Source organism: Paracoccus hibiscisoli, assembly GCF_005048265.1.
In the GTDB taxonomy this organism is placed as follows: Bacteria; Pseudomonadota; Alphaproteobacteria; order Rhodobacterales; family Rhodobacteraceae; genus Paracoccus; species Paracoccus hibiscisoli.
Genome location: NZ_SUNH01000021.1, coordinates 1 through 56414, shown reverse-complemented (window position 1 = coordinate 56414; position 56414 = coordinate 1). Strand labels below are relative to the sequence as shown.

Annotated in this window: 53 protein-coding genes and 1 pseudogene (1 of these 54 running past the window's edge); 40 read left to right on the top strand and 14 right to left on the bottom strand. The window is 69.3% G+C overall.

The annotated features are described in order from the left end of the window. Nucleotides 1-423, top strand: partial view of a GNAT family N-acetyltransferase gene (locus FA740_RS14695; RefSeq protein ID WP_136857524.1) — the 3' portion only. Its footprint begins 561 nt before the window's first position; only the last 423 of its 984 coding nucleotides appear in the window; the start codon falls outside the window, past its left edge; the stop codon is at nt 421-423. On the opposite strand, the gene FA740_RS14690 is transcribed toward FA740_RS14695, so the two are convergent. Next, nucleotides 416-1198, bottom strand: coding sequence for a PAS domain-containing protein (locus tag FA740_RS14690; RefSeq protein WP_246053659.1), 783 nt, complete (start codon nt 1196-1198; stop codon nt 416-418). The genes FA740_RS14695 and FA740_RS14690 overlap by 8 nt on opposite strands. A gap of 212 nt (nt 1199-1410) precedes the next feature. On the opposite strand from FA740_RS14690, the gene gmk reads away from it, so the two are divergent. The 10 genes and pseudogenes from gmk to FA740_RS14640 all read left to right on the top strand — a co-directional run bounded on the left by gmk (nt 1411) and on the right by FA740_RS14640 (nt 11376). Next, nucleotides 1411-2040, top strand: coding sequence for a guanylate kinase (gene gmk, locus FA740_RS14685; protein ID WP_211243720.1), 630 nt, complete (start codon nt 1411-1413; stop codon nt 2038-2040). Then, nucleotides 2040-2573, top strand: a complete 534-nt coding sequence (locus FA740_RS14680) for a gamma carbonic anhydrase family protein (RefSeq protein WP_211243717.1) — start codon at nt 2040-2042, stop codon at nt 2571-2573. The genes gmk and FA740_RS14680 overlap by 1 nt, the downstream gene beginning before the upstream one ends. Continuing rightward, on the top strand, nt 2574-3689 hold the full coding sequence (locus tag FA740_RS14675; protein ID WP_246053658.1) for a sensor histidine kinase: 1116 nt from the start codon (nt 2574-2576) through the stop codon (nt 3687-3689). Nucleotides 3690-3809: 120 nt separating this feature from the next. Next, entirely contained in the window at nt 3810-4559 is a 750-nt protein-coding gene (rpiA, locus tag FA740_RS14670) for a ribose-5-phosphate isomerase RpiA (protein ID WP_136857521.1), read from the top strand. Nucleotide 4560: 1 nt separating this feature from the next. After that, a complete protein-coding gene (gorA, locus tag FA740_RS14665) occupies nt 4561-5940 on the top strand; it encodes a glutathione-disulfide reductase (protein WP_136857520.1) in 1380 nt (459 codons plus the stop codon). A 115-nt stretch (nt 5941-6055) separates the two neighbouring features. Continuing rightward, the gene (gene hflK, locus FA740_RS14660; protein ID WP_136857519.1) at nt 6056-7336 is read left to right on the top strand and encodes an FtsH protease activity modulator HflK; all 1281 of its coding nucleotides are present in this window, start codon (nt 6056-6058) and stop codon (nt 7334-7336) included. After that, nucleotides 7336-8388 (top strand): annotated as a pseudogene (gene hflC / locus FA740_RS14655) (protease modulator HflC); the annotation flags it as partial. The gene hflK and the pseudogene hflC, both read left to right, overlap by 1 nt. Before the next feature lie 588 nt (nt 8389-8976). After that, nucleotides 8977-10386: a DegQ family serine endoprotease gene (locus FA740_RS14650; RefSeq protein ID WP_246053661.1), complete on the top strand. Its 1410-nt coding sequence runs from the start codon at nt 8977-8979 to the stop codon at nt 10384-10386. A 75-nt stretch (nt 10387-10461) separates the two neighbouring features. Further along, nucleotides 10462-10785 (top strand): 2Fe-2S iron-sulfur cluster-binding protein, encoded by a 324-nt coding sequence (locus tag FA740_RS14645; RefSeq protein WP_136857516.1) that lies wholly within the window; start codon nt 10462-10464, stop codon nt 10783-10785. A gap of 159 nt (nt 10786-10944) precedes the next feature. Further along, nucleotides 10945-11376 (top strand): DUF2141 domain-containing protein, encoded by a 432-nt coding sequence (locus FA740_RS14640; RefSeq protein ID WP_136857515.1) that lies wholly within the window; start codon nt 10945-10947, stop codon nt 11374-11376. Nucleotides 11377-12197: 821 nt separating this feature from the next. Here FA740_RS14640 and FA740_RS14635 read toward each other — a convergent pair. Then, complete coding sequence (locus FA740_RS14635; protein WP_136857514.1) at nt 12198-12815, bottom strand: aspartate/glutamate racemase family protein; 618 nt, start codon at nt 12813-12815, stop codon at nt 12198-12200. A gap of 269 nt (nt 12816-13084) precedes the next feature. Here FA740_RS14635 and FA740_RS14630 point away from each other — a divergent pair, with 269 nt between their 5' ends. Genes FA740_RS14630 through FA740_RS14600 form a run of 7 tightly spaced genes read left to right on the top strand, consistent with a single transcriptional unit; the run spans nt 13085 to nt 20183 of the window. Next, the gene (locus tag FA740_RS14630; RefSeq protein ID WP_338119673.1) at nt 13085-14689 is read left to right on the top strand and encodes an ABC transporter substrate-binding protein; all 1605 of its coding nucleotides are present in this window, start codon (nt 13085-13087) and stop codon (nt 14687-14689) included. Nucleotides 14690-14741: 52 nt separating this feature from the next. Continuing rightward, nucleotides 14742-15695 (top strand): ABC transporter permease, encoded by a 954-nt coding sequence (locus tag FA740_RS14625; RefSeq protein ID WP_136857513.1) that lies wholly within the window; start codon nt 14742-14744, stop codon nt 15693-15695. Between the two features lie 3 nt (nt 15696-15698). Next, nucleotides 15699-16580 carry an ABC transporter permease gene (locus FA740_RS14620; RefSeq protein ID WP_136857512.1) on the top strand — a complete coding sequence of 294 codons (882 nt, stop codon included), beginning with the start codon at nt 15699-15701 and terminating at the stop codon, nt 16578-16580. Beyond that, on the top strand, nt 16567-17580 hold the full coding sequence (locus FA740_RS14615; RefSeq protein ID WP_136857511.1) for an ABC transporter ATP-binding protein: 1014 nt from the start codon (nt 16567-16569) through the stop codon (nt 17578-17580). Before FA740_RS14620 ends, FA740_RS14615 begins: the two co-directional genes overlap by 14 nt. Further along, nucleotides 17577-18560 carry an ABC transporter ATP-binding protein gene (locus FA740_RS14610; RefSeq protein ID WP_136857510.1) on the top strand — a complete coding sequence of 328 codons (984 nt, stop codon included), beginning with the start codon at nt 17577-17579 and terminating at the stop codon, nt 18558-18560. Before FA740_RS14615 ends, FA740_RS14610 begins: the two co-directional genes overlap by 4 nt. Then, on the top strand, nt 18553-19722 hold the full coding sequence (locus tag FA740_RS14605) for an amidase (protein ID WP_136857509.1): 1170 nt from the start codon (nt 18553-18555) through the stop codon (nt 19720-19722). Before FA740_RS14610 ends, FA740_RS14605 begins: the two co-directional genes overlap by 8 nt. Then, nucleotides 19719-20183: a RidA family protein gene (locus tag FA740_RS14600; RefSeq protein WP_136857508.1), complete on the top strand. Its 465-nt coding sequence runs from the start codon at nt 19719-19721 to the stop codon at nt 20181-20183. The genes FA740_RS14605 and FA740_RS14600 overlap by 4 nt, the downstream gene beginning before the upstream one ends. Here the strand turns inward: FA740_RS14600 and FA740_RS14595 are convergent. Further along, a complete protein-coding gene (locus FA740_RS14595) occupies nt 20180-21382 on the bottom strand; it encodes an amidohydrolase family protein (RefSeq protein WP_211243716.1) in 1203 nt (400 codons plus the stop codon). The genes FA740_RS14600 and FA740_RS14595 overlap by 4 nt on opposite strands. Before the next feature lie 80 nt (nt 21383-21462). Between FA740_RS14595 and FA740_RS14590 the strand changes: the two genes are divergently transcribed. Next, entirely contained in the window at nt 21463-21864 is a 402-nt protein-coding gene (locus tag FA740_RS14590) for a nuclear transport factor 2-like protein (protein WP_136857506.1), read from the top strand. Here the strand turns inward: FA740_RS14590 and FA740_RS14585 are convergent, their stop codons facing one another. Next, a complete protein-coding gene (locus tag FA740_RS14585) occupies nt 21865-22566 on the bottom strand; it encodes a GntR family transcriptional regulator (RefSeq protein ID WP_246053657.1) in 702 nt (233 codons plus the stop codon). 171 nt (nt 22567-22737) lie between these two features. On the opposite strand from FA740_RS14585, the gene FA740_RS14580 reads away from it, so the two are divergent. From FA740_RS14580 to FA740_RS14565, 4 genes are read left to right on the top strand one after another with little or no spacing between them, the layout of a single operon-like run. Then, nucleotides 22738-23574 (top strand): ABC transporter ATP-binding protein, encoded by an 837-nt coding sequence (locus FA740_RS14580; RefSeq protein WP_136857505.1) that lies wholly within the window; start codon nt 22738-22740, stop codon nt 23572-23574. Further along, complete coding sequence (locus FA740_RS14575) at nt 23571-24344, top strand: ABC transporter permease (protein WP_136857504.1); 774 nt, start codon at nt 23571-23573, stop codon at nt 24342-24344. The genes FA740_RS14580 and FA740_RS14575 overlap by 4 nt, the downstream gene beginning before the upstream one ends. A gap of 17 nt (nt 24345-24361) precedes the next feature. Continuing rightward, nucleotides 24362-25369, top strand: coding sequence for an ABC transporter substrate-binding protein (locus FA740_RS14570; RefSeq protein WP_136857503.1), 1008 nt, complete (start codon nt 24362-24364; stop codon nt 25367-25369). Further along, entirely contained in the window at nt 25366-26877 is a 1512-nt protein-coding gene (locus tag FA740_RS14565; RefSeq protein ID WP_136857502.1) for a gamma-glutamyltransferase family protein, read from the top strand. The genes FA740_RS14570 and FA740_RS14565 overlap by 4 nt, the downstream gene beginning before the upstream one ends. Nucleotides 26878-26879: 2 nt before the next feature. On the opposite strand, the gene FA740_RS14560 is transcribed toward FA740_RS14565, so the two are convergent. Next, complete coding sequence (locus FA740_RS14560) at nt 26880-27767, bottom strand: LysR substrate-binding domain-containing protein (RefSeq protein ID WP_136857501.1); 888 nt, start codon at nt 27765-27767, stop codon at nt 26880-26882. Nucleotides 27768-27872: 105 nt separating this feature from the next. Between FA740_RS14560 and FA740_RS14555 the strand changes: the two genes are divergently transcribed. Further along, the gene (locus tag FA740_RS14555; protein ID WP_136857500.1) at nt 27873-29081 is read left to right on the top strand and encodes an acyl-CoA dehydrogenase; all 1209 of its coding nucleotides are present in this window, start codon (nt 27873-27875) and stop codon (nt 29079-29081) included. Next, nucleotides 29074-30219, top strand: coding sequence for a CaiB/BaiF CoA transferase family protein (locus FA740_RS14550; protein WP_136857499.1), 1146 nt, complete (start codon nt 29074-29076; stop codon nt 30217-30219). The genes FA740_RS14555 and FA740_RS14550 overlap by 8 nt, the downstream gene beginning before the upstream one ends. On the opposite strand, the gene FA740_RS14545 is transcribed toward FA740_RS14550, so the two are convergent. The 5 genes from FA740_RS14545 to ribA are packed head-to-tail and all read right to left on the bottom strand — an operon-like array spanning nt 30203 to nt 34225. Further along, nucleotides 30203-31033, bottom strand: a complete 831-nt coding sequence (locus tag FA740_RS14545) for a RibD family protein (protein WP_136857498.1) — start codon at nt 31031-31033, stop codon at nt 30203-30205. The two genes, FA740_RS14550 and FA740_RS14545, sit on opposite strands and share 17 nt — an antisense overlap. Nucleotides 31034-31055: 22 nt before the next feature. Next, nucleotides 31056-31829: a class I SAM-dependent methyltransferase gene (locus tag FA740_RS14540; protein WP_136857497.1), complete on the bottom strand. Its 774-nt coding sequence runs from the start codon at nt 31827-31829 to the stop codon at nt 31056-31058. A gap of 2 nt (nt 31830-31831) precedes the next feature. Further along, complete coding sequence (locus FA740_RS14535; RefSeq protein WP_136857496.1) at nt 31832-32227, bottom strand: 6-pyruvoyl trahydropterin synthase family protein; 396 nt, start codon at nt 32225-32227, stop codon at nt 31832-31834. Between the two features lie 13 nt (nt 32228-32240). After that, nucleotides 32241-33185, bottom strand: a complete 945-nt coding sequence (locus tag FA740_RS14530; RefSeq protein WP_136857495.1) for a zinc-dependent alcohol dehydrogenase — start codon at nt 33183-33185, stop codon at nt 32241-32243. After that, nucleotides 33182-34225: a GTP cyclohydrolase II gene (gene ribA, locus FA740_RS14525; RefSeq protein WP_246053660.1), complete on the bottom strand. Its 1044-nt coding sequence runs from the start codon at nt 34223-34225 to the stop codon at nt 33182-33184. The genes FA740_RS14530 and ribA overlap by 4 nt, the downstream gene beginning before the upstream one ends. Before the next feature lie 297 nt (nt 34226-34522). Here ribA and FA740_RS14520 point away from each other — a divergent pair, with 297 nt between their 5' ends. Beyond that, on the top strand, nt 34523-35254 hold the full coding sequence (locus tag FA740_RS14520) for an FkbM family methyltransferase (protein ID WP_136857493.1): 732 nt from the start codon (nt 34523-34525) through the stop codon (nt 35252-35254). On the opposite strand, the gene FA740_RS14515 is transcribed toward FA740_RS14520, so the two are convergent. Continuing rightward, nucleotides 35251-36027, bottom strand: a complete 777-nt coding sequence (locus FA740_RS14515; RefSeq protein ID WP_136857492.1) for an inositol monophosphatase family protein — start codon at nt 36025-36027, stop codon at nt 35251-35253. The genes FA740_RS14520 and FA740_RS14515 overlap by 4 nt on opposite strands. 202 nt (nt 36028-36229) lie before the next feature. On the opposite strand from FA740_RS14515, the gene FA740_RS14510 reads away from it, so the two are divergent. Then, nucleotides 36230-37336 carry an efflux RND transporter periplasmic adaptor subunit gene (locus FA740_RS14510; protein ID WP_136857491.1) on the top strand — a complete coding sequence of 369 codons (1107 nt, stop codon included), beginning with the start codon at nt 36230-36232 and terminating at the stop codon, nt 37334-37336. Continuing rightward, a complete protein-coding gene (locus FA740_RS14505; RefSeq protein WP_136857490.1) occupies nt 37333-40410 on the top strand; it encodes an efflux RND transporter permease subunit in 3078 nt (1025 codons plus the stop codon). Before FA740_RS14510 ends, FA740_RS14505 begins: the two co-directional genes overlap by 4 nt. On the opposite strand, the gene FA740_RS14500 is transcribed toward FA740_RS14505, so the two are convergent. Next, nucleotides 40395-41042, bottom strand: a complete 648-nt coding sequence (locus FA740_RS14500; RefSeq protein ID WP_136857489.1) for a GntR family transcriptional regulator — start codon at nt 41040-41042, stop codon at nt 40395-40397. The genes FA740_RS14505 and FA740_RS14500 overlap by 16 nt on opposite strands. A 91-nt stretch (nt 41043-41133) precedes the next feature. On the opposite strand from FA740_RS14500, the gene FA740_RS14495 reads away from it, so the two are divergent. From FA740_RS14495 to FA740_RS14465, 7 genes are all read left to right on the top strand, one after another. Then, nucleotides 41134-42711, top strand: coding sequence for a gamma-glutamyltransferase family protein (locus FA740_RS14495; protein WP_246053656.1), 1578 nt, complete (start codon nt 41134-41136; stop codon nt 42709-42711). Between the two features lie 11 nt (nt 42712-42722). After that, nucleotides 42723-43703, top strand: coding sequence for a bile acid:sodium symporter family protein (locus FA740_RS14490; RefSeq protein WP_136857488.1), 981 nt, complete (start codon nt 42723-42725; stop codon nt 43701-43703). Between the two features lie 82 nt (nt 43704-43785). Beyond that, nucleotides 43786-44310, top strand: a complete 525-nt coding sequence (locus FA740_RS14485) for a 2Fe-2S iron-sulfur cluster-binding protein (RefSeq protein WP_211243714.1) — start codon at nt 43786-43788, stop codon at nt 44308-44310. Next, complete coding sequence (locus FA740_RS14480; RefSeq protein WP_136857486.1) at nt 44307-45269, top strand: FAD binding domain-containing protein; 963 nt, start codon at nt 44307-44309, stop codon at nt 45267-45269. The genes FA740_RS14485 and FA740_RS14480 overlap by 4 nt, the downstream gene beginning before the upstream one ends. After that, nucleotides 45266-47482, top strand: coding sequence for a xanthine dehydrogenase family protein molybdopterin-binding subunit (locus FA740_RS14475; protein ID WP_136857485.1), 2217 nt, complete (start codon nt 45266-45268; stop codon nt 47480-47482). The genes FA740_RS14480 and FA740_RS14475 overlap by 4 nt, the downstream gene beginning before the upstream one ends. A gap of 53 nt (nt 47483-47535) precedes the next feature. After that, a complete protein-coding gene (locus tag FA740_RS14470) occupies nt 47536-49806 on the top strand; it encodes an FdhF/YdeP family oxidoreductase (protein WP_136857484.1) in 2271 nt (756 codons plus the stop codon). A gap of 106 nt (nt 49807-49912) precedes the next feature. Further along, a complete protein-coding gene (locus tag FA740_RS14465; protein ID WP_136857483.1) occupies nt 49913-51160 on the top strand; it encodes a Zn-dependent hydrolase in 1248 nt (415 codons plus the stop codon). Here the strand turns inward: FA740_RS14465 and FA740_RS14460 are convergent. Both FA740_RS14460 and FA740_RS14455 read right to left on the bottom strand, forming a co-directional pair. Further along, nucleotides 51157-51729 carry a retropepsin-like aspartic protease family protein gene (locus FA740_RS14460; RefSeq protein WP_136857482.1) on the bottom strand — a complete coding sequence of 191 codons (573 nt, stop codon included), beginning with the start codon at nt 51727-51729 and terminating at the stop codon, nt 51157-51159. The genes FA740_RS14465 and FA740_RS14460 overlap by 4 nt on opposite strands. Next, the gene (locus FA740_RS14455) at nt 51726-52346 is read right to left on the bottom strand and encodes a MarC family protein (RefSeq protein ID WP_136857481.1); all 621 of its coding nucleotides are present in this window, start codon (nt 52344-52346) and stop codon (nt 51726-51728) included. The genes FA740_RS14460 and FA740_RS14455 overlap by 4 nt, the downstream gene beginning before the upstream one ends. A 150-nt stretch (nt 52347-52496) precedes the next feature. On the opposite strand from FA740_RS14455, the gene FA740_RS20125 reads away from it, so the two are divergent. From FA740_RS20125 to FA740_RS14430, 5 genes are read left to right on the top strand one after another with little or no spacing between them, the layout of a single operon-like run. Then, a complete protein-coding gene (locus tag FA740_RS20125) occupies nt 52497-52805 on the top strand; it encodes a twin-arginine translocase TatA/TatE family subunit (RefSeq protein ID WP_246053655.1) in 309 nt (102 codons plus the stop codon). A gap of 21 nt (nt 52806-52826) precedes the next feature. Beyond that, the gene (tatB, locus tag FA740_RS14445) at nt 52827-53282 is read left to right on the top strand and encodes a Sec-independent protein translocase protein TatB (protein WP_136857480.1); all 456 of its coding nucleotides are present in this window, start codon (nt 52827-52829) and stop codon (nt 53280-53282) included. 1 nt (nt 53283) lies between these two features. Beyond that, a complete protein-coding gene (gene tatC / locus FA740_RS14440; RefSeq protein WP_136857479.1) occupies nt 53284-54156 on the top strand; it encodes a twin-arginine translocase subunit TatC in 873 nt (290 codons plus the stop codon). Next, the gene (locus FA740_RS14435; RefSeq protein WP_136857478.1) at nt 54153-54998 is read left to right on the top strand and encodes an ATP-binding protein; all 846 of its coding nucleotides are present in this window, start codon (nt 54153-54155) and stop codon (nt 54996-54998) included. The genes tatC and FA740_RS14435 overlap by 4 nt, the downstream gene beginning before the upstream one ends. 4 nt (nt 54999-55002) lie before the next feature. Then, nucleotides 55003-56280, top strand: a complete 1278-nt coding sequence (locus FA740_RS14430; RefSeq protein WP_136857477.1) for a helix-turn-helix transcriptional regulator — start codon at nt 55003-55005, stop codon at nt 56278-56280. The last annotated feature ends 134 nt before the right edge of the window (nt 56281-56414 follow it).

Below are 56414 nucleotides of genomic sequence, written 5' to 3'. Positions count from 1 at the left end.
CCTGCGGTCGCGCGGATGCTGTTGCGCTATCACCCCGCGATGACGGTGGATGAGGCCGCGCCGCTGCTGCTGCAATCGGCGCGGGTGCCGCCGCTTCGCCTGGCGGTGCGGCACGAGGGGCAGATCATCGGATCGGTCAGTCTGATCGAGGGCACGCCGCCCCACCTGACATATTTCCTGGACCCCGATCATGCGGGGCAGGGCTTCGGACAGGAGATGGTGTCCGCCGTCTTTGACGAGATCGTGGTCCGCCTGGCCCCATCCGAAATCGTGGCCGAAGTGTTTCTGGACAACCCGGCATCGCGCAAGATCGTCAAGAACCTGGGGTTCCGGCGTGACGAAGATGCCTGGATCACATCGCGCGGCCGCGATGCCCCGGCTCAGGCCGCGCGGTATCGCTGGCGGGCGGGCCTGCTCAGCTAGAGCGGTCGCGGTCGTCCGTGACGGGCTGGATCACGCGGAACAGGGCGCGCCGTTCCTCGGGCGTCTCGGCCTGCGGGAAACCGCGCAGCGGGGGCGGCGGCGTCGGGGCGCGCGGTTCGTTCCGTTTGGCGAAATCGGCCATACCCTCGGCGAAACCGATGGTCGAGGGGGACGGCGCCAAGGTCGTGCCGCCGTCGATGATGGGGATGACCTCGTCATCGACCAGGTCGAACCGGCGGGGTGGAATGCCCGTATCGCCCTCTGCCACCAGGCAGCCCAAGGCACGCGTCACGTCGCCCAGATCCGACCGCAGCGGCAGCAGCAGCATCTGCCCCGCCAATTGCGGGCGGGCATAGTCCGACCGACCATGCAGCGTCAGCCGCGCGATCTGGGGCGCCTTGAACACGCTTTCCAGCACGTCCGAGAACCGCCCGCGAGAGGTCGTGTTCAGAAAGGCGCAGATCGGCATGCCGCGCACCTCCATCCCCATCAGGTCGATCAGGTGCCGGCCCGCCAGACGCAGACGACCGGCCCCCGGCGCGATCCGCTCCAGGATGAAGGCATAATCCAGCGTGCGGGCGATGCCGCGCGGATCGACATCCGAACGGGCGGGAATGGCGCGCCCCTTGCGGATGCTGTTCCAGTATTCGCGCATCTCTCTCAGGACGCGGTCGGGCTGACAGGTGTCGTAATCCTGCAGCCGCACGACCCGGCCGGGGCCATCCTGCGGGGATTGACCCGGTTTGATCTCTGATCCGTCTTCCCGGTCCGACACGATCGACCCTTTACTAAACCCCGGCGCTGCCGGTCACTGCTCGCAACGCCACCATAACGCCATCGGATGCCACACGCCGAGTCATATTATGAACGAATGGTTAAGATGCCCTGGTTCGGGCAGGGGCGCGGCCCCCTTGACCCCCGCGCCCGACCGGGGCATCCCGATGCGCAACGGCAACCGCAGCAGACGCGAGGGAACACGTGGCCATGATCGACCGCACCGGCCTGATGGTCATCCTGTCATCGCCTTCGGGGGCGGGAAAATCGACACTGGCGCGACGGCTGATGGAGTGGGATGCGGGCCTGCGCTTTTCGGTGTCGGCCACCACGCGCGCGCCGCGCCCCGGAGAGGTGGACGGCGTCGATTACCATTTCACCTCGCGCGCGGGGTTCGAGCAGATGGTCGCGGACGGGCAGATGCTGGAACATGCCGAGGTGTTCGGCAACCTTTACGGCAGCCCGCGCGGCCCGGTCGAACAGGCGATGCTGGCCGGGCGCGACACGCTGTTCGACGTGGACTGGCAGGGGGGACAGCAGATCCGCGCCTCGGCCCTGGGGCGTCATGTCGTGTCGATCTTTGTGCTGCCCCCCTCGCTGCCCGAGCTGGAGCGGCGGCTGCGCGGGCGGGGCCAGGACAGCGACGCGGTCATTGCGGGTCGCATGGAAAAAAGCCGGTCCGAGATCAGCCACTGGGCCGAATACGATTACGTCCTGGTCAACGATGACCTGGACGAGACCGAGGCCCGGATGCGCGCCATCCTGACCGCCGAACGCCTGCGCCGCGACCGACAGTCGGGCCTGGGCGGTTTCGTGCGCGCCCTGATGGCCGAGGAGGCGTGATGATCTGGGCGCTGGACGGGATCGAGCCGCAGATCGACCCCGATGCCTGGGTGGCGCCGGATGCGCAGGTGATGGGGCGGGTGACGCTGGCTGCGGGCGCGTCCGTGTGGTTCGGCGCCGTGCTGCGCGGCGATACCGAGATGATCACGGTCGGGCCGGGCAGCAATGTCCAGGACCTGTGCTGCCTGCATACCGATCCGGGCCATCCGCTGATGATCGGGACCGATTGCACCATCGGGCATCGCGCGATCCTGCATGGCTGCCGGATCGGGGACGGGGCGCTGGTGGGGATGGGCGCGACCATCCTGAACGGCGCGGTGATCGGGGCGGGGGCGCTGATCGGTGCCGGCGCGCTGATCCCCGAGGGCAAGGTGATCCCCGAGGGCGCGCTGGTCATGGGTGCGCCGGGCCGGGTCGTGCGGATGCTGGACGGCGATGCGGTGGCGGGGCTGCGCGCCTCGGCCGCGCGCTATCGGGCCAATGCGGCGCGGTTCCGGGCGGGGTTGCGGCCCATCAGCGGGGCGGGGACCTAGATGGCCGGTCCGGTCGCGGGGGCCATGCGGCGGGTGGCCGGTCTGCTGGACGGCGTGCCGGTGCCGATGCTGGCGGTCGATCGCGACGCCCGCGTGATCGCGGCCAATGCGCTGGCGCTGGCGCTGTTCGGGCCGGATCTGGAGGGGCGGCCCTTTGTCACCGTTTTGCGCCACCCGGCGGTCGTGCAGGCGGTGGATTGGGTGCTGGACCCCGAGGGCACGCCCGCGCCGATCGCGGACCCGGCGCTGCCCGCGCCTGCGGGGGTGATCACGCTGCGCGCGCCCTGCACCGCCGATGGCCGCGAGATCCTGGCCGAGGTGACCGTCGCCCCTCTGCCCAGCCTGTTCGGGCGCGGCGCGACCATCGCCGTGCAGGACCGCAGCGTGGCCGAGGAGGCCGAGCAGATGCGCCGCGATTTCGTGGCCAATGTCAGCCACGAGCTGAAGACCCCCCTGACCGCCATGACCGGCTTTATCGAGACGCTGCGCGGTCCCGCCCGCGACGATGCGCGCGCCCGCGACCGGTTCCTGGACATCATGGAGCGCGAGGCGGGCCGCATGAACCGCCTGATCAGCGAGCTGCTGTCGCTGAGCCGGGTGCAGGCCGAGGAACGCTCGCGCCCTTCGGGGCTGGTCGATCTGCCTGGGCTGCTGCGGGGCATCCTGGCGATGCTGGCCCCGCGCGCCGAGGCTGCGGGCGTCGAGGTCGTGACCGAGGGGCTGGACCGTGCCCTGCGGGTGCCGGGCGATGGCGACCAGCTGACGCAGGTGTTCCAGAACCTGATCGAGAACGCGCTGAAATACGGCGCCGCGGGCGGGGTCATGCGGGTCACGTTGGCGCGCATCGCGCATGAGCCGCTGTTGCGCGGCCCGGCCTGGGCGGTCACCGTCGAGGATCGCGGCGACGGCATCGAGGAACAGCACCTGCCCCGCCTGACCGAGCGGTTCTACCGCGTGGACACGCATCGCGCCCGCGCGCAGGGCGGCACCGGGCTGGGCCTGGCGATCGTCAAGCATATCGTGAACCGCCATCGCGGCCGCCTGCGCATCGAAAGCCGCGTGGGCGAGGGCAGCCGGTTCACCGTGATCCTGCCCGAGGGGCTGGCGCGCGGCTGAGGCGCTGTATAGTCCGAAAACCCCAGCAAAGCGGTCGTCGCAATGCGGCTGCCCCCTCGCCCTTCGGGTGCGGGTGCCTTATAAGCGGGCCCAAGCGGGTTTTTGCGAAGGAATGTCGTCATGGCGCTTACACAGGCCGATCCGGCCAAGCTGGCCGCCGCGCGGGCCGCGGTGGCCCTGGTCGAGGACGGGATGAGGCTGGGTCTGGGCACCGGCTCGACCGCCAGCGTGATGGTGCGGGTGCTGGCCGAGCGGGTCGCGGCCGAGGGCCTGTCGCTGCGCTGCGCCGCCACGTCGAAGGCCACCGCCGATCTGGCCCAGAGCCTGGGTCTGGCGGTCGAGAGCCTGGACGATATCGGCTGGCTGGACATGACCATCGACGGCGCCGACGAGGTCGACCCGCATCTGCACCTGATCAAGGGCGGCGGGGCCGCGCATCTGCGCGAAAAGGTCGTGGCCGCCGCCAGCGACCGCATGGTCGTGATCGCCGATCCCGGCAAGGTGGTCGAGGTGCTGGGCGCCTTTCCCCTGCCGGTCGAGGTGCTGGAATTCGGCTTCGAGACGACGCGCAAGCTGATCCGCCGCGCCCTGGAGGCGCTGGAGCTGGGCGATCATGACGTGCTGCAGCGCCTGCGCGGCAGCGACGCGGTGGTGACGGATGAGGGCAACCTGATCCTGGACCTGCATCTGGGCGCGATCCCCGATCCGGTGGCGCTGGCGCGCGCGCTGTCGGGCATTCCCGGCGTGGTCGAACACGGCCTGTTCCTGGGCATGTGCGACCTGGCCATCATCGGCCGCGAGGATGGCAGCGTGGTCGAGCTGGCGCGCGACGACATCGACGCCGACATGCTGGCGCAAGAGGGGGAATGACGTGAGCTTCGATTACGATCTGTTCGTCATCGGCGGGGGTTCGGGCGGCGTGCGCGCGGCCCGGATCGCGGCGGGCGAGCATGGCGCCAGGGTCGGTCTGGCCGAGGAAAGCCGCATGGGCGGCACCTGCGTCATCCGGGGCTGCGTGCCGAAAAAGCTGATGATCTTTGCCTCCCAGGCCGGGCTGATGACGCAGGAAATGCGCGGATACGGCTGGTGCGACGCGCAGGCGGGCACGTTCGATTGGACGGTGTTCCGCGAAAAGCTGGATGCCGAGCTGTTGCGGCTGGAGGTGATCTATCGCGCCGGGCTGACCCGCGCGGGCGTCGAAATCCACGACCAGCGCGCGACCCTGGACGGCCATCACCAGGTGCGCCTGGCCGATGGCACGACCCGCACCGCGCGCCACATCCTGATCGCCACCGGCGGCAGGCCCGCGCCCATCGGCATCCCCGGAGAGGAGCTGGCGATGATCTCGGACGACCTGTTCCTGATGGACCGGTTGCCGGGGCGCATCCTGCTGGTGGGCGGCGGCTTTGTCGCCTGCGAATTCGCGACCATCCTGGCGGGGCTGGGCGTGGACACGGTGCAGGCCTATCGCGGCGACGCGGTGCTGCGCGGCTTTGACCGCGAGGCGCGCGACCTGGCCACCCTGCAGCTGAGCACGGTGGGGGTGGATCTGCGTCTGGGCCTGACGCCCGCAGCGCTGGAGCGCGACGGCGACGGCATCCGCGTGCGCTTCGACGACGGTACGGATGAGCGGTTCGACGCGGTGCTGATGGCGACCGGGCGCGACCCCTATACCCGGGGGCTGGGGCTGGAGACGACCGAGGTCCGCACCAAACGCAACGGCGCGATCGAGGTCGACGAGTGGTCGCAGACCTGCGTGCCGTCGATCTTTGCGGTGGGCGACGTGACCGACCGCGTGAACCTGACCCCGGTCGCGATCCGCGAGGGGCATGCGTTCGCCGATACCGTGTTCGGCGCGCGGCCCCGGACGGTCGATCACTCCATCGTCGCCAGCGCGGTCTATCTGCGCCCCCACGAGGTCGCCTCGGTCGGTCTGACCGAGGAGGAGGCCCATGCGCGGGGCGCGGTCGACGTCTATGCCACGACCTTCCGGCCCATGCGGACCATGTTCGCGGGCAGCGACGCCAAGGTGATGATGAAGCTGCTGGTCGACCCGGCCGATGACCGGGTGCTGGGCTGCCACATCTTCGGCCCCGAGGCCGGGGAGATGATCCAGCTGGCGGCCATCCCCATCGGCATGGGCGCGACCAAGGCGCAGTTCGACGCCACCATCGCCGTCCACCCGACGGCGGCCGAGGAACTGGTGACGATGCGCCATCCCACGCGCCGTCTGGCGGCGGTCACGGGATGACAACACCGTGGGCGCGGCCTTGGGTCGCGGCCAGGGGCGGGTCGCAGGGTTGACATTTCGGCCCCGCGCCCCAGTTTTCAAGTAACGGAAATTCTTACGAAAGAAGGTCTATCGGATGGCAAATCAGGGCCCCTGGGGCGGAGGCGGCGGCGGCAATGGCGGTCGTGATGACGGGGATCGTGACAAGAAGCCTGCAGGTCGTCCCTGGGGTGAGCAGCCGCCGCCGGGCGGCCCGCGCCGTCCGGGACCGGCGGGCGACCCGCAGCGCCCCGAGATCGAGGACCTGATGAAGAAGGGTCAGGAACGACTGCGCGTCCTGATGGGCGGTCGCGGCACCGGCGGGGGAACCGGCGGCGGCGGCAATGGCCCGCGCAGCCCGATGGGCCCGAATTTCGGGCTGAACCGATCGACCCTGGTGATCGCCGGCCTGGCCGCGGTGGGCCTGTGGGCCTTTGCCAGCTTCTACCGGGTGCAGACCAACGAGCAATCGGTCGAGTTCCTGTTCGGCCGCGCCATCGCCGTGGGGACCGAGGGTCTGAACTTTGCCCCCTGGCCGGTCGTCACCGCCGAGGTCGTGCCCGTCACCAACGAACGCGTCACCGAGATCGGCACCGGTCAGGCCGGGCCGATGGATACCGGCCTGATGCTGACCCGCGACCAGAACATCGTGAACATGGAATACCAGGTCGTCTGGAACATCCGCGACCCGCAGGCCTTCCTGTTCAACCTGGCGGACCCGGCGGACACCATCCGCGCCGTGTCCGAGGCGGCGATGCGCGACATCATCGCCCGCAGCGAGCTGGCCCCGATCCTGAACCGCGATCGCGGTGTCATCGCCAGCGACCTGCGCACCGCCGTCCAGACCACGCTGGACAGCTATCAATCGGGCATCAACGTCATCCGCGTCAACCTGGACCGCGCCGATCCGCCCGAGGAGGTCATCGACTCGTTCCGCGAGGTGCAGGCCGCCCAGCAGGAACGTGACCGTCTGCAGAACGAGGCCGACGCCTATGCCAACCGCGAACTGGCCGCCGCACGCGGTCAGGCCGCCCAGATCCTGGAACAGGCCGAGGGTTACCGTGCCGAGGCGGTCAACACCGCAGCCGGTGAGGCCGCGCGCTTCAACTCGATCTACGAGGAATACGTGAACGCGCCTGACGTGACCCGTCGCCGGATGTATCTGGAGACGATGGAGCAGGTGCTGGGCGAGGTGAACAAGATCATCATCGGCGAGGGCATCGGCGGTGGCGAGGGCGGATCGGGCGTCGTGCCCTATCTGCCGCTGGACCAGCTGCGCGGCAACACGGGCAACGCGGCTCAGGCTCCCGCAGCACCCGCCGCAGGGCAGGCCCCCGCCCAGCCCGCCACCACCACTACCACCGGAGGGACGAACTGATGGCCGCGCGCACCAATATCCTGACCGCCCTGGCCCTGCCCGCGCTGGTCGTCGTTGCCGTGGTCGCCGGATCGTCGCTGTTCATCGTGGACGAGCGCGAAAAGGCGCTGGTCCTGCGGATCGGCCGGGTCGTGAACGTCCAGGAGACGCCGGGCCTGAACTTCAAGCTGCCCTTCATCGACAATGTCGTCAAATATGACGGGCGCATCCTGGGCCTGCCGACCAGCCCGCTGGAGGTCACCCCGCTGGATGACCGCCGCCTGGTGGTCGACGCCTTTGCCCGCTGGCGGATCACCGATCCGGTCCGCTTCCGTCAGGCCGTCGGCGTCCAGGGCATCCAGGCCGCCGAGATGCGGCTGGAGCCGATCGTCGTCGACGCCATCCGGGGCGTTCTGGGTACAGTTCCCTCGACCTCGGTGCTGTCTGATGACCGGACCAGCCTTATGAACCAGATCCGCGACGAGGCGCGCGCCAATTCGGCGGGTCTGGGGATCGAGATCATCGACGTGCGCCTGACCCGCACCGACCTGCCCGAGCAGAACCTGAACGCGACCTATGCGCGGATGCGGGCCGAACGGAACCGTGAGGCCGCCGACGAGGTCGCCCGCGGTAACGAGGCCGCGCAGCGCGTGCGGGCCGCAGCCGACCGGACCGTGGTCGAGCTGACCTCCGAGGCGCGCCGCCGCTCCGAGATCATCCGAGGCGAGGCCGATGCGCAGCGCAACGCGATCTATGCGGACGCCTATGGGCGCGACCCCGAGTTCTTCTCGTTCACGCGGTCGCTGACCTCGTATCAGCGGGCGCTGCGCGGTGAGAACAGCTCCATGGTGATGCAGCCGGACAGCGAGTTCTTCACCTACCTGTCCAGCGACGGCGCGGAGAATGCCAACCCGGCCGCGACCCCGGTTCCGCCGGGCAATGCGGCCGAACGTCTGGGGCTGACGCTGAGCGACGTGAACGGCGATGCCGAGACGCTGGTCACGCCCGATGTGATCGACAGCGAGGGCAACCGCATCGGCGAATCGGCTGGCGTGCAGCTGACCCCCGTCCCCGAGAGCCTGGCGGCACCCCCGCAGGAGCCTTCGGAGATGGTGCTGCCCGAGGTACAGATGACCCCGGCGCCCGATGCCGGTCAGGAGGCGCCCGCGGAAACCGCCCCCGCGGAAACCGCCCCCGCCGAACCCGCCCCCGCCGAGCCCGCCCCCGCCGATCCCGCACCCGCTGAACCGGCCCCCGCCGAGCCTGCCCCGGCAGAGCCCGCACCGGCGGATGCGCCTGTCGAACCGGCCCCGGCCAACTGATCTGATGGACGGGCGGGGGGAAACCCCCGCCCGTTTTCGCAACAAAAGTCACGATCAGTTCACAACCCGAGAGCGTGATTTATTTGCCACGCGCCCTTAGATAGCAGTCATATCCGTCACGGCAGATCGGGCCGCATCCGCACCCCTGCCATCGAGAGATGAGGACATCGCATGAAACCGCTTTTCCCCCGGCACATCCTGACCGCATCGGCCCTGGCGCTGGTCGTCGGGCTTGGGCATGCCGGCGCACAGCAGGTGGTCGATCCCGCCAATGACGATCTGCCGCCCGAGGTCAGCCAGCAGGCGCAGGACGCCGCCGATGCCAACCAGCCCCTTGGGATGGAGGCCAACGGCGCCCCGCCCTCGCAGGTGATGCCGGGCAGCTTTGCCGATCTGGCCGAGCAGGTGTCGCCCGCGGTGGTGAACATCACCACCACCTCGGTCGTGTCGCAGCCCACCGGCGGGCCGTCATTCCCCGAGGGCAGCCCGTTTTCCGACCTGTTCCGCGAATTCGGCTTTCCGGGCATGCCGGGCGGCCCAGAGGGCATGCCCCAGCAGCGCCGCCCGCAGCGGTCGAACGCACTTGGGTCGGGCTTCGTGATCTCGGCGGACGGGTTCATCGTGACGAACAACCACGTCATCGACGGCGCCGACCAGATCGAGGTCGAGTTCTACTCCGGCCAGCGCCTGCCCGCGACCGTGGTCGGCACCGACCCCAATACCGACGTGGCCCTGCTGAAGGTCGAGAGCGACGAGGCCATCCCCTTCGTGCGGTTCGGCGACAGCGACTCGGCCCGCGTGGGTGATTGGGTCCTGGCCCTGGGCAACCCCTTGGGGCAGGGATTCTCGGCCAGCTCGGGGATCGTGTCGGCGCGCAATCGCGAGCTGTCGGGCACCTATGACGACTATCTGCAGACCGACGCGGCGATCAACCGCGGCAATTCTGGCGGCCCGCTGTTCAACCTGCAGGGCGAGGTGATCGGCGTGAACACGGCCATCCTGTCGCCCAATGGCGGCTCGATCGGCATCGGGTTCTCGATGGCGTCGAACGTGGTGTCGCAGGTCGTGGCGCAGCTGCAGGAGTTCGGAGAGACCCGGCGCGGCTGGCTGGGCGTGATGATCCAGGACGTGACGCCGGAGATGGCCGAGGCGATGGGGCTGGACGTCACCGGCGGCGCGATGATCACCGACGTCCCCGAGGGGCCGGCGCGTGATGCGGGCCTGCTGACCGGCGACGTGATCACCGCCTTCGCGGGGACCGAGGTCGCCGATACCCGCGCCCTTGTCCGCCGCGTGGCCGAGGCGCCTGCCGGAGAGACCGCCCAGATCGTCGTCATGCGCGAGGGCGACGAACTGACGCTGGACGTGACCTTGGGCCGCCGTGAGACCGCGCAGGGTGGCGGCACCCCCGAGACGCCCGACGACGAGCCGTCGGAAAGCGATGTCCTGGGCATGTCCGTGACCGTGCTGACCCCCGAGATGGCGACCGAACTGGGCGCGCCGCGCGATGCGCGGGGCCTGGTCATCACCGGCGTCGACCCCGAGGGTCCGGCCGCCGAAAAGGGTCTGGCCGCCGGTGACATCATCACCGATGTGAACCAGCAGACCGTCGCGACCCTGTCGGACCTGACCGACCGCATCGATGAGGCCCGCGAGGCCGGTCGCCGGTCCGTCTTGATGCTGATCCGGCGCGGCGGAGAGCCTTTGTTCGTGGCCCTGCCGCTGACGGATGAGGCACCCGCCGAATGAGGCCGGCGGGGGCGGCCCCTTTTCAAACCGCCCCCGATCGCCTAATTGCACGGGAACACAAGGGAACAAGCGATCATGGCGAAGATTACCTATATCGAACATAACGGCACCCGCCACGAGGTCGAGGTCCGCCCCGGCATGACGGTGATGGAGGGCGCGCGCGACAACGGCATTCCGGGCATCGACGCCGATTGCGGCGGGGCCTGCGCCTGTTCGACCTGCCATGTCTATGTCGATCCGGCCTGGGCGGACAAGCTGCCCGCCCGCGATCCGATGGAGCAGGACATGCTGGATTTCGCCTACAAGCCCGATCCCGAACGGTCGCGCCTGACCTGCCAGATCAAGGTGACCGAGGCGCTGGACGGCCTGGTCGTGCAGATGCCCGAACGTCAGATCTGATCCGACCCCCAAGGACCCCGGACGGCCGCGCCCCCTGCGCGGCCGTTTCGCGTTGCGGCCTCAAACGATGGTGATCCCGGGGCGCATCCGGGGCGGTTGTTCGTCGCAGGCAATCGTGATGGTGTTGCGTCCGATGCACAACACGCGGGGAGACACAGGATGCGGCAGCTGATCGGCATGGCGGTCATCGCCACGGCGGGCCTGTCGGGGGCGGCACTGGCGACGCCCGCGGCCTTTGTCGAGGTGACGGTGACGGGCCTGTCCTCCGACAAGGGCGTTCTGGCCTGCACGCTCCACGACAACGCGCAAGGCTTTCCCGCCGCGCCGGGCGTGGCCCATGTCCGCATCGCGCCGCAGGGCGGGCAGGGGGTCTGCCAGTTCGACGGCCTGCCGCCCGGGCGCTACGCCGTGGCCGTGCTGCATGACGAGAACGCGAATGGCCGACTGGATACGAACGCGCTCGGCATCCCGCAGGAGCGGTGGGGCATCTCGATCGGAAAGGCGCCACGCTGGCGCGCACCCCGTTTCGATGAGGCCGCGTTCGATCTGGGCACCACCTCGCTGCGGATGGGTATCGACCTGAACCCGTGACCGCGCGGGGCAAACGGTGCCCTGCGCGGATCGCCCGCGTGCCCGTGAAATTTCCCACGGTGATGGCTGACAGGACCGTATCCGCCTCACCGTCCTTCTCCCATATGGCTCTGACCTGCATTCGGGAAAGCCCTTCGGGAGGTGTCCTAAGGGCATCGGTGATGCGCCTGTGCAACATACGCCATGCCCGATCCGCCGGATCGTGCCGCCATGCAGCCTCTCTGCAGCGAAACCGCGGCGCGGTCTTGCCCCGTGGCCTGCGGCATGCCGGGAGGGGCGGCGGCGCTCAGCATGCTCCTGCCCTGCGTGGTGCCGGCAGCGTCGGACACACAGGTCAGGGCGGGCGATGCTGCCCGTTATCATGGCCTTGATCGACCTGCCCGAGGTCCGTCGCAGTATTCGCCCGCCTTCTTGGGGCAGGCTGTCGCATCCGACTGATCGTCCAAGAAGGTGAAGCGCCTGAAGGCGCGATCTGGGGACGCTGATCGGCCTGCACCAGGGGCTTCAGGCTGTATTCGGCATGGAGCGTGTCGGGCCGCGCCCCAATGTTCGTCGCCAGTGGTAAGATTGGGTGGCGTCGCAGCGGTCCCTTCTGTTCCCGGTGGCCGGAGAGGTCGACCAAGGGTCGGGCAGGTGCTGCAGGGATGCGTCACGGACCGCAGGGAACCCAACACGGCGCCAGCCTGCGCCCGTGCGCGCGGGTGCAGCGTCGGGTTGCGGATCTTTCGGAACGGTGCGCGTGGCCGCCGGCCTGAGGGTGCTGAACCTGACCTGCCGCGGCGGCATCTGCACCCAGGTCCCGGTCGAACCACGGTGATGCGCTAGGCCAGCAGGGCGGCCATGGCGCGGGCGGCCTCGGGGACGGGCTGGATCAGGGGCACGGGGCTGTGCGGCTGCAACCGCAGCGCGGCTTGCGCCAGGGGTCCGCCGCCGATGATCACCGCTTGCGCCCCCGCCACCGCCGCGCGGTGGATGGCCGCCAGCAGCGCGCGGTCCAGGGCGGCGGGGTCGGCCATCAGCGCCTCTGGCGCGCCTGGGGTGACGTGGCAGCCCAGATAGCGGCCCGGGCCACCCTGCATCAGCGTGTCGATCCGGGCGGTCAGCGCCGGGGTCGTCGTGGCCACGGCAAAGGCCCGTCCGCCATGCCCCGCCGCCCGCGCCGCCGCCGCCCCGATGCCGATGACCGGCAGCCCGAGGCGCAGGGCCAGCAGCGCCGCGCCCGGATCGCCGAAGGCCGCCACGATCACGCCGCGACAGCCCGGTGGCGGGTCCAGCGCGGCGATCCGGTCCGCCGCACGGTCCAGCTGGTCGGGGTCCAGGATGACGGACGGGCCCTGGGGTGCGGTCCAGCCGTGCAGGTCGGGCAGCCAGGGCCGCGCGATGGCGCACATCGCCGCCGTCGTGCCCGCGTTCGTGTTCGGGTTGGCCAGAAGGATCATGGGCGGCGCGGTCCTTGAGCAGGGTGACGGGCAGGGCAAAGCGGGCCAAAAGATCGCCGCGGATGTCCAGTGTTGCCCGGTCCGCAGCTTGCGTGAAATCCCTGCGTGCAGAAATTGTCAGCAATCTGACTGCCCGTCGGGCAGGCATCGGGTTTTTTCCGTCTGGCCCCGTTCGCCCGGTCCGGCCACCGGTGCATCCGGCTGCCCCATGGTCAAGGGTGACCCCAATTCGGGGCGCATCATGACCCCGGCCAACAGGGAGAACGACCTTGCTTGATCTGAGAAAAGGCATCGCCGCGCTGGCGCTTTCGGTGGCCGTTCTGGCCGCACCGGCCGCCATGGCCCAGGGCACGCTGCGCATCGGCATGACCGCCGCCGACATTCCCCTGACCACCGGCCAGCCCGATCAGGGCGGCGAGGGGCTGCGCTTTATCGGCTATACGGTCTATGACGCGCTGATCAACTGGGACCTGACGCAGGGCGACGGCCCGTCCGGCCTGGTGCCGGGCCTGGCCACCGCATGGGAGGCCGACGAGGCCGACCGCACGCGCTGGACCTTCACCCTGCGCGAGGGGGTGACGTTCCACGACGGCAGCCCGTTCAACGCCGAAAACGTGGTCTGGAACCTGGACAAGCTGCTGGACGAGGGCGCCGAGCAATACGACCCGCGCCAGTCCGCGCAGGGCAAGTCGCGGGTTCCCGCCATCGCCAGCTATCGCGCGGTGGACGATCTGACGGTCGAGATCATCACCCATGAGCCCGACGCGACGCTGCCCTATCAGCTGGCCTGGGTTATGATGTCCTCCAAGGCGAATTGGGAGGCGTTGGACAAGGACTGGGAGCAGGTCGCGGCCAAGCCGTCGGGGACCGGGCCGTGGATGATGACGTCGTTCGTGCCGCGCGAACGGGCCGAACTGGTGCCCTTTGCCGATTACTGGGACGAGACGCGCATCCCCAAGCTGGACCGGCTGGTGCTGATCCCGCTGCCGGAATCGAATGCGCGCTCGGCGGCGCTGATGTCGGGGCAGGTCGACTGGATCGAGGCGCCGGCCCCCGATACCATCCCCGCCATGCAGGGCAACGGGTTCGAGATCACCTCGAACGCGCTGCCGCATAACTGGACCTGGCACCTGAGCCGGGTCGAAGGGTCGCCCTGGAACGATATCCGCGTGCGGAAGGCCGCGAACCTGGCCATCGACCGCGAATCGATGGGCGCGCTGCTGGGCGGGCTGATGATCCCGGCCAAGGGCTTCATGCCGCCGGAATCGCAGTGGTTCGGGGAACCCACCTTTGACGTGACCTATGACCTGGAGGCCGCGCAGGCCCTGATGACCGAGGCGGGCTTTGGCCCCGACAACCGCCTGTCGGTCAAGGCGCTGATCTCTCCCTCCGGGTCGGGGCAGATGCTGCCGCTGCCGATGAACGAATACATCCAGCAGTCGCTGGCCCAGGCCTGGATCGACGTCGAGTTCATGGTCGTCGAGTGGAACCAGATGATCAACCTGTGGCGCGCGGGCGCCGCCGATCCGTCGGTCGAGGGGTCGCAGTCGATCAACTTCACCTATTTCATCCAGGACCCGTTCACCGGCTTCATCCGGCACCTGGATTGTGACCTGGTCGCACCCAACGGCACCAACTGGGGCCATTATTGCGACGATGACATGCAGGCCCTGTTCGAGGAGATCAAGACCACCTTCGACGCCGCCGAACAGGACGAGGTGATGCGCCGAACGCACGAAAAATTCGTCGATGACGCGCTGTTCCTGATGGTCACGCATGACGTCGCACCACGGGCGATGTCGCCCAAGGTGCAGGGGTTCGTGCAGCCGCAGAACTGGTACCTGAACTTCTCGTCCATCACGATGGCCGACTGACCCGCAACCGGCCGCGCCCCGTGCGGGTGCGGCCAAGCCAGGGACGCATGCCGTGCTCAGCTATTTCCTTCGACGCCTGATCCTTGTGCTGCCGGTGGCCTTCGGGGTGTCGGTCGTGTGTTTCGCGCTGGTGCAGATCGCGCCGGGCGACCCGCTGACGGCCATCATGCCGGTCGATGCCACCGCCGAACAGCAGGCCGCGATGCGCGCGGCCTATGGTTTGGACAAGCCGGTGCCGGTCCAGTACCTGATCTGGATCAGCAACCTGCTGCAGGGAGAGATGGGCCGGTCCATCGCGTCGGGCCGCCCCGTCGCGGACGAAGTGTTCGGCGCGGTCGGCAATTCGCTGCTGCTGGCGGCGGCGGCGGCGGTGATCGCCTTCCCGATCGGCACGTTCCTGGGGTTCCTGGCGGGGTATTTCCGCGACACCCTGCTGGACCGGGCGGTGACGGCGCTTTCGATCACCGGGGTGTCGGTGCCGAACTATTGGCTGGGGATCGTGCTGGTCATCATCTTTTCGGTCAATCTGGGCTGGCTGCCGTCGATGGGCGCGGGGCCGGGCGGGTCGCAGGACTGGCAGTGGGACTGGGCGCATATGCGCCACCTGGTCCTGCCCGCCGTGACGCTGGCGGTGGTGCCCATCGGCATCGTTGCACGCACCGTGCGGGCGCTGGCGGGCGACATCCTGTCGATGGATTTCGTGACGGCCCTATACGCCAAGGGCCTCAGCCGCGGCGACGTGCTGCGCCATGTGGCGCGCAACGCGGCCGCAACGGCCCTGTCGGTGATGGGGCTGCAGCTGGGCTATCTGCTGGGCGGGTCGATCCTGATCGAGACGGTGTTCAACTGGCCCGGTTCGGGGTTCCTTTTGTCCAACGCGATCTTTCAGCGCGACCTGCCGCTGCTGCAGGGCACGATCCTGGTGCTGGCGATGTTCTTCGTCGGCATGAACCTGATCGTCGATGTGGCCCAGGCCGCCATCGACCCCCGCATCAAGAGGAGCTGACCCATGGTGCAGGTGACCACCGACATTCCCGTCGTTCCCCCCGCGCAGCGCGGATACTGGTCGGGCGTGCTGTCGCGCCTGCGCCGCGATCCGGTCGCGATGATCTGCGCTGTCATTCTGGCCGCGCTGGTCCTGTCGGCGGTGTTCGCACCCTGGCTGGGTCTGGCCGACCCCTATCAGGGCAGCATGATCGCCCGTCTATCGGCCCCTGGCACGCCCGGACACCTGCTGGGCACGGATGAGCAGGGCCGCGACATGCTGTCCCGCCTGATCTATGGCGGGCGGCTGACGCTGTTCATCGGGCTGATGCCGGTGGTGCTGGCGTTCTTCATCGGCGGCACGTTGGGGATCATCGCGGGCTATGTCGGCGGCATCACCAACACGATCATCATGCGGGTCGTGGACGTGTTCTTTGCCTTTCCGTCTGTCCTGCTGGCCATCGCCATCTCGGGCGCTCTGGGCGCGGGGGTGCTGAACAGCCTCGTGTCGCTGACCATCGTGTTCATTCCGCCCGTGACCCGCGTGGCCGAGGCGGTGACCTCCGGCGTGCGCAGCTTGGACTATATCGACGCGGCGCGGGCGTCGGGGGCCAATGCGCTGACGGTGATCCGGGTGCATGTGATCGGCAACGTGCTGTCGCCGATCTTCGTCTATGCGACCTCGCTGACATCGGTCTGCATGATCCTGGCGGCGGGGCTGTCCTTTCTGGGCATCGGCGTGCGCCCGCCCGAACCCGAATGGGGGCTGATGCTGAACACGCTGCGGTCCGCGATCTATGTGAACCCGTGGCTGGCGGCGCTGCCGGGGGTGATGATCTTTGCCACCTCGCTGTGCCTGAACCTGCTCAGCGACGGTTTGAGGAGTGCGATGAATGTCCGCGACTGACCAACCCCTGCTGAGCGTGCGCGACCTGAAAAAGCACTTTCCCATCAAGGGCGGCATCCTGGGCCGCACGCAGGCCATGGTCCAGGCCGTGGACGGGGTCAGCTTTGACGTCCGCGCGGGCGAAACCCTGGGCATCGTCGGCGAATCCGGCTGCGGCAAATCCACCACGGCCAAGCTGCTGATCGGGCTGGTGGACCGGGACGAGGGCGACATCGAGTTGGGCGGCAAGTCGCTTGGCCGCGACATCAGCCTGCGCGCGCTGCGCCGCGACATCCAGATGGTGTTTCAGGACAGCTATGCGTCGCTAAACCCGCGTATGACCATCCTGGACAGCATCGCATTCGGCGCGCGGGTGCAGGGGCTGGATGATCCGGTGGGGCGGGCGCGACGGCTGATGGCGCGGGTGGGGCTGGACCCCGACCGGTTCGCGGGCCGCTATCCGCACGAATTGTCGGGTGGGCAGCGCCAGCGCATCAACATCGCCCGCGCGCTGGTCATGTCGCCCAAGGTCGTGGTTCTGGACGAGGCCGTCAGTGCGCTGGACAAGTCGGTCGAGGCGCAGGTCCTGAACCTGCTGTCCGACCTGCGCGCGGAATTCGGGCTGACCTATATCTTCATCAGCCATGATCTGAACGTGGTGCGCTACATCTCGGACCGCATCCTGGTCATGTATCTGGGAGAGGTCGTCGAATTGGCCCCGGTCGACATGATCTGGGCCGAACAGGCGCATCCCTATACCCGGTCGCTGTTCTCGGCGATGCCGTCGATGGACCCGGACAACCGCACGCAGAAGCCGCCGCTGACCGGCGATCCGCCGAACCCGATCGACCCGCCGCCGGGCTGCCGGTTCCACACCCGTTGCGCGTTTGCTGCTGACGTCTGCAAGGCGCGCCACCCGGTGCTGGGGCCGATGGTGCAGGGGTCGCCGCATTGGGTCGCCTGCCACCTGCACGACCCCGCATCGGGCCATCCGCGCGCCGGTCAGGGGGTGCCCGCATGACCCCGCTGCTGCAGATCGACCATCTGAACGTCCGCTTCAAGGGCGCGCGGAATGTCCATGCGATCAACGACCTGTCCCTGACGCTGATGCCGGGGGAAACGCTGGCCCTGCTGGGCGAAAGCGGGTCGGGCAAAAGCGTCACGCTGAAGACGCTGCTGCGCCTGCTGCCGGAAAAGCGCACCGACCTGACGGGCGACATCACCTTTGACGGAACCGACATCATGACGCTGTCGGGGCGGTCCCTGCGCGCCTATCGCGGCGGCGACGTGTCGATGGTCTTTCAGGACCCCGGCCTGGCGCTGGACCCGGTCTATACCGTGGGCCAGCAGATCGCCGAGACCGTGATGCGCCACAAGGGCATCAGCCGCGCCGATGCGATGGAGGTGGCGCTGGACATGCTGCACCGCGTGCGCATCCCGTCCGCGGAAAGGCGGCTGCGGAACTATCCGCACGAATTGTCCGGGGGCATGCGCCAGCGGGTGATGATCGCGCTGGCCCTGGCCTGCCGTCCGCGCCTGCTGCTGGCGGATGAGCCGACGACCGCGCTGGATGCGACGGTGCAGATCCAGATCCTGCTCTTGATGCGCGAATTGCAGCGCGAATTCGGCATGGGGGTAATCTTTGTCACCCATGACATCGGCGTGGCGGTCGAGATCTCGGAACGGATCGCGGTCATGTATGCCGGCCAGATCGTCGAGGAGGGCAGCACCCACGACATCATCCGCGACCCGCGCCACCCCTATACGCGTGGCCTGCTGGCGGCGAACCTGCATGATGTGGAACGCGGCGCGCGGCTGGACGCCATCCCCGGCGCGCCGCCATCTTTGGAAACGCGGCCCGACAGCTGCCCCTTTGCGCCGCGCTGCGCCTTTGCGCTGCCCGCCTGTCGCACGGCGCTGCCGCCGGTGGCCACCCCCGGACCGCGCCGCCGCGTCGCCTGCCTGCGCGCGGACGAGCCGTTGGAGATCGCCCATGCATGACCCCTATCACGCCTTTCTGCCCTATCCACCCGCACCGGTCGCCCATGCGGCGGACGGCCCGCTGTCGGGCCTGACCCTGGCGGTCAAGGACATCTATCACGTCGCCGGATACCGCACCGGCGCGGGCTGTCCGACCTGGCTGGCCGAAAGCCCGGTGCATGAGATGACCGCGCCCTGCGTGCAGGCCCTGCTGGATGCGGGCGCGCGGTTCGTGGGCAAGGTGCATACCGATGAGCTGGCCTGGTCCATGTACGGCATGAACGCCCATTTCGGCACGCCCGTGAACCCCGCAGCACCCGACCGTATTCCGGGCGGGTCGTCATCGGGGTCGGCGGTGGCGGTGGCGGGGGGCCTGGCCGATATCGCCATCGGGTCGGATACCGGCGGATCGGTTCGCGCTCCGGCCAGCTTTTGCGGCACCTGGGGCTGGCGGCCCACGCATGGGCTGATCCCGATGGAGGGCGCGATGGCGCTGGCGCCCAGCTTTGACGCCTGCGGGGTCTTTGCCCGCGACGGGGCGGTGCTGGCCCGCGCCGCCGCCGTGCTGGTGGCAGACAGCGCGCCCCTGACCGCGCCCGATCTGATGGTGCCGACCGACATGCTGGCCCTGCTGGGGCGCGATGCCCGGGCGGTCTGGCAGGCGGGCTTCGGCCATCTGTCCGCGCGGCCCGTGTCGGTCTATCCCGATGGGGTGGAGGCCGCCTATGCGACCTTCCTGACCGCCGTGATGGCCGATGCGAAGGAGACGATCCTGCCCTTCATCCGCCGGTCCCGCATGCCGCTGGTGCGCGGCATCGACGCCCGCGCTGATGCGGCCGAGGCGCTGACCCCCGACCAGATCACCGCAGGCCGCGCCGCGCGCGAGGGGTTCGCGCGGCACATGGACGCGCTGCTGGGCGCGAATGGCGTGCTGCTGGCCCCGGTGGTGCATGACGCGCCCTTCCGGCTGGACGCGCCGGTCGCGGTCTTTGACAGCTTTCGCCACGATGCGCAGCGGCTGCTCTGCGTGGCGGGCATGGCGCGGCTGCCGCAGGTGGTGTTTCCCGCCGGAACGGTCGACGGCGCGCCGTTCGGCCTGTCGCTGATCGGGCCGCGCGGGTCGGACCTGTCGCTGATCGCGCTGGCCTGCCAGCTGGCCCGCCAGCCGCAGGAGGCCGCATGACCTGTCCCATAGAGGCACGTCTGGCCGAACTGGGCCACACGCTGCCGCCCTCCGCCCCGTCGCGGGCGCTGTTCCTGCCGGGCAAGATCAGCGGCAACCTGCTGTTCCTGTCCGGCCAGATCTGCGAATGGGAGGGGGTGCCCCAGTATTTCGGCCCCATCGGCCCCGGTTTCGACATGGATGACGGACAGGCCGCGGCGCGGATGTGCGCGCTGAACCTGCTGTTCTCGATCAGGGCGGTGGCGGGATCGCTGTCGCGCGTGGCGCAGGTGATCCGTCTGGGCGGCTTTGTCGCCGCACCCCCCGATTACGGGCAGGGGCCCTTCGTGGTGAACGGCGCGTCTCAGCTGTTCATCGACCTGTGGGGCGACGCGGGGCGGCACGCGCGGACCGTCGTCAATGTCTCGTCCCTGCCCGCCAACGCGCTGGTCGAGATCGACGCGGTGGTCGAGCTGCGCTAGGGCCGCAGCAGCCGGGCGGCGGGGCGGTCAAAGCTCTGCCGTCCGGCCTTGAACCCCATCAGTGGCGGCGCGATCATGGCCAGCGCCTCCGCCGGGCTTGCCGCGTCCAGCACGATCAGATCGGCCCGGTCGCCCGGCGCCAGCCCGTAGCCCTGCAGCCCCATCAACCGCGCGGGGCCGTGGGTCACCATGTCCAGGCAGGTATCGAAATGATCCGCCCCCAGATGCATGACATTGGCATAGAGGTTCGCCATCCGCAGCAGCGCGCAATCGCCATAAGGGGTGAAGGGGTTCATCACGTTGTTCGTGGCCACCGCGACCGTGACCCCCTCCAGCAGATGCAGGGGCGCCACGCCGCGGGGCGCACGATGGCCCTGATCCATGCCGTTCAGGTACAGGTCCGTCGCAGGCAGCGCCACGACCGCCACCCCGGCGCGTGCCAGCAGGGCCGCGTGTTCGGCCAGCCGCGCATCGTCCATCACCGCCAGCTTGGTCGCGTGGCCCAGGGTTACGCGCCCCCGCCAGCCGTGGCGCATCGTGCGTTCGCAGATCGCCCGGATGTGCGATCCTTCCGGGTCCAGGTCGAAATCGACATGGAAATCCAGATCGACCCCGCGCCGGACCGCCATCGCGAACAGGCGGTCGATCTGCGCCAGCGGGTCCGTGTCGGTATAGGGACAGCCGCCCAGCAGGTCCGCGCCCAGATCCAGCGCCTGTTCCAGAAGCGCCTCGGTGCCCGGATCGTTGGTCAGCCCCTCTTGCGCAAAGGCGCAGATCTGCAGGTCCAGCGCAAATGCATAGTCGTCGCGCAGGGCCAGCAGGGCGGTCAGGCTGCGTAGGCCAGCTCGGGGATCGACCTCGACATGGCTGCGCATATGCATGGTGCCTTGGGTGATGGCGGCCTCCAGCACGCGGGCGCCGCGGGTGCGGACATCGGCGGTGGTGAAATCGCGCTTGAGCGCGCTGACCGTCGCCACCGCCTGCGACAGGCTGTGCGACTGGCCGCAGCGGCAGAGAATGCCGGCCTTGTCCAGGTGGATATGCGCCTCGACCAGACCAGGCAGGACCGCGCGCCCGCCCAGGTCGCGGGTCTGGCGCGCGGGGCCCAGATCCCGGCCCACCGCGACAATGCGGCCATCCGCGATGCCGATATCGGCGGGCCGGGGCAGGCGGGCATCGGTCAGGATCAGGTCCAGCATCTGTCTTGTATCCATGGGTCGTTTCTGTATTCTTCAAGTGTATGCAGTTATGCCGCCGACTGGCAAGAAAGGACCGCCCCATGAGCGACAGGACCCAGGCCGATCTGGCCGCGGTGCAGGATTATCTGGCAGCATCGATGGCGCCCGACCCGGTGCGCGCGGCAACATTCGTCGCGCCGGGCTTTGTCTGCCGCTTCACCGGCGGGCGGGTGTTCGACACGCCGTCGGGGCCGACCGGCTTCAACGCCGCGCGCTATAAATGGGTAAAGAAGCGGATCGAGCGCTATGACGTCGTGCCCGATGGCGACTGCACCATCGTCTATAGCCTGGGCTATCTGTATGGCGAATGGCCGGACGGGACGCCCTTTGACGGCAACCGCTATATCGACCGCTTCACGGTGCTCGACGGGTTGATCCTGGACACGGATGTCTGGAACGACAGCGCCGAATGGCTGCTGGACCCGTCCATCGCCAAGGGCTGATCAGCCCTTGGCATAGGGCTGCAGGATGTTCACCAGATCGCGGCTGCGGCCGCGATCGCCCGACAGCAGGGCGCGGGCGGCGACGGCCTCCAGATGGTCGGCCATCATCTGCGCGGCCTTGTCGGCGGGGCCGCGGGCGATCAGCTCGATCAGGGCCAGATGCTCGCTGATGGCGCATTCCGACGAATGCGGGCGGGCCAGAGACGACAGCGAAAGCCCCGCCCGGTAACAGATTTCCGTAACATAGCGCACCAGGATCGGCTTGCCGGTCATCTGGGCCAGGCGGATATGGAACTCGGTCGCGAGGCGGATCGAGGCGCCGTCCGGCCCGTGCCGCGCGGCATGTTCCTGGGCCACGATATCCTTCAGCTCGGCCACCTGATCGGGGGTCAGGTTGCCCGCCAGATGCTGCACCACCTGCCGCTCCAGCGCGACGCGGATGTCAAAGATGTCGCGTGCATCGGCGGGGGTGGGGGCGGCCACGGTGGCGATGCGGTTGCGGCGCAGATCGACCAGCCCCTCGGCCGCCAGCTGGCCCAGGGCGTGGCGCGCGATGGTGCGGCTGACGCCGAAGCTCTCGCCCAGGGCGTCCTCGGGCAGGCGGTCGCCGGGCAGCAGCGCGCCCTCGATGATGGCGCGGCGGATGCCCTGGCAGATCGCGGTCATGCGGTCGCCAGTGGCGCTGTTGCGGCGCGCGGTCACGGCTGCGCCTGCTGCGCGGGCAGTTTGCGCCCTGCTGCGCAAATCGCGGGCATCGCGCGGGTCGGGACGCTGCCCGACCGCATCAGCCTTTGCAGCGGCGGCGATTCGGCGGTTAACCCTGTGGCATGAAGTGTATGCACTTTGGTCATGCACCTTCGGTAAGGAATGCTCATGACCCCCGATCTTGCACAGATTCAGCCCGAACGAAAGCGCGCCGCGGTCGAACTGTCGCGCGCGGGCGTCACCTTTGGCCAGGCGGGCGCCCGCGTCCAGGCGCTGCAACCCACCGACCTGCGCATCGACGAGGGTGAGTTCCTGGCCCTGGTCGGTCCCTCGGGCTGCGGCAAGTCCACAATCCTCAAGCTGGTCAGCGGGTTGACCCGCCCGTCCGAGGGCGCGGTGATCGTCGGCGGACGCGAGGTCGCGGCCAAGGCGCTGCGCATCGGCATGGCGTTCCAGAACCCGACCCTGCTGCCATGGCTGACCATTGAAAAGAACGTGATGCTGCCGCTGAAGATCGTGCGCCCCTTTCGCCATGATTTCGCCCGCAAGAAACGCGGCGAGTATCGCGACCGGGTGCATGCCGCGCTGGCGGATGTCGGGCTGCAGGGCTTTGCGAACCATTACCCCTGGCAATTGTCGGGCGGCATGCTGCAACGCGCCAACCTCTGCCGCGCGCTGATCCACGACCCCAGCCTGCTGCTGCTGGATGAGCCCTTCGGCGCGCTGGACCAGTTCACCCGAGAGGAGCTGTGGGGCACCATGCAGGATCTGTGGATCAAGCGCCGCCCCACCGTGATCCTGGTGACCCATGACCTCAAGGAGGCCGGGTTCCTGGGCACCCGCATCTGCGTGATGAGCGCGCGCCCCGGCCGCATCATCGACGACAGCCCCGTCACCTTTCCCCGCCCGCGCAGCATCGAGATGACCTTCCAGCCCGAATTCACCGCCCTGAACCAGCGCCTTCGCGAACGCATCATCAGCGCCCGGCAGGAGGTGACGGCATGACCTATGCGCTGCGCCGCCGCCTCTGGGCCGCCGCTCTGATCCTGGCATTTTTTGTCACCTGGGAGGTGCTGTGCCTGGCGCTGAACGTGTCCGACCTGATCGTGCCGCGACCCTCTCAGGTGATCGCCACGCTGTGGGTGCGCATGCCGGTCCTGTGGCCGCATATCCTGCAGACGCTTTGGACGACGATGATCGGCTTTGCCCTGGGGGTGATCGTGGGCGTGGTGATCGGCGCGCTGATCGGCACGTCGCGTGTCGCCTATGACACGGCCTATCCGCTGCTGATCGGGTTCTCGTCCATCCCCAAGGTCGCGGTGGTGCCGATCTTTGTGCTGTGGTTCGGGGCGGGGCCGGTGCCTGCGGTGCTGACCGCGCTGGCCATGTGCTTTTTCCCCATCGTGGTGAACATCGCCACGGGCCTGGCGACCACCGAGCCCGAGATGGAGGACGTGCTGAAATCGCTTGGCGCCAGCAAGATGGACCTGCTGCTGAATGTGGGCCTGCCGCGGACCATGCCGTTCTTCTTCGCCTCGCTGAAGATCGCCGCGACCTTCGCCTTTGTCGGCACCGTGCTGGCCGAGACGGTCGCCTCGAACAAGGGCATCGGCAATGTGATGATGAGCGCCTCGTCGAACTTCGACGTGCCGCTGGTCTTTGCCGGGCTGTTCATCCTGGCCTTTCTGGGGGTCGCCCTCTACGTCGTGTTCTCGGTCATCGAGGGCCGGGTCGTGGGCTGGGCGAACCGCCGCACCGATCTTTCCCCCTCCTGACCGAAAAGGTGTCCCCGATGCTGAAATTCCTGACCGCGACCGCGTCCCTGATCGCGCTGGCGGGCCCTGCGCTGGCCCAGACCGACATCCGCTTTACCCTGGGCTGGAAAACCCAAGGGTCCGACGCGCCCATCCTGCTGGCGCAGGAGCGCGGCTATTTCGAGGAAGAGGGGCTGCGCGTCACCATCGACCAGGGCGAAGGCTCTGCCGCGACCGTGACGCGGATCATGTCGGGCACCTATGACGCAGGCTTTGGCGACATCAACGCCATCATCCAGAATGCCGCCGAACGCCCCGAGGTGACGCCGGTGATGGTCTATCAGCTGTGGAACAACCCGCCCTTCACCATCGTCACCCGCAAGGCCGACGGCATCGCCACCCCTGCCGATCTGGAGGGTAAGACCCTTGGCGGCTCGCCTGGCACGCCGACCACGCGCCTGCTGCCGGTCTTCGCGCGCATGAACGGTCTGGACCCCGACACCATCACCGTCGAAAGCCTGGCCCCGAACCTGACCGAGCCGATGCTGATCCGCGGCGATATCGACGGATCGCTGGTCTTCAACATCACCGCCTGGTTCAACCTGATCAACAACCGTCAGGACCCCGAGGCCGATTACGACTGGATGAGCTTTGGCGATCACGGGCTGGACCTCTATGGCAACGGCGTGATGGTGTCGCAGGCGATGATCGCGGAAAACCCCGATGCGGTGACCGGGCTGGTGCGCGCCATCAACCGCGCCGCGGTCGAGATCGCCTCGGACGCCGATGCGGGGGCCGATGCCGTCATGGCCTATGACAGCCTGGCCAATCGCGATCTGGAGATGGCGCGGATGACCTATTCCTATGACAATCTGATCACCTCGGACGAGGCATCGCGGATCGGTCTGGGCGATGTCGATGACGACCGCCTGTCGCGCGCCATCGACATCGTGGCCGAGGGCTATCAGCTGGCCGTCACCCCCGACGCGGCCCAGGTCTTCAGCCGCGATTTCCTGCCGCCGCTGACCGATCGCCAGCTGCCATGAGCCTGGCCGTCAGCCCGCATCCGCTGGCCACGCAGGCCGGCACCGACGTGCTGGCCCAAGGCGGCACCGCAGCCGAGGCTGCGGTCGCCATGGCCGCGACACTGGCCGTGGTCATGCCGCATTTCAACGGCTTGGGCGGCGATGCGGTCTGGATGCTGGCCGACCGCGACGGCTGGACCACGTCGATCCTGGGGATCGGGCAGGCGCCGCAGGTGCTGCCCGATCTGCCCGATGCGCTGCCGATGCGGGGGCCGGGGTCGATGCTGACCACGGCCTGCGCGGTGGACAGCTGGGACCGGGCGCTGGCCCTGACGGCGGATCGGTGGGGCGGCACCATGGCGGTGCCCGACCTGCTGACCCCGGCGCGCCGCCTCGCCCGCGAAGGGTTCCGCCCCGGCGACAGCCAGCGTTTCTGGCTGGCGTTCCGCGCCGCCGACTGGCCCGCCTGGCCCGGTTTCGCGGCGCTGTTCGGGGCGGGCCACGACCCGCTGCGCCAGCCGCAGCTGGCCGAGATGCTGGACCTGCTGTCCCGCGACGGGCTGCGCAGTTTCCATGACGGCCCGGCGGCACGGCGTGTGGCGCAGGGGTTGGCCGATGCCGGGGCGCCCCTGACGGCCGCCGATCTGGCCGGCACCCGCGCGCGTCAGGCCGATGTGCTGGCCCAGCCCTATCGCGACCTGATGCTGCTGGCGCCGCCGCCACCGACGCAGGGCGCCGCGACCCTGGCGATCATGGGCATCCTGCACCGGCACACCATCCCGGACGACCCCGCCGCCCGCACCCATCTGCTGGTCGAGGCGGTCAAGCAGGCCTTCCTGGACCGCGCCCGCATCGCGGACCCGGATCATGGCGGCGCTGATCCGCGCGACCTGCTGGACCCCGCGCATCTGGACGCGCGCGCGCGGGCCATCGACCCCGACCGGGCGCTGGACTGGCCGCATCGCGCCCGGCCCGGCGATACGGTGTTCCTTGCCGCGACGGATGCGCAGGGGCGCTGTGCCTCGGTGCTGCAAAGCACGTTCTGGGACTGGGGCAGCGGTGTGGTGGTGGGTGATACCGGCATCATCTGGCACAATCGCGGCGCGGGATTCGCGACCGACCCCGGCCATGTGAATGCCATCGCGCCGGGGAAACGGCCGTTCTATACGCTGAACCCCGGCGTTGCCCTGCGGGACGGGGCGCCGCATCTGCTCTATGGCACGCAAGGTGCGGATGGGCAGCCGCAGACGCTGGCGGTGCTGCTGACCGGGCTGATCGACCGGGGGCTGGAGCCTGCGCAGGCGCTGGCGCAGCCGCGGTTCCTGCTGGGGCGGACGTTCTCGGACAGCCGCGACAGCCTGAAGGTCGAAGGATCGCTTGGCGCGGAGGCCATCGCCGGACTGCACGCCCGCGGGCACGAGGTCGCGGAACTGCCCGCCCTGTCGCCGATCTTCGGCTGCGCGGGCGCGATCCGCATCGCCGGTGGCGTCACCGGGGCGCATGATCCGCGCGGCGAGGGCGGGGCCTAGCCCTAGCCCGCCACCTGATCCGCGATCCAGGCGCGAAAGCGCGCAAAGGCCGGGTCGCCCTGGCGCCGGTCGGGCCAGGCCAGCCAATAGGCGCCTTCGCCCGGCACGCCTGCGCGCAGGATGGGCTGCAGGCGCCCTTCGTCGATCTCGGGTTGGGCCAGATAGCTGGGCAGCAGTGCCACCCCCAGCCCCGCGATGGCCGCCTGGATCATCATCGAGAACTGGTCCATCACCATCCCCGATGCCGGACTGCCCGCCGCGCCCTGCGCCCTGAACCACGCGGCCCAGCCCGAGGGTCGCGTCTCCAGCTGCAGCATCGGCAGGCCGGCCATGTCGGCGGGTGCGGTGATCGGGTGGCGCGCCAGGAAATCGGCCGAGGCGCAGGCCGTCAGCCGCTCGTCGAACAGCCGCAGGTGATGCGCGTCGGGCCAGTCGGGCTGGCCGAAAAAGATCACCGCATCAAAGGCCTCGCTGGCAAAGCTGAAGCGCTGGATCTTGGTCGACAGGTTGATCGAGATGCCCGGATTGTCGGCCAGAAACTGCCCGATCCGCGGCGCCAGCCAGCGCGTGGCGAAAGTCGGCAGGACCGACAGCGACAGCACGCCCCCGCCCGGATTGGCGATCAGCCCCATGCTGGCGCGCTGGATCACATCCAGCCCCTGCGTGACCGAGGCGGCATAGACCTGCGCCTCGGGGGTGGGGGTCAGGCGCTTGCGGTCGCGGGTGAACAGCGGCTTGCCCAGCTGACGCTCCAGCGAGGCGACCAGGCGGCTGACGGTGCTTTGGGTCAGGTGCAGCTCGTCCGCAGCGGCCGTGACCGAGGCGTGCCGCATCACCGCCTCGAAGGCGATCAGTTGGGACAGGCTGGGCAGAAAGCGGCGTTGGCGCATGGGGTCATTCATAGAATGCATGAACCCATGAGGAAATAGTGTTTTTCGTGCGGGCTTTGCTGCGCTAGTCTGACGGCAACAGTCACCCGATGCAGGAATGATGCCATGCTGGACAAGACCACCGTCGATCACAAGGGCACGGCCTTTGCCTGGGAAGACCCCTTTCTGCTGGACGATCAGCTGGACGAGGACGAACGCATGATCCGCGAGACGGCCGCGTCCTTCGCCGCCGACAAGCTGGCCCCGCGCGTCACCGACGCCTATCTGAACGAACAGACCGACCCTGAAATTTTCCGCGAGATGGGTGCCAGCGGGTTGCTGGGCGTCACCATCCCCGAGGAATATGGCGGGGTCGGCGCGGGCTATGTCGCATACGGCCTGGTCGCGCGTGAGGTCGAGCGGATCGACAGCGGATACCGGTCGATGATGTCGGTGCAGTCCAGCTTGGTGATGTTCCCGATCCATGCCTATGGGTCCGAGGAACAGCGGATGAAATATCTGCCGAAGCTGGCCTCCGGCGAATGGATCGGCTGCTTTGGCCTGACCGAGCCCGATGCCGGGTCCGACCCCGCGGGCATGAAGACCCGCGCGGTCAAGACCGAGGGCGGCTATGTGCTGAACGGCGCCAAGATGTGGATCTCGAACAGCCCGATCGCGGATGTGTTCGTGGTCTGGGCCAAGTCCGACGCCCATGGCGGGAAGATCCGTGGGTTCATCCTGGAAAAGGGCATGAAGGGCCTCAGCGCGCCGAAGATCGGCGGCAAGCTGAGCTTGCGCGCATCGATCACCGGCGAGATCGTGATGGAGAACGTTGAGGTCGGGGAGGACGCGCTGCTGCCCAATGTCAGCGGCATGAGCGGACCGTTCGGCTGTCTGAACCGCGCGCGCTATGGCATCAGCTGGGGCGTGATGGGCGCTGCCGAAGATTGCTGGTTCCGCGCGCATCGCTATGGCATGGACCGCAAGCAGTTCAACCGCCCCCTGGCCGCGACGCAGCTGTTCCAGAAAAAGCTGGCCGACATGCAGACCGAGATTGCCTTGGGCCTGCAGGCGTCCTTGCGCGTCGGTCGGCTGATGGACCAGGGCCGCTTTGCGCCCGAGATGATCTCGATCATCAAGCGCAACAATTGCGGTAAGGCGCTGGATATCGCGCGCATGTCACGCGACATGCATGGCGGCAACGGCATCCAGGCCGAATACCACGTCATGCGCCACGCCCAGAACCTGGAGACCGTGAACACCTATGAGGGCACGCATGACGTCCATGCCCTGATCCTGGGCCGCGCGCAGACGGGGCTGCAGGCCTTTGCCTGAAGGCCCGCTGACTGGCCTGCGCGTCGTCGAGCTGGCGCGCATCCTGGCCGGCCCCTGGATCGGCCAGACCCTGGCCGATCTGGGGGCCGAGGTCATCAAGGTCGAATCCCCCGAAGGCGACGACACCCGCCGATGGGGCCCGCCCTTCATCGACCGCCCCCGTGCCGATGGCACGGTGGAGACGGTCGCCGCCTATTTCCACGCCACCAATCGCGGCAAGACCAGCGTCACCTGCGACTTCAATGACGCGGGCGATCTGGACCGCCTGCGGGCGCTGATCGACGGCGCCGATGTGGTGATCGAGAATTTCAAGGCGGGCGGTCTGGCGCGGTTCGGGCTGGATTACGCGACGCTGTCGGCGCGCAATCCGGGGCTGGTCTATGCCTCGGTCACCGGCTTCGGGCAGACCGGGCCGCGGGCAAGCCAGCCGGGATATGATTTCATGATCCAGGGCATGGGCGGCATCATGGAGCTGACCGGCCACCCATTGGGCGATCCGCAAAAGGTCGGCGTCGCCTGGATCGACATTTTCACCGGCCTTTACGGCGTCATCGGTATTCAGGCAGCGCTGGCGGAGCGGGCGCGCTCGGGGCAGGGGCAGCAGGTCGATCTGGCGCTGTTCGATTGCGCTGTGGGGGTGCTGGCCAATCAGGCCGCGAACCACCTGCTGGGGGGCGTGGAACCCGCGCGTCTGGGCAATGCCCATCCGAATATCGTGCCCTATCAGGTGTTTCCGGCGCGGGACGGGCATCTGATCGTCGCCTGCGGCAATGACCGCCAGTTCCGGTCGCTGTGCATGGCGCTGGACCTGCCCGCGCTGGCGGATGACCCGGCACTGGCCACGAATGCGCAGCGTGTGGCTGGGCGGGATGCCCTATGCGCGACCCTGGCGCAGGCGATGGCGGGGCATGACCGCGCCGACCTGATCGCGGCGCTGACGGCGGCGGGGGTGCCTGCGGGGCCGATCAACCGCGTGTCCGAGGCGCTGTCCGATCCGCAGGTTCAGGCGCGGGGTATGGTCGTGTCCCCCGAAGGGATCGCGGGTCTGCGCACGCCCATCACCCTGTCTCGCAACACCACCGTGGCCCCGGGCGCGGCCCCGGCCTTGGGAGAGGGCGCCTTCAACTGGCGGCAGTAGCCAGCGGCTGCGCGACATGCAGCGGCACGACCGCGCGCGCAGCCTGATCGCCAAAGGCACAGTCAAAGACGATGTCGCTGCCCATGCCAAAAACACGCGTGTCGGGGCGCAGCGCGTCCTTCAGCTTGTCCACCGGCGACAGGCTGGTCAGCCCCTGCGGCCCGGCCCCGATGATCAGCGGCGCGATCGAGACCTGAAGCCGGTCCAGCAGCCCGGCCTCCAGGAAACCGGTGATGGTGATGCCGCCCCCCTCGATCAGCAGCGACCCCAGGCCGATGCTACGCAGCCCCTCCAGCACCTGCGCGGGGTCCAGGCGACCGTCCGGGGCGGGCAGGCGCAGGACCTCGATCCCCGGGGCGCGGGGGCGGTCGGTGCCGGTGACGATGATCCGCCGCGCGCCGTCAGCGGCCAAAACCGGCGCGTCGTCGGGCAGCCGCCCGCGCGGGTCGATGACGATGCGCGCCGGGTTGTGGCCGCTGCACAGGCGCACGGTCAGGCGGGGCTGATCGTGCAGGGCGGTCTTGACGCCGATCACCACGCCGTCGACCAGTGCGCGCAGGCGGTGCAGATGGGCCAGCCCCTCGGGGCCCGACACGTCGCGCGCATCGCCCGTGGCGGTGGCCACGCGTCCGTCCAACGACTGGCCGATCTGGGCGATGGTCACCGGACCCAGATCGCGCCGCGCGACGGGACCGTACAGGTCCAGCGCGGCACGTTCGCCCGCCGTGAACCGCCCGCAGCAGGCGCAGGCCTGGCCGGTGCGGACCGACAGAAGCCGATCCCAGACCCGAGGGGTGACGTCGACGGCGTGCATGGGCGGTCCTCCTCTGGGTGTGTCAGGCCGTGCCGGGGGGCAGGGCCAACAGGTCATGATGCCCGATCAGGCAGCGGCTGTCGCCGGCCATCGCGGCGCGGTTGCGGCCCCAGTCGGTCGCGACGGCCAGACCGGTCTCGGAAGCCGCCTGCGCGATCCCCTCGACCAGGGCGCGGTGCAGGGGTGCGCTGTCGGCGTCGATGCGCCAGGGGCTGTTGCCGTCATGAACGTCAAAGCCCGCATCGCGAAAGATCTGCGCCGCCTGCACCGCCGCATCGGGACCAAGCGCGGGGCCAAGCCCCTTGTCGGTCCGCTGGTGGTCGTTGAACGCCCGCGTCACGTCCGCGTCGCGCGGCAGGGCGGGGTCCCAGGCCATGATCCCGTCATAGGACAGCGCGGCATAGAAGGGCAGGCCCACCGCCGCCAGCCGCGCGGCCAGCGCCGCGATCCAGTCGGCGGGCATCAGGTCCAGCAGCGCGGATGCCGTCACCAGGGTGACGCCCTCCAGCGGCAATGCCTCCAGATCGCGCAGGTCCAGCGTGTGGACGGTGGCGCGGCCCGGCGCCTCGGTCGCGGCACGTTCCAGCAGGGCGGGGTCGTTGTCGACCAGATGCCAGCGCGCGTGGTCGGGCAGATGCGGCGCCAGCGTGCGCAGCGTCGATCCGGTGCCGCAGCCCAGATCCAGCACCACCGGATCAGGCCCCGCGACGATGGCCGCCTGCGCCAGCAGCGTCGCGTCGCGGGCGGCCATGTCGGCGGGTTCGCGCAGGGTCAGCCATTCCGCCGAAAAGCCCATGTTCAGATGTCCCCTTCGAACCAGGCGCGGGCCATGTGGCTTTCGTGCAGCAGCACGCGCAGCTTTTTGACGCGGCCCCCGTCCTTCAGGTCACCGGCGCGAACCTTGGCGGCCATCTGGTCAAAGATATGCTTGCACAGGAATTCGGTCGTGGTCATTTTCCCGGCGAACTCAGGGATTTCGTCCAGGTTCTTGTAGCGCAGGGGGGACAGCGTCTCGGCCAGAGCCTCGGTCGCCAGGCCGATATCGACGACCAGGCTTTCGTGGTCCATCTCTTCGGCGAAAAAGGCGGTGTCGACGGTGAAGGTCGCGCCATGCATGCCCTGCGCCGGACCGAAGGTCGGCGAGGGGAAGGAATGGGCGATCATGATGTGGTCTCGGACTTCGACGGCGAACATGGTGTCTCCAGGGTCAATAGGCGATGCGGTGGCACAGGGTGGCGGGGTCGGCCAGGATGCCGGGATAGGCGTCGGGCAGATCGGCGAAGGCCGTCTGCCCCGAGATCAGCGCGTCCAGCCGCGCGTCGCACAGCAGGTCCAGCGCCTTGCTCAGGCGGCGGCGATAGGTCCAGCGCGGCGCGCGGTCGGGCGGGATGCTGCCGACCTGAGTGCTGACGATGCGCAGGCGGCGGCTGTGAAACGCGCCGCCCAGGGGCAGGGCCACCTGCGCCGCGCCATGCCAGCTGGCCTCGGCGATGGTGGCCTGGGGCCCGGCCAGCGACAGGGCCAGGACCAGCCCGGCCTGCGACGCGCTGGTGTGGATCACCACGTCCTGATCGCCGGGTGCGGCATCGGGCGCGGCAAAGGCGCAGCCCAGATCGCGGGCAATGGCGGCGCGGTCGGGCAGGGGGTCGATGACCGTCACCTCCGCCCCCGGCAGCCGCGCGGCCAAATAGGCGGTCAGAAGGCCGACCAGCCCGCCGCCCACGACGGCGATCCGGTCGCCCGCACCCGCGCCGCTGTCCCAAAGGATGTTCAGCGCGGTTTCCATATTCGCGGCCATGATCGCACGTTCTGGGGGCAGCGCGTCGGGCAGCGGGATCAGCGCGTCTTGGGGCAGGCGGAATTCGGTCTGGTGTGGGAACAGCGCAAAGACATGGCGTCCCGCCAGCGCGCCGTCGCTTGCCAGGCCCACGGCGGCATAGCCGTATTTCACCGGAAACGGAAAATTGCCCTCCTGAAATGGGGCGCGCATGCGGTCCTGTTCGCTGTCGGGAACTTGGCCGGACAGGACCAACCGCTCGGTCCCGCGGCTGATGCCCGAGAACAGCGTGCGGACGTGGGTGCCCTCGCCAAGCTGGCCGGGGCGCAGCGCGGCCTGACCGGGGGCGGTGCACCAAAGCGCGTCGGCGGTCATGCCAGCAGATGCCCGGATTTGCGGGCCTTGGTGTCCAGATAGCGGGTGTTTTCGGGGCCGCGACCGACCTTCAGTTCGACCCGTTCGACGACCTCGATGCCCTCGCTGTCCAGACGCGCGATCTTGGCGGGGTTGTTGGTCATCAGACGCACGCGCCCGATCCCCATCTGGCGCAGCAGGGCGGCGCCGGTGCGGAAATCACGCTCGTCATCCTCGAATCCAAGGCGGTGGTTCGCCTCGACCGTGTCCAGCCCCTGATCCTGCAGGCTGTAGGCGCGCATCTTGTTGGCCAGGCCGATGCCGCGCCCCTCCTGGTTCAGATACAGCAGCACGCCGGTGCCATTGGCCTCCATCGCGCGCAGGGCGGCCTGCAGCTGCGGGCCGCAATCGCACTTCAGGCTGCCCAGCACGTCGCCGGTAAAGCATGCCGAATGCAGGCGCACCAGCACGGGCTTGTCCCGGTCGGGGGTGCCGACCTCGACCGCGTAATGCTCGGGGCCGCCATCTGGCGCGCGGAACACGTGCAGGCGACCGTTGCGCGCGGCCAGCATCGGCACGCGGGCGTCCGACACCGGGCGCGGGTCGCGCGGCAGCAGGACCTGGTCCAGAACCTCATCCGCCGCAAGGATGCCCAGGCCGTGGCGCAGCGCGGTGTCGATCACGTCGGGGCCGGTCACGACCAGCGCAGCGGGCAGCAGCTCTGCCGTCTTGACCAGGCGGATGGCGGCACGATGCAGGATCGTCGGCTGATGCTGGGGGGCCTGCGGCAGGGCAGCGTTCGCGGGCATGCGGCGCGACGGGTCGGCCAAGGCCTGGACCCAGTCCAGACGCGCGCCCGCGGGCACGGGGACCAAGGCGACCTCGCCCTCATGCGGACGATGGCGCAGGGCCTCGGCGCGGCGGGCGGTCAGGACAAGCTCTCCTCCGGCGCCCAAGGCGGCAAAGCGTTCGGGCGACAGGGTCTCGACCGGATAGATCAGCGCGGGGGCCGGGTCGCCGATCAGCACCACCGGCAGGCCCAGCCTGAGGTCCGACACCATCCGGGCCACGCGTTCGGATCGACGCAGCGTCAGCGGATCATCGGCCCCCGGAACGGCGGGCAATGCGGTGGAAATCGGGGGAAATACGCGCATTTTTCAACTTTCGGCCCAGGAAACAGGGTGTCACGTTTGTCGCAACGCCTTGAAACACGTAGCAGTTCCGCGAGGGTTGCAGCCTTGTGGCACAATGTCGCGCAGCTGGATCACGCTGCCGTGCGTGCCCCGGAACCGCCCCCGGCTTTCTGGACGCGGGCCGTCGCAGGCCCTAGGCTGACCCCATCCAACCGAGGGAATCCGATGCCTCTGCGCGCCTATCTGGGCCTGATCCGGTCGCTTGCCATCTATTACAATCCGCTGCGCCGCCGGCAGTTGCGGGCGTTCTATGGCGATCTGCTGCAACCGGGCGATCTGGCCTTTGACATCGGCGCGCATGTGGGCAGCCGGTCGCGGGCCATGCGGGCGGCGGGCGCGCGGGTCGTCGCCTGCGAGCCGCAGGAGCCCTTTGCCGGGTTCCTGCGTCGCAGCCTGCCGCGCGACATCGTGCTGGTGCAAAAGGCCATCGGCCCGTCCGAGGCGGTGGCGCAGATGGCGGTGTCGTCGCTGCACCCCACGGTGTCGTCGCTCAGCACCAGCTTCGCGGCCGAGGCGGCCGGGGCGCCGGGTTTCGGCCATGTCCGGTGGGACCGCAGTCAGCAAGTGCAGATGACCACGATGGACGCGCTGATCGCCACCCACGGCCTGCCCGATTTCGTTAAGATCGACGTCGAGGGGTTCGAGCTGGACGTGCTGTCCGGCCTGGGGCAGCCGCTGCCGATGCTGTCGGTCGAATACCTGCCCGCGTTCCGCGACCGCACGCTGGCGGTGATCGACCGGCTGGAGAGCCTTGGCCGCTATCGGTTCAACCCGGTGACCGGAGAGGCCGGGGGGTTCCTGTGGGACGAATGGCGCGACGCGGATGCGGTGCGCGCCTGGCTGGCCGCCCTGCCGCCCGAGGGCGGGTCGGGCGACCTTTACGCGCGGCTGGCCTAGGCGCGCAGGGTCGCGGCCAGGCGGTCGAACAGCGCGGGCGGGGCGGCGATGACGGTGCCGGTGTCCTCGGGGCGCTCATCCGCGGACCAGCCCTCGGTGCGGATGCCCGCCTCGCGCATCAGGACCAGGCCCGCGGCGATGTCCCAGGGCCGCAGGCGGCGTTCCCAGAACCCGTCCAGCCGCCCGGCGGCGACATAGGCCAGATCCAGCGCGGCGGCCCCCATGCGGCGCACCCCCGCCGTGCCCGGCAGCACCCGCGCCAGATCGGCGGCGTGATCGTCGATATGCGGCATGCTGCCAAAGGGCAGCCCCGTCCCGAACAGCGCCGCATCAAAGCCCGCAGGCGCGGCAGGCACCAGCGCCGTGCCGTTCAGCCGCAGGCCGCCGCCCTCCACCGCGCTGAAGGTCTCATCCTTCAGCGGGTCGTGGACGACGCCCAGGACCAGCCGCCCGTCCTGTTCCAGCGCGATGGACACCGCCCAATGCGCGATGCCGCGCAGAAAGTTCGTCGTCCCGTCAAGCGGGTCCACGATCCAGCGGCGGCGACCGGCGCGGCCTTCGGTCTCCTCGCCCAGCCAGCCGTCTTCGGGGTTCGCGCCCAGCAGGCGGTCGCGCAGCAGCGCCTCGGCCCGGTGATCGGCCTGCGACACAAAGTCACCCTGCCGCTTGGCGTCGATCATCAGCGCGCCCCGGTCGTTCCAATGGTCGCGCAGCAGCGCGCCCGCCGCCGTCGCGGCCTCCAGCGCAAGGGTCAGATCGTCGGTCGTGGTCATCGGCCAGTCCTTTCGGCAGGGGCGGTCAGGCGGGGCGTGCAGGCTGCCCCGATGGGCGGCAGGCATGCCGGTTTCCCTTGGACACACGGGATTATCAGTTGCATGACGTGAAACAAGCGGCAATCTGCCCCCAGCCACGCCCGGTCCCAAGGCTCGTCCCCTTCGGGAGGTCGCCGGACCCTGCAGCGGAGAAGAACTGACCATGCGCTTCGTCAAGGCGACCATCGGTGCGATCGTGATCGTCGCAGCAGGCGTGCTGGGTCTGAACCTGGCGGACCGCCTGCTGGCCGCGCCCGACCCGCAGGTCGCGCGGGGCGGCGGGGGCGGCCAGCCCGTCGCGGTCGATACCGTCGCGGTCAGCCGCGCGCGGTTCACCGACAGCGTGCGCGCCGTGGGCACCGCCCGCGCCCGCAGCGCCGTCGACCTGATGCCAGAGGCCAGCGGCCGCATCACCCGCATCGCCTTTCGCCCGGGCGCCGACGTTGAACAGGGAGACATCCTGCTGGAGCTGGACGACCGCGCCGAACAGGCCGACCTGGCCGCGGCCGAGGCGACCCTGGCCGAGGCCGACGCGGCCTTTGCCCGTCAGGAACAGCTGAACCGCAGCGGCAGCGCCTCGGACGCGGCGTTCCAGACGGCGCGCGCGGCCCAGCTGCGTGCCCGTGCCGAACGCGACCGCGCCCAGGTCGCGCTGGACGACCGCCAGCTGCGCGCGCCGTTTTCCGGTATCGTCGGCCTGACCGATCTGGTCGAGGGGCAGATGCTGGACAGCGGCACCCCCATCGCCACGCTGGATGACCTTGAGGTGATCGAGGTCGATTTCGCCGTTCCCGAAACGCTGCTGCCGCGCCTGGCGGTGGGGCAAGGGGTCCAGCTGCGATCATCGGCCTGGCCGGACCGGGTGTTTCAGGCGCAGATCACGCTGGTCGACACGCGAGTCGATGCGGCCACACGCTCTATCGCGCTGCGCGCGCAGATGCCCAACCCGGACCGCGCGCTGGCCGGGGGGATGTTCCTGCAGGTCGAGCTGGTCCTGGACGAGCGTGACCGCCCCGCCGTCCCCGAAACCGCGCTGAGCGTCGAGGGTAACGTCCAGCGCGTCCTGGTCGTGCGGGACGACCGCGCCGAATGGGCCGAGATCCGCGTGGGCCAGGAGGCCGACGGCCTGGTCGAGGTTCTGCAGGGGGTCGAGCTGGGCACCCAGATCATCGTGTCGAACCTGCACCGCGTCCAGCCGGGCACGGCCGTCGCGGCCACCCCGCGCCCCGACCGCACCGCCACCGCCGCACCCGTTGGGGCAGACGGATGAGCGTCCCCGATTTCGCCCTGCGCCGCCCCGTCTTCGCGACCGTCATCAACCTGCTGATCGTGCTGATCGGGGCGGTGGCCATCACCCGCCTGCCGGTCCGCGAGCTGCCCTCGGTCGAGGCGGCCGAGGTCAGCGTGCGCGTCGATTACACCGGCGCCGCCCCCGACGTGGTCGACAACCAGCTGGCCACCGTGATCGAGGGCGCGCTGGCGGGCGTCAGCGGCGTCACGGCCATGCGCACCACCTCGGACCGGGGGCGGATGCGGACGGTGCTGACCTTTGACACGGGCCGCGACATCGACGCCGCCGCCAACGACGTGCGCGCGGCGGTCGACCGGGTGCTGAACAACCTGCCTGACGGCGCGGGCACCCCCCGCGTCGAAAAGAACGACGACGAGGGCGACCCGGTGGTGCGCCTGTCACTGTCCAGCCCCAACATGACCCCGCTGGAGCTGTCCGATTACGCCAGCCGCTTCATCACTGACCGGTTGGCGCGGCTGCCCGGCGTGGCAAATGCGCAGATCTTTGGTGAACGCGCGCCGTCCATGCGCATCTGGCTGGATCAGGCGCGCATGGCCGCCTATGGCATCACCACCAGCGACATCATCGGCGCGCTGCAGGCCAACAATGTCGAACTGCCCGCAGGCCAGATCGAGACCGGCGCCCGCCAGCTGCAGGTGCTGGCGCAGACGCGGTTCACCACCGCCGACGTCTTCGCCCAGGTGGTCCTGCGCGACGAGGGCGGGCGTCCGCTGCGCCTTGGCGACGTGGCCCGCATCGAGGAGGGGGCCGAACAGACCACCACCATCTATCGCGCCAACGGCAACATCGCCCTGGGTCTGGGCGTGCAGCCGCAGGCGCAGTCGAACACCGTCGCCATATCGTCCGCCGTCAAGGCAGAGCTGGACCGCATCGCCCCCACCCTGCCCGATGGGATGAGCCTGCGCGTCACCACCGACGAGGCCGTGTTCATCGAAAGTTCGATCGCGCAGGTCATCCGGGTCTTTGTCGAGGCGGTGGGGCTGGTTACCGCCGTCATCTTCCTGTTCCTGGGCTCGGCCCGGCTGTCGCTGGTGCCGATCGTCACCATCCCGGTCTCGGCCCTGGGGGCGGCCCTGGGCATGCTGGCCCTGGGCTTCACCATCAACATCCTGACGCTGTTCGCGCTGATCCTGGCCATCGGTCTGGTGGTGGACGACGCCATCGTCGTGCTGGAGAACATTCAGCGCCACCGCGCCATGGGCAAGTCCCGGGCCGAGGCCGCACGCCAGGGCGCGGGGCAGGTCAGCTTTGCAGTGATCGCGACGACGGCGGTGCTGATCTCGGTCTTTGTGCCGGTCAGCTTCATGGACGGGGAATTGGGCCAGCTGTTCGCGGAATTCGGCATCGTGCTGGCCATTGCGGTCGCCGTGTCGGGGGTGGTCGCGCTGACCCTGTCGCCGGTGCTGGCAGCCCGCGTGATGCCGCGCGAGGATCGTCCCAACCTGCTGACGCGCAGCATGAACCGCGTGATCGGATGGGCCGAACGCGGCTATGACCGGATCCTTGCGCGCATGATCGCGCGTCCCGTGGTGATCCTGGCGGGAACGGCGTTCCTGGTGGCGGGGGCGGTGTCGGTCTATCAGGCGCTGCCGCGCCAGTTGACCCCGGACGAGGATCGGGGCGGGTTCCGCATCATCCTGAACGCGCCACAGGGCTCGAACCTGGAATACACCGACGCGGCCACCCGCCGGGTCGAGGCGATGATCGCGCCCCTGCGCGACCAGGGCGTGGTCGAGAACGTCACCGCCATCGTGGGCCTGGGCGGCAATGCGCGCCGCTCGTTGCTGTTCGTGAACCTGGCGCCCTGGGACGATCGCGACGTGTCGGTCGATGACGTGATGGCCGAACTGCGCCCGCAGCTGACCGCGATGACCGATGTGTCGACCTCGATCCGGCCGTCGGGGGGCTTGGGTCTGGGCGGCGGCAGCGGCAGCATCAGCTGGTCCATCGGCGGCCCCGACCTGGAGCGCGCGGCCCTGTGGGCCGAGGAGGTCGCCGACCGGCTGTCGGACGCGCCCGGCCTGTCGGGCGTCGATGTCGATTTCGCCGCCAACCAGCCTGGCGCCTCGCTGGAGATCGACCGCACCCGCGCCCAGGACCTGGGCCTGGACAGCGAGACCGTGGCCCAGACCCTGCAGGTGCTGTTCGCGTCCCGCAACGTGGGCGAATACACCAGCGGCGGGCGGCAATATCCAGTGATCCTGCAGGCCGCCCCCGAGGATCGCGACAGCGTGCAGGACATGCTGTCCGTGCTGATCCGCAACACGCGGGGCGACCTGATCCCGTTGTCGGCCTTTGCCGATGTCACGACGGGGGCCACGGTCCCCTCCATCGCGCGCAACGACCGCCTGATCTCGGTCAATTCCGAGGCCGATCTGGTCGAGGGCACCGATCTGGCCCGCGCCATGGCCCTGGTCGAGGCTGCGGCCCGCGACCTGCCCGCAGGCGCCCTGCTGGTCTGGCGCGGTCAGGCCGCCGATTACCAGGAGAACCAGGGCGGCGTGGCCACCGTCTTTGCCATGGCGCTGGTCATCGTGTTCCTGGTGCTGGCCGCCCAGTTCGAGAGTTTCCGCACCCCGCTGACGATCATGCTGACCGTGCCTCTGGGGCTGGCCGGGGCGGTGGCGACGCTGCTGTTGACGGGGGCGTCGGTCAACATCTTTTCCCAGGTGGGGATGATCCTGCTGATCGGGATCATGGCCAAGAACGGCATCCTGATCGTGGAATTCGCCAACCAGCTGCGCGAGGAGGGCCGCGATCTGGTCACCGCCGCGCGCGAAGGCGCGGTGACCCGCCTGCGCCCGGTGATGATGACCACCATCGCCACGATCCTGGGCGCCGTGCCGCTGGCCACCGCGACCGGGGCGGGCGCCGAAAGCCGCCGGGCCATCGGCGCGGTCATCGTGGGCGGGCTGTCGCTGGCCTTCGTGCTGACGCTGTTCCTGACGCCGGTGATCTATGTGCTGGTCGAACGGATCGGGCGGCGCGATCCGGCACCCGCGACCAAACCCGCGCCTCAGCCCGCCGAATAGGGTCGCGCGGCCAGCATCTCCAGGATCACCCCCAGGGATGCGCCCATATGCGCCCGCATCCGGTCTGCCGCACCGTCCGCATCGCGCGCGGTGATCGCGGCCAGGATCGCCCGGTGTTCCGCCCGCGACGTGGCGATGCGCGCCGCGCGTTTCTGAAACTGCGCATTGCGCCAGGGCAGGCTGCGCCGGTCCAGATCGGCCAGCAGATCGGCCAGGACCTCATTGCCCGCCCCCTGCCGCAGCGCGCCGTGAAAGCGGATGTTGGCCTGCGCGTAATCCGCGCCGGGCAGGTCGTCGCGGTCCAGGATGCCCGCCAGCAGCGCGTGATCGGTGGGCGTCATGCGCAGCGCCGACAGGCTGGCGCACAGCGCCTCCAGCTCGGCCAGGGCCTCGAACAGGTGGCGCAGGGCGTCGGTGGTCATGTCGCGCACGACAAAGGCGCGGCGCGGTCCGCGTTCCACCAGACCCTCGCCCGCCAGCCTTTGCAACGCCTCGCGCACCGGGGTGCGCGACAGCCCGAACTGCGCGGCCAGCGCGGTTTCGGCCAGCGGATCGCCGGGCCGCAGCGTGCCCGCCACGATCTGCGCCGACAATGCGGCATGAACCTGATCGGCCGAGCGGGTTGCGGACATGGGCCATTCCGTCAATTGTATTTCTGTTGCCATGACATGTATACATATGCGACCGCCTTGACCATGTGATTCCGCAGCCGGAGACCAGCCCATGAGCGCATTCGATTTCCTGTCGGGCCGTCGCCCGGCGACCTATGCGGGCCGCGCGATGGTGGCGACCTCTCACCCGCTGGCCAGCGCCGCGGGCCTGTCGGTCCTGGCCCAGGGCGGCAATGCCGTCGACGCGGCCATCGCCGCCAGCGCGGTGCAGGCGGTGGTCGACCCGCTGATGACGGGCATCGGCGGCGATTGCTTTGCGCTGTATGCCCCGGTGAATGGACCGGTACGGGCGCTGAACGGGTCGGGGCGTGCGCCCGCCGCCGCAACGGTTGAGGCCCTGCAGGCCGCCGGGCTGACCGATGCGATCCCGCAGAGCAGCCCGCATGCGGTGACCGTGCCGGGCGCGATTTCGGCCTGGTGCCGGCTGCATGCCGATCTGGGCTCTCTGCCGCTGACACGGCTGTTCCGCGATGCGGTGGGTTATGCCCGCGACGGCTATCCGGTCACCCCGCGCGTCGCGCAGGACTGGGCCGAATCGGCGGCGACGGTGGCGGCGGACCCCCATGCCGCGGCCCTGTTCCTGCCCGCGCCGCAAGCGGGCGCGCGCCATGCGCAACCCCTGCTGGCCGACCGGCTGGAGGAGATCGCGGCCCACGGCCCGGCGGCCTTTTATCAGGGCGATACCGCCGCGCGCATGGTCGCGCATCTGCGGTCCCTGGGCGGGCTGCATACGGAACAGGATTTTGCCGGGGCGACGGACGGCGCCGAATGGGTCGCGCCGATCTGCGCGCGCTATCGCGGGTTCGACATCCACGAATGCCCGCCGAACGGGCAGGGGCTTGCCGCGCTGCTGATCCTTCGGATCATCGAGGGCTTCGACATGGCCGCGCTGTCCACCGCAGACCGCCATCATGTCCAGGCCGAGGCGACCAAGCTGGCCTATCACCACCGCGACGCCCTGCTGGGCGATGCGGACCATTGCGCGGGCCTGACGGAGACGCTGCTGTCGGACGCGGCCATCACCGCCCTGCGCGCCCGCATCGACATGACCCGCGCCCAGGCCCCCGCCCTGTGGGACGAGCCCGAGCACAAGGACACCATCTATCTGTGCGTGGTGGACGCGCAGGGGAACGCGGTGTCCTTCATCAATTCGATCTTTCACGGCTTCGGCTCGGGGCGGCTGGACCCGGCGACCGGCGTGCTGTTCCAAAGCCGGGGCGCGTCCTTCCGCCTGATCCCCGGCCATCCGAACGCCATCGGTCCGCGCAAACGTCCGATGCACACGATCATTCCCGGCATGGTCACGCAGGGCGGGCGCAACGTCATGCCCTTTGGCGTGATGGGCGGGCAGTATCAGGCCACCGGCCACGCGGCCTTTCTGTCGGCGGTGATCGACCGGGGCCTGTCCCTGCAGGCCGCGATTGACGAGCCGCGCAGCTTTGCGACCGACGGCGTGCTGCAGGTCGAACCGACCCTGCCGCAGGACATCTGCGACGATCTGGCCGCGCGCGGCCATGTCATCAAACGCCTGACCGGCCCGATGGGCGGCGCGCAGGCGATCCGTATTTCAACGGGTCTGCTGGAAGGCGGGTCCGACAGCCGCAAGGACGGCATGGCCATCGGCCTGTGAAAGGATAAGCCATGGGATTTCTGCGACGCATCGGGATCGACACCTATATGCTGATGCTGCTGGGCACGGTGCTGCTGGGGCTGATGCTGCCCGCGCGGGGCATCGCGGCGGACGGGCTGGGGCAGGTGACCTACGGCGCGGTGGCGCTGCTGTTCTTTCTGTACGGCGCGAAACTGGACCCGGCCTCGGTCCGGGCGGGACTGCTGAACTGGCGGCTGCAGGGGCTGACATTCGCGTCGACCTATCTGCTGATCCCGGCCGTGGGGCTGTTGTTCGCCGCCGTGTTCGGCGGGCTGCTGGGGCCGCAGGTGACACTGGGGCTGGTGTTTCTGGCGGTGCTGCCGTCGACCATCCAAAGCTCGATCGCCTTCGTGTCGATGGCGGGGGGCAACGTGCCTGCGGCCATCTGCGCGGCGTCGCTGTCCAACCTGATCGGGGTCGTGCTGACGCCGGTGCTGGTCGCGCTGCTGATGCAGGCGGGTGACGGGGGCATCAGCCTGGACGCGGTGGTGCGCATCGGCACGCAGATCCTGCTGCCCTTCGTGCTGGGCCAGCTGCTGCGCCCCTGGGTCGGCAATTTCGTCCGGACGCGCAAGACGCTGACCCTGGTCGTGGACCGGGGCGCGATCCTGTTGATCGTCTATTCGGCCTTCAGCGCGGGCACCGTGTCGGGCCTGTGGGCGTCGATCCCGCCGGTGGCGCTGATCGCGCTGATCGCGGTGATGCTGGTCATGCTGGCGGTGGTGTTCGGGCTGATGGCCGGGATGGGCCGCCTGTTCCGCCTGCCGCCCGAGGATCGCTCGGTCCTGTTCTTCTGCGGCTCGACGAAAAGCCTGGCCTCGGGGTTGCCGATCGCGGCGGCGCTGTTCCCGCCCGAGACGGTGGGGGCCACGGTCCTGCCGGTGCTGGTTTATCATATGGCGCAGCTGCTGATCTGCGCGATGATCGCGCAGGCCCATGCCCGCAGGAACGCGACCGCCCTGGTCGCGTAACGGGACTGACAAAGGGCAAGGGAACCGCCGTGCCCGCGCTACGTTGCCTTGGACCCAAGCACGCGGTCCAAGGAGCCCTCGAATGGCACAACGCCCCGCCGCCAGGTTGACCGTCAACGGCCAATCCCATGAAATCAGCGGCGATCCGCGCCGCAGCCTGCTGGACGTGCTGCGTCTGGACCTGGGCCTGACCGGCACCAAGAAGGGCTGCGACCACGGCCAATGCGGGGCCTGCACGGTCATCGTCAATGGCCGCCGCATCAACTCCTGCCTGACGCTGGCCGTCATGCATGACGGTGACGAGGTCACCACCATCGAGGGGCTGGGCCAGCCCGACGCCCTGTCCGCGCTGCAGGCGGCCTTTGTCGCGCATGACGGGTTCCAGTGCGGCTATTGCACCCCCGGCCAGATCTGTTCCGCCACCGCCATGATCGAGGAGATCCGCGCAGGCTGGCCCAGTGCCGCCACCGCCGATCCCGCCGACAAGCCCGCCATCGCCGATGCCGAGATCCGCGAACGGATGAGCGGCAACCTGTGCCGCTGCGGCGCCTATGACAACATCCTGGCCGCGATCCGCGATGCGATGGATGCGGAGGCCGCGCAATGAAGGCGTTCGATTACACCCGCGCCGATGACCTGTCGCAGGCCGTTGGCAGCCCCGCCATGCTGATCGCGGGCGGCACGAACCTGCTTGACCTGATGAAGCTGGAGGTCGCGACCCCCGACGCGTTGCTGGACATCAACCGCATCGGCCTGCGCGACATTGCGCGCGAAGGAGCGGGGCTGCGCATCGGCGCGCTGGTTAGCAATTCCGACTGCGCCGCGCATCCGCGCATCCGGGCCGACTGGCCCCTGCTGTCGCGCGCCATTCTGGCCGGGGCCAGCCCGCAGCTGCGCAACAAGGCAACGATGGGCGGCAACCTGTGCCAGCGCACGCGCTGCGGCTATTTCATGGACGGCCATTCGCCCTGCAACAAGCGCGAGCCGGGAACCGGCTGCGCGGCGCAGGGGGGCGTGAACCGCAACCATGCGATCCTGGGTGCGTCGGATGCCTGCATCGCCACCTATCCCGGCGACATGGCCGTGGCCCTGTCCGCCCTGCGCGCCACGGTCGAGACCGAAGGCCCTGATGGCGTGCGAGAGATCGCGATGCGCGATTTCCACCGTTTACCCAAGGACGACCCGTCCCGCGACAACGTGCTGAAGCCCGGAGAGGTCATCACCGCCATCCGCCTGCCCGCGCCCTTCGGCGGACGCCAGCTGTATCGCAAGGTGCGCGACCGGGCGTCCTATGCCTTTGCGCTGGTGTCGGTCGCGGCGGCCATCCGCATGGATGCGGGTCGCATCGACGCGGCGCAGCTGGCCTTTGGCAGCATCGCGCACAAGCCCTGGACCGATGAGCGGGTTGAGAAAATGCTGGTCGGGGAACGGCCCTCGGCCGCGCTGTTCGACAAGGCGGCGGATCTGCTGCTGGAAGACGCACAGGGCCAGGGCGACAATGATTTTAAGATTCTGCTGACCCGCCGCACCCTTGCGGCCGCGCTGGCCGAAGCCACGGGGGAATGACCATGAGCGACACCTATGACACCCCCGACACCCGCGACATGCTGGATCGCACCCGACAGGGCGTGATCGGCAAGGGGCTGGACCGGCCCGAAGGTCCGCTGAAGGTCGCGGGCACCGCCACCTATGCCGCCGAATACGCGCGTCCCGGCTGTGCCGAGGGCGTGCTGGTGGGCGCCGCGATCAGCAAGGGCCGCGTCACCGCGATCCATCGCGATGCGGTGATGGCGATGCCCGGCGTGCTGGGCGTCTATTCGTCCGAACGCATGCTGCGCCGCGCAGCCCAGGGCACCGCCGGAGAGGCGCCGGAACAGGACGTCTCGACGGTTGATTTCCCGATGCAGCCGGTGGCCCTGGTCGTGGCCGAGACCTTCGAGCAGGCCACCGCCGCCGCCAAGGCGCTGCGCATCGATTATGACGACCAGTCGGATGACGCGCGGTTCATGCCTTCGGACGACAATGCCGAACCCGCCGACGACCCGGTCGAGGCGGGCGATCTGGACCGCGCCCTGCGCGAGGCCGCGCATGTCGTCGATGCACAATTCACCACTCCCGGCCATGCCAGCGCCGCGATGGAGCCGCATGCCGCCATCGCCGAATGGGAAGGGCGCGATCTGACCCTGTGGGGCAGCCTGCAGATGCTGTCCTTCAACGTGGCCGAACTGGCGGACAGCCTGGGTATCGACCCCAAGCACGTGCGCATCCTGTCTCCCTATGTCGGCGGGGGCTTCGGCTCCAAGCTGGGGATATCGCATGAGGCGGTCGCCGCCGCGCTGGCCGCGCAGGATCTGGGCCGCCCGGTGCGCGTCGTCATGAGCCGCCAGCAGGTGTTCCAGTCGATCATGCGTCGCTCCGAGACCGAACAGCGCATCCGTCTGGGTTGTGGCCCCGATGGCCGCCTGACGGCCTTTGCCCATGAGGCGCTGGTGTCGAACCTGCCCGGAGAGGATTTCTCCGAGCCGGTGACGCAGGCGTCCGAGTTCCTCTATGCCGGAGAGAACCGCCTGCTGGCGGTGCGCAAATCCGACATCACCCGCCTGACCGCCGGTTCCGTCCGCGCGCCCGGCGAGGCCGTGGGTATGCAGGCCCTTGAGGTCGCGATGGACGAGCTGGCAGAGGCCGCGGGCATCGACCCTGTGGAACTCCGCAAGCGGAACCTGCCCGATGCGGTCCCCGGAGAGGGCACGCCCTATTCGTCGCGCCGTCTGGTCCAGGCGCTGGATGCCGGCGCCGCGGCCTTTGGCTGGGACCAGCGCAGCGCCACCCCTTGCGCGCGCCGCGAGGGGGAGTGGTGGATCGGCCACGGCGTCGCCTCCGCCGCCCGCGTGAACATCCTGGCCAAGGCCGAGGCCCGCGTGACCCTGACCGCCGACGGCCATGTGGTCGTGGAAACCGACCACACCGATATAGGCACCGGCAGCTATGCCGTGCTGGGCCAGATTGCGGCCGAGATGCTGGGCCAGCCGATCGACCGCACTACCGTGCAGCTGGGCGACAGCCGTCTGCCCTCCGGCGCCGGGTCGGGCGGGAGCTGGGGCGCGTCATCGACCGGGTCGGCGGCGTTCCGCGCCTGCGAGGCGATCCGGGCCACGCTGGCGCAGGCGGTCGGCTGTTCCGCCGATGATCTGCTGCTGCAGGACGGCAAGGCCTGGGCCGAGGGCGTGGACCCGCGCCCCGTGACCGACCTACTGACCGAGGATCTGACCCGCACCGGCCGGATCGAGCCGGGCGATCTGATGGAAAAGGTCAACCAGTCCACCTATGGCGCGTTCTTCTGCGAGGTTGCCGTCAATGCCTTTACCGGAGAGACGCGCATCCGTCGCATGACCGGCGCCTTTGGCTTTGGCCGGGTGCTGAACGCCAAGACGGCACGGTCGCAATGCCTGGGCGGCATGGTCTGGGGCATCGGCAGCGCCCTGACCGAGGCGCTGCAGTTCGACAGCCGCGACGGCCATCTGGTGAACCACGATCTGGCCGAATACCACGTCCCGGTCCATGCCGACATTCCCCCGATGGAGGTGATCCTGCTGGAGGAGCGTGACCCTCACGCCTCGCCCATTCAGGCCAAGGGCGTGGGCGAACTAGGCATCTGCGGCGCGGCGGGGGCGGTGGCCAACGCGATCTACAACGCCTGCGGTGTCCGGCTGCGCGATTTCCCGATGACCCCGGACCGGCTGCTCGCGCATCTGCCGGACCCCTTCGCCCCTGCGGCGTGACCCATCCCGCCGGGGGCGGCACCGCCCCCGGCCCCAGACAGGAGCCTGCCCCCATGTCCGACGACCTGACCACGACCCCCGATCCGATGACCTATGACGGCCCGGTGGGGGGCTGGGGTTCGGCCAAGGGCATGGCCCAGGTCGCCCGCGCCGCCCGCCCCGGTCCCGGCGCGCTGGAGACGCTGCGGCGTCAGAACAAGCCGGGCGGGCTGATGTGCGTGTCCTGCGCCTGGGGCAAGCCGCCCAACCCCCATGTGGTCGAGTTCTGCGAGAACGGGGCCAAGGCCACGCTGTGGGACCTGACTTCGGAACGCTGCGGGCCGGATTTCTTCTTGGACCGCACGGTCACAGAGCTGTCGACCTGGTCGGAATACGATCTGGAGATGGCCGGCCGCCTGACCCATCCGCTGCGCTATGACGCGGCCAGCGACCGCTATCTGGAGACGACCTGGAACGAGGCCTTTGCAGCCATCGGCCAGGAATTGCAGGCGCTGGACCCCAAGGCGGTGACGTTCTACGCATCGGGCAAGGCGGGGCTGGAGGCGTCGTTCCTCTACGCGCTGTATGCGCGGGCCTATGGTCACGTGAACCTGCCCGACAGCTCGAACATGTGCCATGAGACGACCTCGGTCGGGCTCAAGGAGGTCGTAGGCTCTCCGGTCGGCACCTGCGTGCTGGAGGACTTCGAGCATTGCGACATGATCATCAATGTCGGCCAGAACCCCGGCACCAACAGCCCGCGCATGCTGCACCCTCTGCAGGAGGCGGCCGAACGCAGCTGCTGCATCGTGGCGATCAACCCGCTGCGCGAAAAGGGCCTGATCGAATTCGCCAGCCCGCAAAGCGTCTGGCAGATGACCGTCGGTTCGCCGACCGAGATCGCCGACCGCTATCTGCAGGTCCGCACCGGCGGCGACATCGCGGCCTTGACCGGCATCGCGAAACACGTGCTGGCGCTGGAGCGCGCGGAAGGCGGGGTGCTGGACCACGCCTTTCTGGAGGCACATTGCCACGGGGTGCAGGACTGGATGGACTGGGTCGACGCGACGGATTGGGCCGACCTTGAGCGGGTCAGCGGCCTGACCCGCGACGCTATGGAGGGGATCGGCGCGATCTATGCTCGGTCCAAAGCGGTGATCGGCGTCTATGGCATGGGCCTGACGCAGCATGTCCACGGATCGGACGCCATCGGCGCGCTGGTCAACCTGCTGCTGCTGCGCGGCAATATCGGCCGCAAGGGCGCCGGCTGCAGCCCGGTGCGCGGCCATTCGAACGTGCAGGGCCAGCGCACCGTGGGCATCACCGAAAAGCCCGAGCTGGTCCCCAACGACCGCCTGCGCGACCTGTTCGGGATCGAGCCGCCGATGGAGGAGGGGTGGAACACCACCGCCTTTGTCGAGGCGCTGCTGGAAGGGCGGGCGCAGGGTTTCCTGGGTCTGGGCGGCAATCTGGCACGCGCGGTGCCCGACACCGACCGCGTCGCCGCCGCCTGGCGCGCGATGCCGCTGACCGTGCATGTCGCCACGCGGCTGAACCGGACGCATCTGATGCCGGGGCGGTCGTCCTGGATCTTGCCGTGTCTGGTGCGGGCGGAGCAGGACATCCAGTCCGGCACCAACCAGCAGGTGACGGTCGAGGACAGCTTCAGCCACATCCATGGCTCAATCGGCAAGCGGACGCCCGCCAGCCCGCATCTGATGTCCGAGACCGCCATCGTTGCACGGCTGGCGCAGGCGACGCTGGCGCCCAGCCCCAAGATGCCCTGGGACAGCTGGGCGGACGATTATGCCCGCATCCGGGCGCTGATCGAGGCCGTCTATCCCGACGATTTCCGCGATTTCGAGGCGCGGATGAACGAACCCGGCGGCTTTTACCGCGACAACCCCGCGCGCAACCGCGACTGGCAGACCGAGAGCGGGCGGGCGCAGTTCACCTGCCCCGCCGATCTGGACGCGACGGGCCTGGGCGAACGGGCGGGCGTCTATCGCCTGATGACGCTGCGGTCGAACGATCAGTTCAACACCACCGTCTATGGCATGTCCGACCGTCTGCGCGGGATCGAGGGCGACAGGATGCTGGTCATGATGTCCCCCGAGGACATGGCCGCCGAAGGATTGGCCCCCGAACAGCGCATCACCCTGGACGGGGCGGCGGATGACGGCGTTGTGCGCCGGGTCGAGGGGTTGCGCGTCGTGCCCTATGATCTGCCGCGGGGCTGTCTGGCGGGGTATTTCCCCGAACTGAACCCGCTGTCACCGCTGTCGCGGGGGGATCTGGCCTCGGACACGCCTGCTGCCAAGGGCATTCCGGTGCGTCTGGCCTGAACGGGTGACACCCGGCGGCCACACCCGGACCGCCGCCTGTCCCGCAACCCGTTGACCGCGCAGCATTCCCGCCGGATGGTGCGCGCGAAACAGGGGGGACAGGCAGATGACGGGTTACGCGAATGCGCGCCGGATCGAGGCGATGATCGAGGGACTGGACCTGTGCAACGCCACGCCGGGGCAGGGGACCACGCGGCTGACCTACAGCCCCGAATATCGCGCGGCGGCCGATTTCACCATCGCGCAGATGCGCGAGGCGGGCCTGTCGGTGCATGAGGATGCCGTCGGCAACATCTTTGGCCGGATCGAGGGGCGGCAGCCCGATCTGGCCCCCATCCTGGTCGGCTCGCATCTGGATTCGGTGCCTCATGGCGGGCGCTTCGACGGCCCGGCGGGCGTGGTGGCGGCGATCGAGACGGCGTTCCTGTTCCGCGAGCTGGGCCTGCGCCCCGACCGCCCCATCGAGGTCGCAGCCCTGATCGAGGAGGAGGGCACCCGTTTCGGCGGCGGTCTGTTCGGCTCTCGCCTGCTGACCGGGCAGCTGGACCCTGCCACGCTGGCCGATCTGCGCGACGATAACGGCGTGTCGGCGGCGCAGGCGATGGCGGCCTATGGCCTGGACCCCGCGCAAGCGGGGCAGGCGGCGCGCGCCCCCGGATCGGTCCACGCCTTTCTGGAACTGCATATCGAACAGGGCCCCGTCCTCGAGGCCGAGGGCCGCGACATCGCCATCGTCGACCGCATCGTGGGTCTGGCGCAGCTGCGCGTGACGGTGCGGGGGCGCGCGGGCCATGCGGGCACCACGCCGATGGACCAGCGGCGCGACGCGCTGACCGGGGCGGTGGCGATCCTGTCGCAGCTGCCCGATCTGGCGCGTCAGACGGGGCGCGATGCGGTGCTGACCGTGGGCCGGATGGAGGTCCTGCCGGGCGGCGCCAACGTGATCCCCGATCTGGTGACCTTCACCGTCGATCTGCGCGCCCCGGCCGAGGAGGACGTGCTGCGCCTGATCCAGATGGTCGAGGGAACGGTCGCCCATGCGCAGGGCAACGGCCTGACCTGCGCGGTCGAACGTCAGCTTTATGCCGCGCCCACGCCGCTGTCGGGGCAGATCGGCGCGGCCCTGTCGGCGCAGGCCGATGCCTTGGGCGTGTCGCATCGGGTGATGGTCAGCGGCGCGGGCCATGACGCGATGATCATGGCGGAGTTCGCGCCCACCGGCCTGATCTTCGTGCCCAGCAAAGGCGGCGTGTCCCACGCCCCCGAGGAATGGACCGACTATGCCCAGATCGCCCGCGGGACGGACGTGATCTTTGCCACCATCCGCCAGATGTCGGGCGCAACGCCCGGCTAGCGTTCCAGAATCAGCAGGTCGCCTTCAAAGCTGACGCGGGCAAAGCGGCGCAGATAGGACATGCCCAGCAGGCTGTCTTGCAGTTCGCTGTCGATCACCACCGCGCGCACATCGCGGTCGACGGCATCGCCGATGGCGAATTCCGCGATGGTCACCGGCGCGGTGGCCACGCGACCGTTGGCCGTCACCGCCAGCCCGCTGAAGCGCAGGGCGTCCAGCTCCAGCCCGATGGCCTGCGCGTCGCGGCGCGACAGGGCGACGCTGGTCGCACCGGTATCGACGATGAAATCGACCGGCGTGCCGTTCAGCACGGCCTCCAGGTGGAAATGGCCGCCGCGGCCGACCGGGATTTCGATCCGGGCGCCGTTCTCCAGCACCTGCTGGCGCGGGGCATAGGTCTGCTGCCACCAGTCATAGCCGAAGGCCAGCCCCGCGATGATCACCGCCCACAAAAGCAGCGCGCGCAGCGCCCGCCCGCCGCGGCCCGACAGCTCGAACAGCATCGCCCCGCCGATCACCACCAGCAGCAGCACGTAAAAGGCCAGCCGCGCGATCTGGTCCGGGCTCATCCGAACAGGCCCGATCCGCGCAGCCCGTCGATCACGAACTGCACCGACAGCGCCGCCAGCAGCATCCCCAGAAGCCGCGTGACCACCATCGTGCCGGTCCGTCCCAGGGCGCGGGCCAGCGGCGTGGCCAGCGCGAACAGCACCATGCAGATGGCCAGCACGGCCAGCATCATCACATGGACCATCACCACATGGGCCGCGCCCTGATTCTCTCCGACCAGCAGGATCATCGTGGCCAGCGCACCGGGACCGGCCAGAAGCGGCATGGCCAGCGGAAAGACCGACGGGTCGTGGGCAGGGTTCTCTCCCTCGGCCTGGCCCTCGCGGCGTTCGGTGCGGCGCTCGAACAGCATGTCCAGCGCGGTCAGGAACAAAAGCAGGCCCCCCGCGATGCGGAAGGCCGAGATCGAGATGCCGATGCCCGACAGGATCGCGTCGCCCGTCAGCCCGAACAGCGTCAGCAGGATCGCCGCGATCACCAGCGACCGCGCGCCGATGCGGCGGCGCTGCGCGCCCGTCTGATCGGGGGTCAGCGCGATGAAGATGGGGGCAAGGCCGATCGGGTCGATGACCACGAACAGCGTGACGAAAGCGGTGATGTAGGTGGCCATGTCCATGCCCCCTTATCGCCCGCCCGTCGGGCGCTGCCAAGCCGTCCGTGAGGTGGCGGGGTGCTGCCGGGTAGGGGAATGGGGGTTTGCATTCCGGCGGTCAGGGCTTAAATATCTTGTGCGGGTGGGCCGTACCATCCCGCCAGGGAGTTTCTCATGCTGAACAATATCGGCCTTCCCGGCCTTCTTCTGATCGCGGTCGTCGTTCTGGTCCTGTTCGGACGGGGCAAGATCTCGTCGCTGATGGGCGAAGTGGGCAAGGGCATCACCGCCTTCAAGCGGGGCGTCAAGGACAGCTCGGACGACATCGAGACCGCCGCAGACGTCAACCGCGACCATCCCCGCCAGGTCCCCGGAGAGGCGGCGCGCGACGTGACGCCCCACACGGCGCCCGGCCAGCCCGTGTCCAGTCAGCCCGCGCCCGGTTCCACCTTGCCCGGCCCCCAGACCCGCGACCGCACGTAAGCCCGGAAAGGCAGGGTCCCCATGCTGGACATCGGCTGGACCGAACTGCTGCTGATCGGCATCGTGGCATTGATCGTGGTGGGCCCCAAGGACCTGCCGCATCTGTTCCACACGCTAGGCCGGATCACGGCACGCGCCCGCGGCATGGCCCGCGAATTCTCATCCGCGATGGAGGATGCGGCCAAGGATTCCGGTCTGGATGACGCCGCCAAGTCGCTGCGCGACGTGCGCAACATGACATCCAAGAAATCGCTTGGGCTGGATGCGCTGGACCGCGCCACCCAGAAATTCGAGAAATGGGACCCCAAGCGGCCCGAACCCAAGGCGGCCGCACCCGCCGCGACCCCCGATCCTGCGGCACCCGAACCCCAGGCGACCCCGGTCGTGGCCCCGGATGCGGTGGCGTCCGATGCCTCCGCCGACGGCCCGGCCCGGCGCCTGCATGCGGTGCGCCGCAGCGACATGAAAGACGACTGAGTTGGCCAGCACGCCCAAGCCCGACCCCATCGACGACAGCTCTGCCCCGCTGATCGAGCATCTGGCCGAGCTGCGCACGCGCATCATCTGGTCGCTGCTGGCCTTCATCGTGGCGATGGTGCTGTGTTATACGGTCTGGAACCCGATCTACAATTTCCTGACCCAGCCCATCTGTTCCGCATTGGAGGATCGGGGCCAGGAATGCGGCCTGATCCTGCTGAAGCTGCAGGAGGGGTTCTTTGTCGCGGTGCGGATCTCGTTCCTGGGCGGCTTCGTGCTGGCCTTTCCGGTGATCGCCTACCAGATGTGGCGTTTCGTGGCGCCGGGCCTTTATCGCAACGAAAAGGCGGCGTTCCTGCCGTTTCTGGTCGCCTCTCCGGTGATGTTCTTCATCGGGGCGTCCTTTGCCTTCTACGTCATCCTGCCGATGGCCTATGATTTTTTCCTGGGCTTTCAGCAGGGACCGCTGCAACTGCCCGACGACGTGGCCACGGCTCCGGTGGACAACCCGCTGGCGGCGATCGTCTTTCAGGGCTCGGTCGACGAATATCTGAAGCTGACGACCAAGTTCATCCTGGCCTTCGGCATCAGCTTTCAGCTGCCGGTGCTGCTGACGCTGATGGGGCGGGCCGGGCTGGTATCGGCCGCGGGGCTGGGATCGGTGCGGCGCTATGCGGTGCTGGCGATCCTGGTGCTGGCGGCGGTCGCGACCCCGCCCGACGTGATTTCCCAGGTGGTGCTGTTCGTGGTGATCTATGGCCTCTACGAGGTCTCGATCCAGCTGGTCGCCCGCATCGAGCGGCGCCGCGAGGCCGAGCTGCGCGCCCAGGGTCTGTGGGTCGAGGATGACGACGACGAGGAACCGGCCCGATGACCGATGTCGCAGCCCTCGACCGGATTGCCGACGCGCTGGAGCGGCTGGCCCCCCCGCCGCACCCCGCGCCGCGTTTTGACCAGGCGGATGCCTTTGTCTGGCAGCCCGATCCCGACCGTCTGGTGCCGGTGCCGCAGGTCGCTGGCGTGCCGCTGGACCAGCTGATCGGCATCGACCGCTCGCGCCGCACGCTGCTGGAGAACACGCTGCAATTCGCGCGCGGCCATGCGGCCAACAATGCGCTGCTGTGGGGCGCGCGGGGCATGGGCAAGTCGTCGCTGGTTAAGGCCGTGCATGCCGAGGCCGTGGCCCAGGGCCTGCCGCTGACCCTGGTCGAGATCGCCCGCGACGACCTGGCCAGCGTGGGGCGGCTGCTGGCCATGCTGGGCGCGGTTCCCGACCGGCGTTTTCTGCTGTTCTCGGACGATCTGTCCTTCAGCCATGACGACACGCAGTACAAGTCGCTGAAGGCCGTGCTGGATGGCGGCATCAGCGGGCGGCCCGCCAATGTGATCCTGTATGCCACCTCGAACCGGCGCCACCTGATGCCGCGCGACATGATCGACAACGAACGCGCCACCGCCATCCACCCCGGTGAGGCGGTCGAGGAAAAGGTGTCCCTGTCGGACCGGTTCGGGCTGTGGCTGGGCTTTCACCCCTGCGACCAGGACCAGTTCCTGGCGATGATCGACAGCTATTGCGCGGCCCATGGGCTGCGCATCGACCCCGACACGCTGCGCGCGGAGGCCATCGAATGGCAGGCGACGCGGGGTGCGCGGTCGGGCCGGGTGGCCTGGCAGTTCTTTACCGATTTGGCAGGTCGGCACGGCCTGGCAGTCTGAGGCGGTGTCGGGGGGCGCGAATGTCCTGACGGGGACGCGGATCAGAGAACGCCGCCTGGCCCTGTCGCGGCGCCAGGCGGATGTGGCGAGGGCGGTGGGCATATCGCCTGCCTATCTGAACCTGATCGAACATAACCGCCGTCCTGTCAGCCCGGAACTGATCGCCCGCCTGGCCGATGAGCTGGAGGTGCCCGCCGATGAGCTGGCCGAGGGCCGCGAGGAAATCCGCATCGCCGCCCTGCGGGAGGCCGCGGCCCATCCGGTCGCCGCAGGCACCGTGGCCGAGCTGGATCAGATCACTGAATTCCTAGCCCGCTTTCCGGGCTGGGCCGCGCTGCTGATCGCGCATGCGCGGCGCGGCGGCGGGCTGGAACGGCAACTGGTCGACCTGTCCGACCGCATGACCCAGGACCCCTATCTGCTGACCACCCTGCACGAGGTGCTGTCGGCGGTGACCTCGGTCCGCTCCACCGCGGCGATCCTAGTCGAGGACGGAGAGATTTCCCCCGACTGGCGGCGGCGGTTTCATGCGAACCTGCATCAGGACAGCCAGCGGCTGTCGCTGACCGCGCAGGCGCTGGTCGCCTATCTGGACAGCTTCGAGGCCGATGGCAACGCCTCGACCCCGCAGGAGGAGGTCGAGGCCTGGATGGCCGCGCAGGGCGCCGAGGCGCCTGATCCGGGCGATCTGACCTCGGATGCGGCAAGGGCGATGGCCGCCGACCTGCTGCGCCACATGCATGCCGACCGCGCCGCCCTGCCGGACCGTCACCTGACCGAGGCGCTGCCCGCCGCGGGCAACCCGCCCGACCCGGTGCGCCTGTCCGCGCGGCTTGGGCTGCCGCTGGATCTGGTGATGCGGCGGCTGGCCGATCTGCGCCCGACCGGGTTCGAAGGCGCGGGCCTGCTGGTCTGTGACGGATCGGGGGCGCTGACCATGCGCCGCGCGGCGCAGGGATTCGCGTTGCCGCGACCGGGCGACAGCTGTGCGCTGTGGCCGCTCTATCATGCGCTGGCGGTGCCGCAGGTGGCGCTGGCGCGGCTGGTGGTGACGCCGGACGGGCGGCTGTTCCGCACGCTGTCCTATGCGCAGCGCCGTCAGCCTATGGGGCTGGACGGGCCGCTACTGACCGATGCGCTGATGCTGATTTTGCCAGCGGACGGGCCGGTGCCCGCCGATGCGCTGCCCATCGGGCCGGCCTGCCGGATCTGCCCCCGCACGGCCTGTCCCGCGCGGCGAGAGCCGTCGATCCTGGTGCCGCAGGGCGGACCTGCGGGCTAGGGCCGCGGGGCTCTGTTGCACAAATCGGCTGAGGGTCGAGGTTCCCCTTCCCCCGGACAGACTCATCCCACGGCTTCAGTGACGGGTATGCCGAGTGCGGTGAAGCCGTTCAGGACGGCCACACGGATCTGAAA

Bases quoted from the DNA above. Each gene is read 5' to 3' on its own strand.
- FA740_RS14620 (WP_136857512.1), top strand. From the start codon at position 15,699: ATGGTGCAGGTGACCACCGACATTCCCGTCGTTCCCCCCGCGCAGCGC.
- FA740_RS14505 (WP_136857490.1), top strand. From the start codon at position 37,333: ATGAGCGTCCCCGATTTCGCCCTGCGCCGCCCCGTCTTCGCGACCGTC.
- FA740_RS14645 (WP_136857516.1), top strand. From the start codon at position 10,462: ATGGCGAAGATTACCTATATCGAACATAACGGCACCCGCCACGAGGTC.
- FA740_RS14590 (WP_136857506.1), top strand. From the start codon at position 21,463: ATGAGCGACAGGACCCAGGCCGATCTGGCCGCGGTGCAGGATTATCTG.
- FA740_RS14520 (WP_136857493.1), top strand. From the start codon at position 34,523: ATGCCTCTGCGCGCCTATCTGGGCCTGATCCGGTCGCTTGCCATCTAT.
- FA740_RS14640 (WP_136857515.1), top strand. From the start codon at position 10,945: ATGCGGCAGCTGATCGGCATGGCGGTCATCGCCACGGCGGGCCTGTCG.
- FA740_RS14605 (WP_136857509.1), top strand. From the start codon at position 18,553: ATGCATGACCCCTATCACGCCTTTCTGCCCTATCCACCCGCACCGGTC.
- FA740_RS14500 (WP_136857489.1), bottom strand. From the start codon at position 41,042: ATGTCCGCAACCCGCTCGGCCGATCAGGTTCATGCCGCATTGTCGGCG.
- FA740_RS14570 (WP_136857503.1), top strand. From the start codon at position 24,362: ATGCTGAAATTCCTGACCGCGACCGCGTCCCTGATCGCGCTGGCGGGC.
- tatB (WP_136857480.1), top strand. From the start codon at position 52,827: ATGCTGGACATCGGCTGGACCGAACTGCTGCTGATCGGCATCGTGGCA.
- FA740_RS14545 (WP_136857498.1), bottom strand. From the start codon at position 31,033: ATGCACGCCGTCGACGTCACCCCTCGGGTCTGGGATCGGCTTCTGTCG.
- FA740_RS14515 (WP_136857492.1), bottom strand. From the start codon at position 36,027: ATGACCACGACCGACGATCTGACCCTTGCGCTGGAGGCCGCGACGGCG.
- FA740_RS14675 (WP_246053658.1), top strand. From the start codon at position 2,574: ATGGCCGGTCCGGTCGCGGGGGCCATGCGGCGGGTGGCCGGTCTGCTG.
- FA740_RS14535 (WP_136857496.1), bottom strand. From the start codon at position 32,227: ATGTTCGCCGTCGAAGTCCGAGACCACATCATGATCGCCCATTCCTTC.
- FA740_RS14555 (WP_136857500.1), top strand. From the start codon at position 27,873: ATGCTGGACAAGACCACCGTCGATCACAAGGGCACGGCCTTTGCCTGG.
- FA740_RS14650 (WP_246053661.1), top strand. From the start codon at position 8,977: ATGGAGGCCAACGGCGCCCCGCCCTCGCAGGTGATGCCGGGCAGCTTT.
- FA740_RS14680 (WP_211243717.1), top strand. From the start codon at position 2,040: ATGATCTGGGCGCTGGACGGGATCGAGCCGCAGATCGACCCCGATGCC.
- ribA (WP_246053660.1), bottom strand. From the start codon at position 34,225: ATGGTGTCGGACCTCAGGCTGGGCCTGCCGGTGGTGCTGATCGGCGAC.
- FA740_RS14485 (WP_211243714.1), top strand. From the start codon at position 43,786: ATGGCACAACGCCCCGCCGCCAGGTTGACCGTCAACGGCCAATCCCAT.
- FA740_RS14635 (WP_136857514.1), bottom strand. From the start codon at position 12,815: ATGATCCTTCTGGCCAACCCGAACACGAACGCGGGCACGACGGCGGCG.
- FA740_RS14510 (WP_136857491.1), top strand. From the start codon at position 36,230: ATGCGCTTCGTCAAGGCGACCATCGGTGCGATCGTGATCGTCGCAGCA.
- FA740_RS14595 (WP_211243716.1), bottom strand. From the start codon at position 21,382: ATGCTGGACCTGATCCTGACCGATGCCCGCCTGCCCCGGCCCGCCGAT.
- FA740_RS14615 (WP_136857511.1), top strand. From the start codon at position 16,567: ATGTCCGCGACTGACCAACCCCTGCTGAGCGTGCGCGACCTGAAAAAG.
- FA740_RS14470 (WP_136857484.1), top strand. From the start codon at position 47,536: ATGTCCGACGACCTGACCACGACCCCCGATCCGATGACCTATGACGGC.
- FA740_RS14580 (WP_136857505.1), top strand. From the start codon at position 22,738: ATGACCCCCGATCTTGCACAGATTCAGCCCGAACGAAAGCGCGCCGCG.
- FA740_RS14495 (WP_246053656.1), top strand. From the start codon at position 41,134: ATGAGCGCATTCGATTTCCTGTCGGGCCGTCGCCCGGCGACCTATGCG.
- FA740_RS14490 (WP_136857488.1), top strand. From the start codon at position 42,723: ATGGGATTTCTGCGACGCATCGGGATCGACACCTATATGCTGATGCTG.
- FA740_RS14610 (WP_136857510.1), top strand. From the start codon at position 17,577: ATGACCCCGCTGCTGCAGATCGACCATCTGAACGTCCGCTTCAAGGGC.
- FA740_RS14475 (WP_136857485.1), top strand. From the start codon at position 45,266: ATGACCATGAGCGACACCTATGACACCCCCGACACCCGCGACATGCTG.
- FA740_RS14530 (WP_136857495.1), bottom strand. From the start codon at position 33,185: ATGACCGCCGACGCGCTTTGGTGCACCGCCCCCGGTCAGGCCGCGCTG.
- FA740_RS14560 (WP_136857501.1), bottom strand. From the start codon at position 27,767: ATGCGCCAACGCCGCTTTCTGCCCAGCCTGTCCCAACTGATCGCCTTC.
- rpiA (WP_136857521.1), top strand. From the start codon at position 3,810: ATGGCGCTTACACAGGCCGATCCGGCCAAGCTGGCCGCCGCGCGGGCC.
- FA740_RS14435 (WP_136857478.1), top strand. From the start codon at position 54,153: ATGACCGATGTCGCAGCCCTCGACCGGATTGCCGACGCGCTGGAGCGG.
- FA740_RS14600 (WP_136857508.1), top strand. From the start codon at position 19,719: ATGACCTGTCCCATAGAGGCACGTCTGGCCGAACTGGGCCACACGCTG.
- FA740_RS14480 (WP_136857486.1), top strand. From the start codon at position 44,307: ATGAAGGCGTTCGATTACACCCGCGCCGATGACCTGTCGCAGGCCGTT.
- FA740_RS14565 (WP_136857502.1), top strand. From the start codon at position 25,366: ATGAGCCTGGCCGTCAGCCCGCATCCGCTGGCCACGCAGGCCGGCACC.
- FA740_RS14540 (WP_136857497.1), bottom strand. From the start codon at position 31,829: ATGGGCTTTTCGGCGGAATGGCTGACCCTGCGCGAACCCGCCGACATG.
- hflK (WP_136857519.1), top strand. From the start codon at position 6,056: ATGGCAAATCAGGGCCCCTGGGGCGGAGGCGGCGGCGGCAATGGCGGT.
- FA740_RS14465 (WP_136857483.1), top strand. From the start codon at position 49,913: ATGACGGGTTACGCGAATGCGCGCCGGATCGAGGCGATGATCGAGGGA.
- FA740_RS14455 (WP_136857481.1), bottom strand. From the start codon at position 52,346: ATGGACATGGCCACCTACATCACCGCTTTCGTCACGCTGTTCGTGGTC.
- FA740_RS20125 (WP_246053655.1), top strand. From the start codon at position 52,497: ATGCTGAACAATATCGGCCTTCCCGGCCTTCTTCTGATCGCGGTCGTC.
- FA740_RS14575 (WP_136857504.1), top strand. From the start codon at position 23,571: ATGACCTATGCGCTGCGCCGCCGCCTCTGGGCCGCCGCTCTGATCCTG.
- FA740_RS14460 (WP_136857482.1), bottom strand. From the start codon at position 51,729: ATGAGCCCGGACCAGATCGCGCGGCTGGCCTTTTACGTGCTGCTGCTG.